General features: G+C 70.8%; 54 protein-coding genes, 3 rRNA genes and 1 other RNA gene (2 of these 58 running past the window's edge). 14 read left to right on the top strand and 44 right to left on the bottom strand.

Annotated features, from left to right (window positions below; translation table 11 throughout):
- The 4 genes from KLP28_10210 to KLP28_10195 all read left to right on the top strand — a co-directional run.
- Nucleotides 1-12 carry the 3' end of a phospho-sugar mutase gene (locus KLP28_10210; protein ID QWC83996.1) on the top strand. Its footprint begins 1695 nt before the window's first position, so 12 of the gene's 1707 nt are visible here — the last part of the coding sequence; its start codon lies beyond the left edge, outside the window; its stop codon occupies nt 10-12.
- Nucleotides 12-1796 carry a DUF4012 domain-containing protein gene (locus KLP28_10205; protein ID QWC83995.1) on the top strand — a complete coding sequence of 595 codons (1785 nt, stop codon included), beginning with the start codon at nt 12-14 and terminating at the stop codon, nt 1794-1796. The genes KLP28_10210 and KLP28_10205 overlap by 1 nt, the downstream gene beginning before the upstream one ends.
- 68 nt (nt 1797-1864) lie before the next feature.
- Nucleotides 1865-2434, top strand: coding sequence for an LPXTG cell wall anchor domain-containing protein (locus KLP28_10200; protein QWC83994.1), 570 nt, complete (start codon nt 1865-1867; stop codon nt 2432-2434).
- A 70-nt stretch (nt 2435-2504) separates the two neighbouring features.
- Nucleotides 2505-3023, top strand: coding sequence for a hypothetical protein (locus KLP28_10195; protein QWC83993.1), 519 nt, complete (start codon nt 2505-2507; stop codon nt 3021-3023).
- Here KLP28_10195 and KLP28_10190 read toward each other — a convergent pair.
- Complete coding sequence (locus KLP28_10190; GenBank protein QWC83992.1) at nt 3004-4116, bottom strand: adenosine deaminase; 1113 nt, start codon at nt 4114-4116, stop codon at nt 3004-3006. The genes KLP28_10195 and KLP28_10190 overlap by 20 nt on opposite strands.
- A gap of 65 nt (nt 4117-4181) precedes the next feature.
- Here KLP28_10190 and KLP28_10185 point away from each other — a divergent pair, with 65 nt between their 5' ends.
- Nucleotides 4182-4634, top strand: a complete 453-nt coding sequence (locus KLP28_10185) for a MaoC family dehydratase (protein ID QWC83991.1) — start codon at nt 4182-4184, stop codon at nt 4632-4634.
- 22 nt (nt 4635-4656) lie between these two features.
- On the opposite strand, the gene KLP28_10180 is transcribed toward KLP28_10185, so the two are convergent.
- The 11 genes from KLP28_10180 to KLP28_10130 all read right to left on the bottom strand — a co-directional run bounded on the left by KLP28_10180 (nt 4657) and on the right by KLP28_10130 (nt 13759).
- Nucleotides 4657-7155 carry a penicillin acylase family protein gene (locus tag KLP28_10180; GenBank protein ID QWC83990.1) on the bottom strand — a complete coding sequence of 833 codons (2499 nt, stop codon included), beginning with the start codon at nt 7153-7155 and terminating at the stop codon, nt 4657-4659.
- Between the two features lie 59 nt (nt 7156-7214).
- A complete protein-coding gene (rdgB, locus tag KLP28_10175) occupies nt 7215-7850 on the bottom strand; it encodes an RdgB/HAM1 family non-canonical purine NTP pyrophosphatase (protein QWC83989.1) in 636 nt (211 codons plus the stop codon).
- Nucleotides 7851-7860: 10 nt separating this feature from the next.
- The gene (rph, locus tag KLP28_10170) at nt 7861-8619 is read right to left on the bottom strand and encodes a ribonuclease PH (GenBank protein ID QWC83988.1); all 759 of its coding nucleotides are present in this window, start codon (nt 8617-8619) and stop codon (nt 7861-7863) included.
- Between the two features lie 45 nt (nt 8620-8664).
- Entirely contained in the window at nt 8665-9423 is a 759-nt protein-coding gene (locus KLP28_10165; GenBank protein ID QWC83987.1) for a maleylpyruvate isomerase family mycothiol-dependent enzyme, read from the bottom strand.
- 84 nt (nt 9424-9507) lie between these two features.
- Complete coding sequence (locus KLP28_10160) at nt 9508-10266, bottom strand: MBL fold metallo-hydrolase (protein ID QWC83986.1); 759 nt, start codon at nt 10264-10266, stop codon at nt 9508-9510.
- Entirely contained in the window at nt 10263-11099 is an 837-nt protein-coding gene (gene murI, locus KLP28_10155) for a glutamate racemase (protein ID QWC83985.1), read from the bottom strand. Before murI ends, KLP28_10160 begins: the two co-directional genes overlap by 4 nt.
- A 55-nt stretch (nt 11100-11154) precedes the next feature.
- On the bottom strand, nt 11155-11571 hold the full coding sequence (locus KLP28_10150; protein QWC83984.1) for a hypothetical protein: 417 nt from the start codon (nt 11569-11571) through the stop codon (nt 11155-11157).
- Nucleotides 11564-11932, bottom strand: a complete 369-nt coding sequence (locus tag KLP28_10145; GenBank protein ID QWC83983.1) for a hypothetical protein — start codon at nt 11930-11932, stop codon at nt 11564-11566. Before KLP28_10145 ends, KLP28_10150 begins: the two co-directional genes overlap by 8 nt.
- Before the next feature lie 19 nt (nt 11933-11951).
- Nucleotides 11952-12899: a cysteine synthase gene (locus KLP28_10140; GenBank protein ID QWC83982.1), complete on the bottom strand. Its 948-nt coding sequence runs from the start codon at nt 12897-12899 to the stop codon at nt 11952-11954.
- Nucleotides 12900-12930: 31 nt separating this feature from the next.
- Nucleotides 12931-13209, bottom strand: a complete 279-nt coding sequence (locus KLP28_10135) for a MoaD/ThiS family protein (GenBank protein QWC83981.1) — start codon at nt 13207-13209, stop codon at nt 12931-12933.
- Between the two features lie 46 nt (nt 13210-13255).
- Nucleotides 13256-13759, bottom strand: a complete 504-nt coding sequence (locus KLP28_10130) for a M67 family metallopeptidase (protein QWC83980.1) — start codon at nt 13757-13759, stop codon at nt 13256-13258.
- Here KLP28_10130 and KLP28_10125 point away from each other — a divergent pair.
- On the top strand, nt 13758-14237 hold the full coding sequence (locus KLP28_10125) for a GNAT family N-acetyltransferase (GenBank protein ID QWC83979.1): 480 nt from the start codon (nt 13758-13760) through the stop codon (nt 14235-14237). The genes KLP28_10130 and KLP28_10125 overlap by 2 nt on opposite strands.
- A gap of 60 nt (nt 14238-14297) precedes the next feature.
- Here KLP28_10125 and KLP28_10120 read toward each other — a convergent pair whose 3' ends face one another.
- Together KLP28_10120 and clpS are read right to left on the bottom strand one after the other, a co-directional pair.
- Entirely contained in the window at nt 14298-14885 is a 588-nt protein-coding gene (locus KLP28_10120; protein QWC83978.1) for a DUF2017 domain-containing protein, read from the bottom strand.
- Nucleotides 14882-15193: an ATP-dependent Clp protease adapter ClpS gene (clpS, locus tag KLP28_10115; protein QWC86914.1), complete on the bottom strand. Its 312-nt coding sequence runs from the start codon at nt 15191-15193 to the stop codon at nt 14882-14884. The genes KLP28_10120 and clpS overlap by 4 nt, the downstream gene beginning before the upstream one ends.
- Before the next feature lie 56 nt (nt 15194-15249).
- On the opposite strand from clpS, the gene KLP28_10110 reads away from it, so the two are divergent.
- The 3 genes from KLP28_10110 (at nt 15250) to KLP28_10100 (ending at nt 18816) form a co-directional block, all read left to right on the top strand.
- On the top strand, nt 15250-16560 hold the full coding sequence (locus tag KLP28_10110; protein ID QWC86913.1) for a nicotinate phosphoribosyltransferase: 1311 nt from the start codon (nt 15250-15252) through the stop codon (nt 16558-16560).
- A 76-nt stretch (nt 16561-16636) separates the two neighbouring features.
- The gene (locus tag KLP28_10105; GenBank protein ID QWC83977.1) at nt 16637-18184 is read left to right on the top strand and encodes a long-chain-fatty-acid--CoA ligase; all 1548 of its coding nucleotides are present in this window, start codon (nt 16637-16639) and stop codon (nt 18182-18184) included.
- 23 nt (nt 18185-18207) lie between these two features.
- Nucleotides 18208-18816, top strand: coding sequence for an isochorismatase family protein (locus KLP28_10100; GenBank protein QWC83976.1), 609 nt, complete (start codon nt 18208-18210; stop codon nt 18814-18816).
- Nucleotides 18817-18835: 19 nt separating this feature from the next.
- Here KLP28_10100 and KLP28_10095 read toward each other — a convergent pair whose 3' ends face one another.
- Nucleotides 18836-19618, bottom strand: coding sequence for an enoyl-CoA hydratase/isomerase family protein (locus KLP28_10095; protein QWC83975.1), 783 nt, complete (start codon nt 19616-19618; stop codon nt 18836-18838).
- A 125-nt stretch (nt 19619-19743) separates the two neighbouring features.
- On the opposite strand from KLP28_10095, the gene KLP28_10090 reads away from it, so the two are divergent.
- Complete coding sequence (locus KLP28_10090; GenBank protein ID QWC83974.1) at nt 19744-20460, top strand: hypothetical protein; 717 nt, start codon at nt 19744-19746, stop codon at nt 20458-20460.
- Between the two features lie 4 nt (nt 20461-20464).
- Here KLP28_10090 and KLP28_10085 read toward each other — a convergent pair whose 3' ends face one another.
- Nucleotides 20465-21451: an alpha/beta hydrolase gene (locus tag KLP28_10085; GenBank protein QWC83973.1), complete on the bottom strand. Its 987-nt coding sequence runs from the start codon at nt 21449-21451 to the stop codon at nt 20465-20467.
- A 118-nt stretch (nt 21452-21569) separates the two neighbouring features.
- Between KLP28_10085 and KLP28_10080 the strand changes: the two genes are divergently transcribed.
- A complete protein-coding gene (locus tag KLP28_10080) occupies nt 21570-23348 on the top strand; it encodes an MFS transporter (GenBank protein ID QWC83972.1) in 1779 nt (592 codons plus the stop codon).
- 25 nt (nt 23349-23373) lie between these two features.
- Here the strand turns inward: KLP28_10080 and KLP28_10075 are convergent, their stop codons facing one another.
- From KLP28_10075 to KLP28_10060, 4 genes are all read right to left on the bottom strand, one after another.
- Nucleotides 23374-25185 carry a DEAD/DEAH box helicase gene (locus tag KLP28_10075; protein QWC83971.1) on the bottom strand — a complete coding sequence of 604 codons (1812 nt, stop codon included), beginning with the start codon at nt 25183-25185 and terminating at the stop codon, nt 23374-23376.
- Between the two features lie 62 nt (nt 25186-25247).
- Nucleotides 25248-25511, bottom strand: a complete 264-nt coding sequence (locus tag KLP28_10070; protein ID QWC83970.1) for a DUF3039 domain-containing protein — start codon at nt 25509-25511, stop codon at nt 25248-25250.
- 59 nt (nt 25512-25570) lie between these two features.
- Complete coding sequence (locus KLP28_10065; GenBank protein ID QWC83969.1) at nt 25571-26197, bottom strand: YqgE/AlgH family protein; 627 nt, start codon at nt 26195-26197, stop codon at nt 25571-25573.
- 109 nt (nt 26198-26306) lie between these two features.
- Nucleotides 26307-26852: a hypothetical protein gene (locus KLP28_10060; GenBank protein QWC83968.1), complete on the bottom strand. Its 546-nt coding sequence runs from the start codon at nt 26850-26852 to the stop codon at nt 26307-26309.
- A gap of 128 nt (nt 26853-26980) precedes the next feature.
- Between KLP28_10060 and KLP28_10055 the strand changes: the two genes are divergently transcribed.
- A complete protein-coding gene (locus KLP28_10055; GenBank protein QWC83967.1) occupies nt 26981-27691 on the top strand; it encodes a TetR/AcrR family transcriptional regulator in 711 nt (236 codons plus the stop codon).
- Here KLP28_10055 and KLP28_10050 read toward each other — a convergent pair.
- The 7 genes from KLP28_10050 to KLP28_10020 all read right to left on the bottom strand — a co-directional run bounded on the left by KLP28_10050 (nt 27672) and on the right by KLP28_10020 (nt 35716).
- Nucleotides 27672-28739 carry a DUF3048 domain-containing protein gene (locus KLP28_10050; GenBank protein QWC83966.1) on the bottom strand — a complete coding sequence of 356 codons (1068 nt, stop codon included), beginning with the start codon at nt 28737-28739 and terminating at the stop codon, nt 27672-27674. The two genes, KLP28_10055 and KLP28_10050, sit on opposite strands and share 20 nt — an antisense overlap.
- Nucleotides 28740-28807: 68 nt before the next feature.
- Entirely contained in the window at nt 28808-29305 is a 498-nt protein-coding gene (locus KLP28_10045) for a C40 family peptidase (GenBank protein ID QWC83965.1), read from the bottom strand.
- A gap of 504 nt (nt 29306-29809) precedes the next feature.
- A complete protein-coding gene (locus KLP28_10040) occupies nt 29810-30565 on the bottom strand; it encodes an SDR family oxidoreductase (protein ID QWC83964.1) in 756 nt (251 codons plus the stop codon).
- A 66-nt stretch (nt 30566-30631) separates the two neighbouring features.
- Nucleotides 30632-32095, bottom strand: coding sequence for a M23 family metallopeptidase (locus KLP28_10035; GenBank protein QWC83963.1), 1464 nt, complete (start codon nt 32093-32095; stop codon nt 30632-30634).
- A 136-nt stretch (nt 32096-32231) separates the two neighbouring features.
- On the bottom strand, nt 32232-32666 hold the full coding sequence (locus KLP28_10030) for an HIT family protein (protein ID QWC83962.1): 435 nt from the start codon (nt 32664-32666) through the stop codon (nt 32232-32234).
- A gap of 15 nt (nt 32667-32681) precedes the next feature.
- Entirely contained in the window at nt 32682-34172 is a 1491-nt protein-coding gene (locus KLP28_10025; protein QWC83961.1) for a M15 family metallopeptidase, read from the bottom strand.
- A 68-nt stretch (nt 34173-34240) separates the two neighbouring features.
- Entirely contained in the window at nt 34241-35716 is a 1476-nt protein-coding gene (locus KLP28_10020; GenBank protein QWC83960.1) for a M23 family metallopeptidase, read from the bottom strand.
- 229 nt (nt 35717-35945) lie between these two features.
- Here KLP28_10020 and KLP28_10015 point away from each other — a divergent pair, with 229 nt between their 5' ends.
- Nucleotides 35946-36326, top strand: coding sequence for a hypothetical protein (locus tag KLP28_10015; protein ID QWC83959.1), 381 nt, complete (start codon nt 35946-35948; stop codon nt 36324-36326).
- Nucleotides 36327-36328: 2 nt separating this feature from the next.
- Here the strand turns inward: KLP28_10015 and KLP28_10010 are convergent, their stop codons facing one another.
- The 9 genes from KLP28_10010 to KLP28_09970 form a co-directional block, all read right to left on the bottom strand.
- Nucleotides 36329-37561: an MFS transporter gene (locus KLP28_10010; protein QWC83958.1), complete on the bottom strand. Its 1233-nt coding sequence runs from the start codon at nt 37559-37561 to the stop codon at nt 36329-36331.
- A 19-nt stretch (nt 37562-37580) separates the two neighbouring features.
- The gene (locus tag KLP28_10005) at nt 37581-38765 is read right to left on the bottom strand and encodes an acyl-CoA dehydrogenase family protein (GenBank protein ID QWC83957.1); all 1185 of its coding nucleotides are present in this window, start codon (nt 38763-38765) and stop codon (nt 37581-37583) included.
- Between the two features lie 13 nt (nt 38766-38778).
- Nucleotides 38779-39681 carry a poly(3-hydroxyalkanoate) depolymerase gene (gene phaZ / locus KLP28_10000; GenBank protein QWC83956.1) on the bottom strand — a complete coding sequence of 301 codons (903 nt, stop codon included), beginning with the start codon at nt 39679-39681 and terminating at the stop codon, nt 38779-38781.
- 2 nt (nt 39682-39683) lie between these two features.
- Nucleotides 39684-41429, bottom strand: a complete 1746-nt coding sequence (locus KLP28_09995; GenBank protein ID QWC83955.1) for a hypothetical protein — start codon at nt 41427-41429, stop codon at nt 39684-39686.
- A gap of 102 nt (nt 41430-41531) precedes the next feature.
- Nucleotides 41532-41915 carry an SdpI family protein gene (locus tag KLP28_09990; GenBank protein ID QWC83954.1) on the bottom strand — a complete coding sequence of 128 codons (384 nt, stop codon included), beginning with the start codon at nt 41913-41915 and terminating at the stop codon, nt 41532-41534.
- Between the two features lie 21 nt (nt 41916-41936).
- Nucleotides 41937-42854: a M15 family metallopeptidase gene (locus KLP28_09985; protein QWC83953.1), complete on the bottom strand. Its 918-nt coding sequence runs from the start codon at nt 42852-42854 to the stop codon at nt 41937-41939.
- A 26-nt stretch (nt 42855-42880) separates the two neighbouring features.
- Nucleotides 42881-44143 carry an FAD-dependent oxidoreductase gene (locus KLP28_09980; protein QWC83952.1) on the bottom strand — a complete coding sequence of 421 codons (1263 nt, stop codon included), beginning with the start codon at nt 44141-44143 and terminating at the stop codon, nt 42881-42883.
- A gap of 4 nt (nt 44144-44147) precedes the next feature.
- On the bottom strand, nt 44148-45530 hold the full coding sequence (locus KLP28_09975; protein ID QWC83951.1) for a cytochrome P450: 1383 nt from the start codon (nt 45528-45530) through the stop codon (nt 44148-44150).
- Between the two features lie 13 nt (nt 45531-45543).
- Nucleotides 45544-45864: a 2Fe-2S iron-sulfur cluster binding domain-containing protein gene (locus tag KLP28_09970; protein QWC83950.1), complete on the bottom strand. Its 321-nt coding sequence runs from the start codon at nt 45862-45864 to the stop codon at nt 45544-45546.
- Between the two features lie 121 nt (nt 45865-45985).
- On the opposite strand from KLP28_09970, the gene KLP28_09965 reads away from it, so the two are divergent.
- Complete coding sequence (locus KLP28_09965; GenBank protein QWC83949.1) at nt 45986-47023, top strand: AraC family transcriptional regulator; 1038 nt, start codon at nt 45986-45988, stop codon at nt 47021-47023.
- A gap of 99 nt (nt 47024-47122) precedes the next feature.
- On the opposite strand, the gene ssrA is transcribed toward KLP28_09965, so the two are convergent.
- The 8 genes from ssrA to ftsX all read right to left on the bottom strand — a co-directional run.
- Nucleotides 47123-47493, bottom strand: a transfer-messenger RNA (tmRNA) gene (gene ssrA / locus KLP28_09960).
- A gap of 73 nt (nt 47494-47566) precedes the next feature.
- Entirely contained in the window at nt 47567-48484 is a 918-nt protein-coding gene (locus tag KLP28_09955; GenBank protein ID QWC86912.1) for an amidohydrolase, read from the bottom strand.
- A gap of 2 nt (nt 48485-48486) precedes the next feature.
- On the bottom strand, nt 48487-48963 hold the full coding sequence (gene smpB / locus KLP28_09950; protein QWC83948.1) for an SsrA-binding protein SmpB: 477 nt from the start codon (nt 48961-48963) through the stop codon (nt 48487-48489).
- 73 nt (nt 48964-49036) lie between these two features.
- A 5S ribosomal RNA gene (gene rrf / locus KLP28_09945) occupies nt 49037-49153 on the bottom strand.
- A 139-nt stretch (nt 49154-49292) separates the two neighbouring features.
- Nucleotides 49293-52411: ribosomal RNA gene (locus KLP28_09940) — 23S ribosomal RNA — on the bottom strand.
- A 391-nt stretch (nt 52412-52802) separates the two neighbouring features.
- Nucleotides 52803-54325, bottom strand: a 16S ribosomal RNA gene (locus KLP28_09935).
- Together the 16S, 23S and 5S rRNA genes form the textbook arrangement of a ribosomal RNA operon.
- A gap of 456 nt (nt 54326-54781) precedes the next feature.
- Entirely contained in the window at nt 54782-56176 is a 1395-nt protein-coding gene (locus KLP28_09930) for a peptidoglycan DD-metalloendopeptidase family protein (protein ID QWC83947.1), read from the bottom strand.
- 105 nt (nt 56177-56281) lie between these two features.
- A protein-coding gene (gene ftsX, locus KLP28_09925) for a permease-like cell division protein FtsX (GenBank protein QWC83946.1) crosses the window boundary here: on the bottom strand, nt 56282-57067 show its 3' portion. Its footprint extends 135 nt past the window's final position; the window shows 786 of its 921 coding nt (coding positions 136-921); the start codon falls outside the window, past its right edge; the stop codon is at nt 56282-56284.

Raw genomic sequence — 57067 nt, 5'->3', positions numbered from 1 at the left:
GAGACGGACTGATGGCCCCACCCCGCACGCGGCGCCTCGGGCTGGTCACCGGCCTGTCGCTGCTCGCACTGGTCATCGTGCTGGTGGGCATCGGCATCTGGATGGCGCTCGGCGCGCTCACGGCGTACGAGCGCCTCAGCAGCGCCCGCGAGGACATCACCGAGCTGCAGCAGGACGTCACCGACGGCAACATCGCCGGCATCGACGCCCGCGTCGCCTCGCTGCGGGCCGACACCGCCGAGGCGCGCGACGCGGTGGACACCTGGGCGTGGCGGCTCGCGGCGTACGCGCCCGTCCTCGGCGACGACGTGACCGCGCTGCGCACCGTCGTGGCCGTGACCGACGACCTCGCCGACGGTCCGGCGGCATCCTTGGCGCGCGCCGCGACCACCCTGACCGCGGACGCGCTGAAGCCCGTCGACGGTCGGGTGCCGCTGGAGCCGCTGCGTGAGGCCGCCCCGGGGGTCACCGCGGGTTTCGACGGGCTCGTCGCGGCGCGTACGGACCTGGGCTCCCTCGACACCTCCGGGGTCGCCGGGCCGCTGGCGGACGCGGTCGCGGAGCTCCGGGGTGAGGTGATCGACCTGGTCGACCGGGTCGCACTCGCCGACCGGCTCGTCACGCTGCTGCCCCCGATGCTCGGTGGCGACGGGCCGCGCCGCTACCTGCTGCTCAACCAGAACACCGCCGAGGCCCGCTCCCTGGGGGGCATCGCCGGTACCGCCATCCTGGTGACCGCCAACGACGGACGGATCCGGCTGCAGCGCCAGGTCGCGGGCAACACCTTCGGTGAGCTGGAGGAACCGGTCCTGCCGCTGTCGCTCGCGGAGCAGTCGCTGTACGGCATCGGCCTGGGCACCTACTTCCTCAACGCCCCGAACACACCGGACTTCCCGCGGGCGGCGGAGCTCGCCGCGGCGCGGTGGCAGCGTGACGTCGGCCAGGAGGTCGCGGGCGTCCTGTCGGTCGACCCTGCCGCGCTCGCCCTCCTGCTGCGGGCGACCGGTCCGGTGCAGGTCGGCGGCGTCGAGCTGACCGCGGACAACGCCGCGTCCCTGCTGCTCAGCGGCGTCTACGCCGCGCTGCCCGACCCGACCGCCCAGGACGAGTTCTTCGCCCTGGCCGCCAAGCGCGTCTTCGACCGCCTCGCGGCAGGGCGCGCCGACGTACGCGTGGCCGCGGAGTCGCTCGCGACCGCCGTCGAGGAGGGCCGGCTGCTGCTGTGGTCGCGTCGCGCCGGGGAGCAGGCCGAGCTGTCCGGGTCACCTGTCGCCGGCGAGCTCGACGGCCGCGACGGCCGGCGGCCCGAGCTCGGGGTGTACCTCTTCGAGACCACCGCCTCCAAGCTCTCCTACTACGAGACGCTGGACGTCACGACCCGACCGGTCTGCTCCGAGGGCGAGCCCGACCCCAGCGGCGACATCGCCGTCCGGGTCGAGGTCGGCTCGCAGGTGCCGCGCTCCCGCGAGGCGCGGGAGTCCCTCCCCGACTACGTCGTCGCCGGCAGCGATCCGCTCGGCACGCTGCGTACGCAGGTGTTCCTCTACGCCCCGCCCGAGGCGGGTTTCGGGTCCGTGCTCGTCGACGGCGAACCCGTCGGGATCCGCTCGGTGCTCCACGACGGTCTCTTCGTCGCCGCGGTCGAGGTCGAGGTGCCTCCCGGCGGCACCGTGGTTGTCGTCACTCGCCTGAAGGACCTGTCGGCGGCCGCAGCCCGCCCCGGCGCCCTGGCCGTGCGCACGACGCCGATGAGTCGTCACACGCAATTAACGAAGCAGGCTTTGGATTGCCCCTGACTTCCTTTAGTGTGCTCTCAGGATCGTGATCGACTGACTACGTAAGGACCCCCATGAAGACTTCCCGCATGCTTGCTGCCCCTGCGGTGGCCGCGGTGCTCGCCCTGGCCCCCTCGGCCGCCTTCGCGGTCGGTGACGGCCCCAACGGTGCCGGCTACAACGGCGGCGCCGCCGAGGCGATCGTCGTCAACGACGGCAACGCCGACGACTGCACCGTCCCGATCACCGTCGAGGCCGGCAACGCCGGCACCGTCACGGTGACTGTGACCGACTCCTCCGGCGCGATCGTCTCCACGGTCTCGCAGCCCAACGACGCCTTCGGCACCATCGACTTCGTGGTCAGCCTCGGCGCGAACTGCTCGGGTCAGTACACGATCTCCGCCAGCGACGAGGGCGGCTTCGTGCTCGCCACCGCGGCCGTGCAGGTCGAGGGTGACGACACCGACGACAACGACGGCAACAACGCCGGCGGCGACGACGACGGTGAGGTCGTCGTGGGTGGCGACACCGGTGACAACGTCGGCGGTCTCCCGGCCACCGGCTCCTCGAACGCGATGCTGATCAGCGGCCTCGCCGGCGCCGGTCTGCTGGCCGGCGGCTCGGTGCTGCTGGTCCGTCGCCGCCGCGCGACCGCCTGAACCTGACACACCGTCACGAGCGGGTCCACCTCCGGGTGGGCCCGCTCGTGTCGTCTCCGGAGCCGCACCCGTGATCATCCGCCAGCCCGACGGCACCTCGTGCGGTCCGACCTGTCTGGCGGTGGCGCGGGGCCTGACGGACCCGGCGTACGCGGAACGCCTGGCCGCGCACACAGGCGACCTCATCGCTGCCGAGCACCCGCTGCTCGCGTCGTACCGCTCCCCCACCGGGGGTCTGCAGGCACCGTGGCCGCGTGCCCTGGGCACCTCGCCATGGGCACTCCGCGCGGCGCTGCAGGGTCTGACTGGTCGCGCGTACGCCACGATCCTGCTGCCGTCCGATCCCGTCGCGGCGTTCGCCAGGGTCGCTGCCGTCGCCGGCACCCCGGAGCCTGCCGCGCTCTACGTCGGGGGCCGCCTCCTGCCGCGGCACGTCGCGCTCGTGCTCGGCGGCGACGGGCACCGTCTGTCCGTGTACGAACCGGCCGTGGGCGCCCGACTCGTGCTCACCGCAGCCGACGTCGCCCGCGACCCGCGGGTCGCCGGGTGGTCGCGCTGGTGGTTGCTCCTCAGCCCTGCGCGGCGATGAGGTCGGCGTACGCGGGCTTGATGGTCTGCTCGATCAGCGCGAGCCGCTCGTCGAAGGGCAGGAACGCGGACTTCATCGCGTTGACCGTCACCCACCGCAGGTCCTCCAGCCCCCAGCCGAACGCCTCGTGCAGCAGCGACATCTCCTTCGTCATCGAGGTGTCGCTCATGAGGCGGTTGTCGGTGTTGACCGTGACCCGGAACCTCAGGTCGGCGAGCATCCCGATGGGGTGGGTCGCGATCGACTCGGCCGCGCCGGTCTGCACGTTCGAGCTCGGGCACAGCTCGAGCGGGATGCGCTTGTCGCGCACGTAGGCCGCGAGGCGCCCGAGCCTCACGTCCCCGCCGTCGGCGCGCTCGATGTCGTCGACGATGCGTACGCCGTGGCCCAACCGGTCGGCACCGCACCACTGCAGGGCCTCCCAGATCGACGGCAGCCCGAAGGCCTCGCCCGCGTGGATGGTGAAGTGGGCGTTCTGCCGGGCGAGGTACTCGAACGCGTCGAGGTGACGGGTCGGCGGGTTGCCCGCCTCGGCTCCGGCGATGTCGAAGCCGACCACGCCGCGGTCGCGCCAGGCGACGGCCAGCTCGGCGATCTCGCGGGAGCGCGCCTGGTGCCGCATCGCCGTGAGCAGCTGGCGGACGACGACGGTGCGCCCCGCGGCCTCGGCCGCGGCGACGCCCTCGGCGAAACCGTCAGCGACCGCCTGCACGGTCTGCTCGAGGTCGAGCCCGCCCTCGAGGTGCTGCTCGGGCGCCCACCGCACCTCGGCGTACACGACGCCGTCGGCCACGTAGTCCTCCACCGCCTCCCGCGCCACCCGACGCAGCGCCTCGGCCGTCTGCATGACGCCGACCGTGTGTGCGAAGGTCTCCAGGTAGCGCTCCAGGGAGCCGGAGTCAGCAGATCGTCTGAACCAGTCGGCCAGATCGTCCGCGCCCCCCGCCACGGGGAGCTCGTGCCCGACCTCGGCCGCCAGCTCGTGCACGGTGGCAGGGCGCAGACCTCCGTCGAGGTGGTCGTGCAGCAGGGCCTTGGGCGCCCGCCGGATCACGTCCTCGGTCAGTCCGGTGGGGGCGGTAGGTTCAGCCATACCGCCATCCAAGCACCCCACACGGCGTCACCGATGCGGACGCCACCGACGACAGGAGCCCGCCCGTGCGCACCTTCACCGACTTCGACCAGCTCTCCGCCGCCGCCGGCGAGGAGCTCGGCAGCTCCGACTGGCTGACCATCGAGCAGGACCGCATCGACCAGTTCGCCGACGCCACCGGCGACCACCAGTGGATCCACGTCGACGCCGAGCGCGCGAAGGACGGACCGTTCGGTGCCACGATCGCCCACGGCTACCTGACCCTGTCGCTGATCCCGATGCTGGGCGCCCAGGTGTTCGGCCTGGAGACCCCGGGCGCGAAGCTCAACTACGGCGTCAACAAGGTGCGCTTCCCCAACCCCGTGACGGTCGGCAGTCGCGTCCGCGTGCACGTCAGCGTCGGCGAGGTCACCGACATCCCGGCCGGCAAGCAGCTCACGCTGAAGCACTCGATCGAGATCGACGGCGAGGACAAGCCGGCCTGCGTCGCCGAGACCGTGGTGCTCCTGCTGCCCTGACCGCCGGGGCCAGGCCGAGCGATCAGGCCGGGCCGCCGACCCGCAGCACGCGCACCAGCTGCCGTCCGATCTGCTTCTCCGACGTCGGGAAGGCGACCCAGCGCTCCCGGCCGAAGAGGCGGGTCTGGTCGGCCGCGTACGCCGAGGTCGGGTCGATCGCCTGTCCGTAGGTCAGGATCGTCCGGGCCTGCACGCGCCCGCGCGGCAGGAACGAGACGGCCTGGATGTGGCTGCTGCCGTAGTCGACGCGGTACCGACCGTCGACCACCGTCGCCGCGAGCGCGTTCGCGTTGCCGCTGAAGCCCTCGCCGCCACCGAGCCGCACCGGCGGGGCTCCCAGGTCACCGGCACGGTGCACGAGACCCCAGGGCGCGTCGTGGGCGATGCCCTCTTCCTCGAGGTGGGCGAGGGCGTCGCGCATCGCCTGCACCACGAGCGGATTCGTCTCGTTGAGGTCGCGGGGCGTACGCACCGGGTCGGCGGCGGAGAACGGCACCTGCCAGAGCCCCGTCACGCCACCGGCGCGCCGCCAGAACTCCTCGAACAGCGCGGTGCCGCGGCTGGAGCGGTCGGACCGACCGTCCCACGCGGCCAGGGTGCGACAGGCGTCGCCGCCGGCGGCGAGGCGGCACACCGTCGCGAGGTCGCCACCCTGGCGGGCCAGCTCCGCGGCGAAGACACGGTTCTCGTGCTGGGTGGTCCGCAGCGTCCGCGGGGTGACCTTGCGGCCCCGCGCGAGCGAGTCGCGGCCGGCGAGCCGGTCCGTCACGTAGCGGTAGACCATGCGCGTACGCACCGTGCGCTCGCACTGCTCGCACCCGATGATCTCCGCGAAGCCCTCGAGCCGGGTGTCGGGGTTGGGCAGCCAGTGGGAGTCGTTCGCGTTGACCACCCAGTCCCGCGTGATCGTCTGCGGCAGGTTCGTCGGGCCGAAGATGCCGGGCCGCTGCGCGTCGGCGTCCGTGCGCCAGGCGCAGTCGGACGCCGCTCGGGTGCCGTCGAGCCCGGGGAGTCCGGCGACCTCCAGCAGCACCGCCCCGATCGGGGTCAGGCACCGTTGCACGAGGGCGTCGGGCACGTTCGGCACGACCGAGTGGTCGGCGTAGAGGGCGTGGCCACGCCGGTCGGCGGCGATGGTGTTGACCCACGGCATCCCGGCGCCACGGTCCTGCGCGCGCAGCAGCGAGCGCACGCTCCGCGATTTACCCATCGCCCAGAAGGTGTCGAGGGTGCGCAGGTGCTCGGCGTTCGCGTCGCGGATCGCGAAGAAGCTCACCGGGGACCACGCCATCAGCTGCTCGGGTGCGTCGATGACGTAGCCCTCCGGGGTGCGGTACACGTCCTCGACGACGGTGCGCAGCGACCCGTCGGGTCGACGTACGGTCACCTCGACCTCGCGGCGCTGCACCTGCCTCGGTCCGTCCGCCGTGAGGTAGGTGAGCCCGCCCGGCACGACGGTGCGGTACTCGTACGGGGTGAAGCGGTAGGCCGTGGAGACCGTGTGGCTCCAGGCGACGTCGCGGTTCCACCCGATGTTCACCACCGGGCTACCGATCAGGCTTCCTCCGGAGACCTCGTACTCCCCGGGGATGCGCAGGTGGCTCTGGTCGAAGCGGTAGCGGCCGTTCCACGGGAAGTGGGGGTTGCCCAGCAGCATGCCCTTGCCCGTCGAGGTGTCGCGGCTGCCGACGGCAGTGGCGTTGGACCCGAAGGGGCGGTCGGGGTCGCGGCCCAGGGCGCGCAGCAGCGCGTCACGGTCGACGTCGGCGGCCAACGGGACCGACGGCAACCCCGGGTCCCCCGGCGACGGCGGCGAGGCTCCGGCGATCTCGGAGACGAAGACCCCGGCGCTGGCGAGCAGGTTGGCGAAGTAGATGCCGTAGTAGAGGTCGATCGGCTGCACCCGCGCGGGCAGTCCCGGCAGTCGGTTGCAGGTCGGGTCGGAGTAGTTGCGCCACCCGCCGATGCTCGCGAGGTAGCGGTTGGCGCCCGCGACGTACCCCGTCACCATCGCGCGCACCTCGGGGCCGGGACCGGTGAGAGGGTCCCGCAGCAGCTTCTCGACCACGCGACGGTTGCGGAGGTCGCCGGCGAGGGTGTCCACCTCGAGGTTCGAGGCGTCCAGCGTGACGCCGTCGGCGTACCGCGTGGCCGGGCCGAGCACCTTCGAGCGGATGCCGCGCCCGGTGAGCACGGTGTCGATGAGGTTGCAGCCGCTCTGCCTCGTGGTCATCCACCCCTTGCCGAACCCGAGCGAGCCGTAGTCCTGCGCGGTGATGTGCGGGATGCCGTGGCGGGTGAGGCGGATGGTCGCGCGGTAGCGGCCCGTCGTGGGCCGGAGCACCTCACGCGTCGCGTCGTCACCCCGCGCGGCCGGGGCTGCCGCGGCCGGAGCCGTCGCAGCTGCGGGGGTCACGTGCTGGGGCACGGCGAGCCCTCCGGCGACGAGCAGCGCGGTCAGCGCCGTCAGCGCGCCGGGGCTCTGCGTACGGGAGGTGCGCGCGGCGCGCAGGGTTCGCATGCGCGGACCGTAGTGCCTGGACCGGTCCGGTCGCCAGGTTTCGTCGTGATCCGTCGCCCTCAGGCGAACGCCGCGGCCACCAGGGGGGCGAGCTCCCGCAGGGCCGCACCGCGGTGCGAGATCGCGTCCTTCTCGGGCTTGGTCAGCTGGGCCGACGTCCGTCCGTCACCGCCCTTCTCCGAGTCGTGGGCCTCGGGCACGAACAGCACGTCGTAGCCGAAGCCGCTCTCGCCCCGGCACTCGCGGATCACCCGCCCGGGCATGGTTCCCTCGACCACCAGCGGTTCCTCGCGCCAGGGCAGGCAGACGGCGACGGCGCACCGGAACGTGGCGGTGCGCCGCGCGTCGGGAACGTCGTGCAGCTGGTCGAGCAGCAGCCGGTTGTTGCGGTCGTCGTCCTTGGGCAGACCCGACCACCGTGCGGACAGGACGCCGGGCATGCCGTTCAGCGCGTCCACGCACAGCCCGGAGTCGTCGGCGATCGTGGGCAGTCCGGTGGCCCGGAGCCCGGTCGCGGCCTTGAGGACCGCGTTGCCCGCGAACGTCTCCCGGTCCTCGACCGGCTCGTCGTACGCCTCCACGTCGCCGAGACCCCTCACCTCCACCCCCGGAAGGTGCTCACCGAGGATCCGCTGCATCTCGGCGACCTTGCCGGGATTGCGGGAGGCCAGGAAGACCGTCGGCGCCTGTGTCACCGCGGACCGTTCAGGCCTGCGGGGCGCGCATGCCGTGCAGGCCCGCCGCCGGCGCGTCCAGCGCGGCCTGCTGCAGCCGGGTCAGCTCCGCGCACCCGCCGGCGGCGAGGTCGAGCAGCGAGTCGAGCAGCGCGCGATCGAACGGCTCGGCCTCCGCCGTGCCCTGCACTTCGACGAAGCGACCGTCGCCGGTCATCACGACGTTCATGTCGGTCTCGGCGCGCACGTCCTCCTCGTAGGGCAGGTCCAGGCGCGGCTCGCCGTCGATGATGCCGACGCTGACCGCGGCGACGGACCCCGTGAGCGGGTCCCCGGCCAGGGCGCCCTTCTCACGCAGGTGGGCGACCGCGTCGACGAGCGCGACGTACGCCCCCGTGATGGCGGCGGTGCGGGTGCCGCCGTCGGCCTGGAGCACGTCGCAGTCCAGCGTGATCGTGTTCTCGCCCAGCGCGCGGTCGTCGATGACGGCCCGCAGCGACCGACCGACCAGGCGTGAGATCTCGTGCGTACGCCCCCCGATGCGACCCTTGACCGACTCGCGCGCCGACCGGGTGTTGGTGGAGCTCGGGAGCATCGCGTACTCCGCGGTCACCCACCCCAGCCCGGAGCCCTTGCGCCACCGCGGCACGCCCTCGCTCGCCGAGGCGGCGCACAGCACGCGGGTGCCGCCGAACTCGACGAGCACGGAGCCCGCGGCGTGGTCGAGCCACCCACGGGTGAGGCGTACGGGGCGGAGCTGGTCGACGGTGCGGCCGTCTGCGCGAGTCATGGCCTCGACCCTAGCCAGGGAGAGCGCCGGCCGGGCCGCGAGGCCTCACGGCGTGATCTCCGAGGCCATGACGTGCTCGACCGCAGCCCGCTCTCCCTGGATGGTCAGCCGGTCGTCGTCGACGTCGAGGCGGTGCCAGACCAGCAGCGCCAGCTGCTCCACGGGTCCGGTGACCGTGACGTCGGCGATGGCGTCGTCGTCGCTGCCGTCACCGGCCAGCACCCATCCCGACCCCTCGGCGTCCTCGGGCATCATCAGCACCGCCGCCTGCAGCGGCTCGCACCGGTCGCGTCGGACCTGGCGGGGGAAGAAGACCCGGACGACCTCCTCGACCGCGTCCGAGGCCATCTCGGTGGTCCCCCACACCGGCTCGTCGACGTCGCGGGAGGAGCCGGCGTGCGCGGCTCTCAGGTCGTGCAGGTGGATGGCCATCTCGTGGGTCATGCGACGCCACCAGAAGGCCGACGTGCGCGGACGCAGGCCGAAGCCCCAGCAGGGCTGCTCGGTGCCGACGTCGGCCAGGGTGTCCACGACCCGGTCGGCCCGCTCGCAGAACCAGCCACGCAGCGCACCGCTTCCCGTCGGCGCCGCCTCCTCCGGCAGGTCCGGGGGGTGGGCCGAGTCCCCCTCCACGAGGGCCTGCCGCGCCCAGTCGAGGATCGTGCCGAGGTGCTCGACGAGGTCGTGCACGCTCCACCCGGGACACGTCGGGACCTGGGCGTCGACGTCCACCGCGGACAGGAGCTGCTCGAAGGCTGCCACGTGACGCCGCAGCTCTTCGTCGTACTTCTCTGGCTCCAGCATCTGCCGAACCTAGCGGTCGGGTGGCGAGAGCACACCCGTTGCGGCCGGATCCGACGTCGCCGGGACGTCGGATCCGGACGCCGTTCAGACGTCGTAGGTGTGCCCGCACCGGACCAGCTCGAGCGGTCCGTCGAAGGCCGGACGTGCCTCGGCGAGGATCTCGGCGTCGTCGTGCCAGGGCGGCACGTGCGTCAGCAGCAGGCTCCCTGCGCCGGCGCGGGTGGCGGCGGCTCCCGCCTCGGCGCCGGTGAGGTGCAGGTCCGGCGGGTTGTCGTCCACCTCGCGGAAGCTCGCCTCGCACAGGAACACGTGCGCCCCTCGAGCCGCCTTCTCCAGGGCGCCGCACGGCCCGGTGTCGCCGGAGTAGGTCAGCACCCGGCCGCCGGCCTCGACCCGGAGGGCGTACGCCGGCACCGGATGCGCCACGGGGGACGCGGTCACGGTGAACGGTCCGAGGACGAACGACCCGGAGGGGAAGACCTCGAAGTCGAACTCCTCGGTCATGCCGGGGTCCTCGGGCAGGTCGTACGCCCGCGCCAGCCGCGCTGCGGTGCCGTCGGGCCCGTAGACGGGGATGCGCGGCTGCGGACCCGTGGGGTGGTACTTGCGCATCACGTAGTAGCCGCACATGTCGAGGCAGTGGTCGGCGTGCAGGTGCGAGAGCAGCACGGCGTCGACGGTCAGCGGGTCCGCGTGGCGCTGCAGGGACCCGAGGGCTCCGTTGCCGAGGTCGAGCAGCAGGCGCCACGTACGCCCCTCGTGGTCGGCCTCGACCAGGTAGCACGACGCCGAGGACGCCGGGCCGGGATAGGAGCCGGAGCACCCGACGACGGTCAGCCTCATACCGACACCTCCACGCCGTCGGGGGTTCCGAGGACGCTCTCGACCCGCCGGGTGGTGCCGGTGAGCTCCGGCCCGAGGAACCGGCGTCCGATCTCCTCGAAGACCGCCGGGTCGCCCGTGGTGAGGAAGACGTGCTCGGGCGCGGGCGCCGCGGGGTCGCGCTCCAGGTCTCCGCCGACCAGGCCACGGTAGACGTCCTTCGCGGTCTCCTCGGCGCTGGAGACGAGCGTGACCCGGTCCCCCATCACCCAGGCCAGCACGCCGGTCAGCAGCGGGTAGTGGGTGCACCCCAGCACCAGCGTGTCGACCTCGTCGGCGATCAGCGGGTCGAGGTAGGCGTGGGCGGTCGCCGTCAGCTCCGGTCCGCTCGTCACCCCTGCCTCGACGAACTCCACGAAGTCAGGGCATGCCCGCGTCGACAGCGTCACCTGCGGCGCGGCGGCGAAGGCGTCGTCGTAGGCCTGGGAGTCGGCGGTCGCCTGGGTGCAGATCACGCCGATGCGACCTGACCGCGACGCGGCGACCGCGCGTCGCGTCGCCGGGAAGATGACCTCGACCACCGGCACGTCGTAGCGCTGCCGCGCATCCCGCAGCACGGCCGCCGAGGCGGAGTTGCAGGCGATCACGAGCATCTTCACCCCCTGGGCGACCAGGTGGTCCAGGCACTCCAGGGCGTACTCGCGCACCTGGGCGATCGGTTTGGGCCCGTACGGCTGACGCGCGGTGTCGCCGTAGTAGAGCACCCGCTCGTGGGGCAGCTGGTCCATCACCGCACGCGCGACCGTCAGACCCCCGAAGCCGGAGTCGAAGATGCCGATCGGTGCGTCCGTCATGGTCGTCCCAGGCTAGTGGCCCGGACCCACGCGGGCCCCCGTTGTGGGCGTGAGGTCAGGCACGCGGGCTCACCGGCCCGCGAGACCGCCCGGTGCGCCGCAGCCACAGCAGCCCCAGCACGGGAAGCACGAGCGGCAGGAACAGGTAGCCCTGCCCGTACAGCGACCACACGGTCGCGTCGGGGAAGTCGCCGGCGTCGACGACGGTCAGGGTGCCGACGGACAGCACACCGACCAGCTCGACCGAGCAGGCGACCAGGGCCAGGCGCCACCAGTCCCTAGCCAGGGCGAGCGTCGCGACGATGTACACCACGGCGGCGAAGGCGCTCAGGCCGTACGCGAGCGGCGCCTCCGAGGCCCCGGTGGCCAGCTGGACCCCGGAGCGACCCGTCGCGCCGATGGCGAGGATCGCGTACGCCGCCACGAGCAGACGGCCGGGGCCGTGGGAGGTGTCCGCCGCCCGCTCAGCCACGGACGGACCACACGTCGAGCGCCCGGACCAGCAGGAACGGCACCGTCAGCGCCGCCACGAGCAGCACCAGCGTCCCCGAGCGCGTCCGCTCCGCGGCCGCCCACAGCAGCGCGACCGGGACAGCCGCGGCCGCCGCGGCGAGGTACGCCAGGTAGGTGACCACCGTGCCCGCCCCACCGGTGCGCTCGGCCGTCACGACCTCGGCGACACCGAAGCCGAGCACCACCACCAGCGCGAGGGTCGTCGCACCCGCCACCAGCAGGAAGAGACGCCCCGGGGCGGTGTCGCGCACCAGCCCCACCACGGCGATCAGCAGCATCAGTCCGCAGCCGATCGCGGCAGCCGTGACCGGGACGATCATGCGGGCCCTCCAGCGGTTCTCATGCCCACAACTGACCTTCGAGACGGTCCTCGGCCTCGTCGATCGTGCCCTCGTACGCGCCGGTCGAGAGGTACTTCCAGCCGCCGTCGCACACGATGAACGCGATGTCGGCGCGCTCGCCCGCCGTGACCGACTTGGCCGCCTGGCCCAGCGCGGCGTGCAGGATCGCACCCGTGGAGATGCCGGCGAAGATGCCCTCGCTCTCCAGCAGCTCACGCACCCGACGCACCGCGTCGCGCGGGCCCACCGAGAAGCGCGCGTCGATGAGCGAGGCGTCGTACAGCTCGGGGACGAAGCCCTCGTCGAGGTTCCGCAGGCCGTACACGAGCTCGCCGTAGCGCGGCTCGGCCGCGACGATGCGCACCTCGGGCTTGTGCTCGCGGAAGAAGCGCCCGGTGCCCATCAGCGTGCCGGTGGTGCCGAGCCCGGCGACGAAGTGCGTGACGCTCGGCAGGTCCTCGAGGATCTCCGGCCCCGTGCCGTCGTAGTGCGCCTGGGCGTTGGCGGGGTTGCCGTACTGGTAGAGCATCACCCAGTCGGGGTGCTCCTCGGCCTGCCGCTTCGCGACGCGCACGGCCTCGTTCGAGCCGCCCGCCGCCGGTGAGGACACGATCTCCGCCCCCCACATGCGCAGCAGCTGGCGGCGCTCCTCGGAGGTGTTCTCCGGCATCACGCACACCAGCCGGTAGCCCTTGAGCTTCGCCGCCATCGCGAGGGAGATGCCGGTGTTGCCGCTGGTGGGCTCCAGGATCGTGCAGCCGGGCCGCAGCAGCCCGTCCTTCTCGGCCGCCTCGATCATGCCGAGCGCGGCGCGGTCCTTGATCGACCCGGTGGGCTGTCGGTCCTCGAGCTTCGCCCACAGTCGTACGTCGGGGGACGGCGACAGGGCCGGCAGGCCCACCAGCGGGGTCCTGCCGACCGAGTCGATCAGGTTGTCGAAGCGCACGGTCGAGGCGGTGTGGTCTGCCCGGCGCGGCTCAGCAGGCGCCGCCGGCGACCGCCGGCAGCATGACGACCTGGTCGCCGTCGGAGACCGAGGTCTCGAGCCCGCCGGTGAAGCGCACGTCCTCGTCGTTGACGTAGACGTTGACGAAGCGGCGGATGTCGCCGTCGTCGACGAGCCGGTTCTTGATGCCGGAGTAGTTCGCCTCGAGGTCGTCGATGACCTCGGCCAGCGTGCCTCCCTGGGCCTGCACCGACTTCTCGCCGTCGGTGTAGGTGCGCAGGATGGTCGGGATCCGTACCTCGACTGCCATGGTGCTTCCTCTGCTCGGTTGCTGGTGCGGTTGCGGGGCCAGCGTCTCAGCCGGCCGGGGCGTCGACGACGCTGACCTCTTCCTCGGTGACCTCGCCGTCGACGATCCTGTACGACCTGAACTCGACGTCACCCTCGTTGTTCCCGTGCTCGCGTGTGCTGACCAGCACGTAGTGGGCGTGCGGCTCCTGGGCGAGCCCGATGTCGGTGCGGCTGGGGTACGCCTCGGTCGCCGTGTGGGAGTGGTACACCACGACCGGCTCCTCGTCGTTCGCGTCCATCTGCTTGTAGAGGGCCAGCAGCTCGGTGGAGTCGAACTCGTAGAAGGTCGGCGAGCCGGCGGCGTTGACCATCGGGACGAACCGCTCGGGACGGTCGGAGCCCTCGGGTCCGACGACGACGCCGCACGCCTCGTCGGGGTGGTCACGCTTGGCGTGGGCGATGATCGCCTCGACGATCTCGCGGCTGATGCTGAGCACGGCCCGAGCGTAGTCGGGCCGCAGGGGCCTGCCGGACGCGTCCCGGGGAGTGGGCAGCCACACTGCTGCCATGACCGGTCCGTCCGTCCACGTCGCCGCCCTCATCGACCTCGACGCCCCCACCTGGCACGACCTCGCGCGGCTGCGGGTCGACGTGTTCGTCGTCGAGCAGCAGTGTGCGTACGCCGAGCTCGACGGCCGCGACGCCGAGCCGACCGCGCGGCACCTGTGGACCGCGGACGAGCGGGGACCGAGCGCCTACCTGCGGCTGCTCACCGAACCGGACGGGACGCGACGCATCGGGAGGGTCTGCACCGCCGGGCGGGCAAGGGGCCGGGGCCTGTCGGCTGCCCTCGTACGCCGGGCGCTCGACGTCTGCGGGGACGGCACGACGGTCGTGCTGGACGCCCAGTCGCACCTGCGTGCCTGGTACGAGCGGCTCGGGTTCGCCGTCGACGGCGCGGAGTTCGTCGAGGACGGGATCCCCCACGTGCCGATGCGGGGTCGTGGCACCGCGGGGTCGGCCGAGCACGAGGGCCCTCGGTCATGACTCAGCCCCACCGGTGCATCCGGCACCCTGTGCCGACAGCGGAGCTGCCGTCCGCACCGGTCAGGCGGTGACGGCGCGGACCAGCGTCTCCTGCAGCTCCCCGACCCACTCGTAGATGTCGTGCACGTGGGACCGCGGGTCGTCCTCCGGCAGCGTCCACCAGAACTCCTCGTCGCCCTCCTCGACCCCGAGGCGGGTCGCGAGCGCCAGGCGCACGTCCGTGAAGACCTTCATCCACGTACGAGCCGCCGCGAGGTCGAGCTCGACCTCCACCTCGACCTGGCCCTCCTCGGGGAGCTGGTCGGGCAGTCCTGCCTCGACGAGCGCGTCGATCACCGTCCCGGCTGCGGTCGCCTTGGCCGAGCGCAGGGACCCCTCGGTGAAGCGACGGAACTCCCCGGCCGCCTCCTCGTCGTCGCGGTAGGCGCTGGGGAAGAGTCGGGCCAGCACCGGGTCGTCGGGCTCGGTGGTCGGCCCGGTGAAGTCGAACATCGCCTCGAGCGGGTCGTCGCTGGAGGGTTGGGCCTCCTCGCTGCGCAGCAGCTCGACCAGCTGCGAGGCCAGGGAGCGCAGCAGGTCGGCCTCGAACCCCGTCAGGGTCACCACCACGGTGCCGCTGCGGCGCCTGCGACGGAACCCGGTCGTCATGCGTCCGCCTTCTGCAGGGTCGCCCACAAGCCGTAGCCGTGCATCGCCTGCACGTCGCGCTCCATCTCCTCGCGCGTGCCCGAGGAGACCGCCGACCGGCCCTCCTCGTGCACCTCCATCATCAGCTTCTCGGCCTTCTTGCGCGGGTGCTTGAAGTAGTCCTGGAAGACGAACACGACGTAGGACATCAGGTTGACCGGGTCGTTCCACACGACGGTGATCCACGGGTTCTGCGCGGCCGGCGTCTCCTCGGCGACGCTCTCGAGCTCCTGGTCGGGTTCGACCTCAGCAGGAGCCGCGGTGTCCAGGACGGTCAGGGCAGGCACGTGCGCATTGTGCCTGGTCGCCGGTGGGATCGCCCAGGCTGGGAAGGCTCGCGCCCGTGACCTCCTCCGCCCTGCTCACCGACCACTACGAGCTCACGATGCTGCAGGCCGCCCTCGAGAGCGGCACCGCGCAGCGTCGGTGCGTCTTCGAGCTCTTCGCGCGACGTCTGCCGAGCGGTCGGCGCTACGGGGTGGTCGCGGGCACCGGGCGCGCGCTCGAGACGCTGCGGAGGTTCCGCTTCGACGACGACGTGCTCGGCGCACTGGACCGGCACGGGGTCGTCGACGACAGGACCCTGCAGCACCTGGCGGCGTGGCGCTTCACCGGCGACATCGACGGCTACGCCGAGGGCGACATCTACTTCCCCGACTCCCCCGTGCTCACCGTGGAGGCCACCTTCGCCGAGGGCGTCCTGCTGGAGACGCTGTTGCTCAGCATCCTCAACCACGACGCCGCCATCGCCTCCGCGGCCTCGCGGATGACGAGCGCGGCCGGCGGCCCGGACGGGCGGCCCTGCATCGAGATGGGCTCCCGGCGTACGCACGAGGAGGCAGCCGTCGCGGCGGCGCGGGCGGCGTACGTCGCGGGCTTCGCGACCACCTCGAACCTCGCCGCGGGCGCGCGGCACGGGGTGCCGACCGCGGGCACCAGCGCGCACTCCTTCACCCTGCTGCACGACTCCGAGCGCGACGCGTTCACCGCGCAGGTGGACGCCCTCGGCGTCGGCACGACGCTGCTCGTCGACACCTACGACGTCGCCGAGGCGGTCGCCCTGGGCGTGGAGGTGGCCGGCCCCGGACTCGGCGCCGTCCGCCTCGACTCCGGCGACCTCGGCGAGCTCGCGCACGAGGTCCGTGCCCAGCTGGACCGGCTGGGCGCCCACGACACCCGCATCGTGGTCACCTCCGACCTCGACGAGCACGCGATCGCCGCCCTCGCGGGCGCGCCGGTCGACGCGTACGGGGTCGGCACCCAGCTGGTCGTCGGTTCGGGCCACCCCACCAGCGGCTTCGTCTACAAGCTGGTGGCCCGCGAGGGTGCCGGCGGCGACCTCGAGCCGGTCGCGAAGGACAGCGCCGCCAAGGCGACCGTCGGCGGGCGCAAGACGGCCGTGCGCCGGCACGACCGTGCCGGCACCGCGACCGAGGAGGTGGTGAGCGTCGAGGAGGTGGAGCCCCGCGACGGCGACCGCGTCCTGCAGGTGCCGCTGGTGCGCGGTGGCGAGGTCGTGGGCGACGAACCGCTGCAGGCCGCCCGCGACCGTCACGCCCGGTGCAGGTCGGACCTGCCGCGCGCCGCACGTCGACTCAGCCGGGGCGAGCCGTGCCTCCCGACCGTGTCCTCGTGACCCTCCTCGTTGGCATGTGAGCCGCGTCACGGCTAGGTTGCCGGGACCCGCCGCTCCCCACCCCGGAGGTCGACCCGTGACCCTCATGCCACCCATGGTCGAGAAGCTCGCCGAGCTCGCCCGCACCCGCGCCGACCACGTCGCCCTGCAGGGCGCGGCGCGGACGTTGACGTACGCGGACCTCGAGCGCAACGGCAACCGGGTGGCCAACCAGCTGCTCGCAGCCGGTGTCGGGGAGGAGGGACGGGTGGCCTACCTCGACCTCAACAACCCCGAGTTCTTCGAGATCTCGCACGCTTGCGCCAAGATCGGGGCCGCGATCGTCCCGCTGAACTTCCGGCTGACCCCCGGTGAGATGGGCCAGATCGTCGCCGACTCCACGGCCCGCGTGCTCGTCGTCGGCCAGGCGTTCGCGCAGGCGGTGCCGATGATCCGGGAGGCCGCGCCGGAGCTGACGACCGTGCTCACGGTGGGCGAGGAGTACGACGCCTGGCTCGAGGCCGGCGACGACACCGACCCGGGCCGGGTCTCCGGCGAGGACGACGTGGTGCTGCAGCTCTACACCTCGGGCACGACCGGACTGCCCAAGGGCGTGATGATCACCAACGCGAACTGCGCGCGGCTCTACGACATCGCCGCCTCCTGGGACGTCGACGCCGACTCCCGTTGCCTCGTCGCCATGCCGCTGTTCCACATCGGCGGGTCGGGGTGGGCGATGTGCGGGCTGGCGAACGGCGCGACCGACGTGCTCGTGCCGATGCCGGACCCCGCGGCACTCATCGACACCATCGAGCGGGAGAAGCTCACCAACGCGTTCCTGGTTCCTGCGTTCCTGCAGATGATGTGCGCCGTCGACGGGGCGGCGGACCGGGACTACTCCTCGATGCGCTCCATCGCCTACGGCGCCTCCCCCATCACCTCCTCGGTGCTGCAGGCCTCGCTCGACACGTTCAAGGCCCCGCTGTTCCAGGTCTACGGCCTCACCGAGACCACCGGGGCCATCACCGAGCTGTCCGCCGAGGACCACGACCCGGGCGGCCCCCGGGCCCACCTCATGCGCAGCGCCGGCAAGCCGTACCCCTGGGTCGAGATCCGCTGCGTCGACCCCGCCACCGGCGAGGCCCAGCCGACGGGCGAGGTGGGTGAGGTGCTGATCCGCTCGGTGCAGAACGCGAAGGGCTACTGGGGCATGCCGGACAAGACGGCGGAGGCCTTCGACGCCGACGGCTGGCTGCACACCGGCGACGCCGGCTATCTCGACGACGACGGCTTCCTGTTCCTCACCGACCGCATCAAGGACATGATCGTCACCGGCGCCGAGAACGTGTACCCGATCGAGGTCGAGGACGTCCTGTCCCAGCACGACGCCGTCGCCGACGTCGCGGTGATCGGCGTGCCCCACGACAAGTGGGGCGAGGCCGTGCACGCGGTCGTGGTCCGGGCCCCGGGCAGCGAAACGACCGAGGAGGAGCTGGTCGAGTGGACCCGCGACCGCATCGCCGGGTTCAAGCGTCCCAAGTCGGTCAGCTTCGCCACCGAGCTGCCCCGCAACCCCACGGGCAAGCTGCTCAAGCGGGTGCTGCGCGAACCGTTCTGGGACGCCTCGGACCGCAGCATCAACTGAGCCGGGTCGGGTAGGCCCTGGCCATGAGCAGTGCAGTCACCGGACGGGGCCTCGTGGTCGTCGACGTGCAGAACGACTTCTGCGAGGGCGGGTCGATGGGCGTCACGGGGGGCGCCGCGGTCGCCGAGGGCGTCGCCGCGCTCCTCGCGGCGCGCGAGCAGGGCGCGGACGCGGACGCGGACGGACGCAGCACGGCGTACGACGTCGTCGTCGCGACCCGCGACCACCACGTCGACCCCGGCTCCCACTGGTCGGAGAACCCGGACTTCGAGCACTCCTGGCCCAAGCACTGCGAGGTGGGCACCGAGGGTGAGCGGTTCCATCCCGCGCTGGGCGCCGAGGACTTCGACGCGGTCTTCGTCAAGGGCGAGTACGAGGCGGCCTACTCCGGCTTCGAGGGCACGCAGGTCGACTCGGGACGGCCGCTGGCGAGCTGGCTGCGCGAGCACGGCATCAGCCACGTCGACGTGTGCGGCATCGCCACGGACTACTGCGTACGCGCCACCGCTCTCGACGCCGCGAAGGAGGGGTTCGACGTGACGGTCCTCGAGAGCCTGGTCGCCGGCGTCGCCCCCACCACCACCGAGGCGGCCTGGGGCGAGTTCGCCGACGCCGGCGTGCGCCGAGGCTGACCCGCGGGCCGGTGCGCGCTCAGCTGCCGCCGAAGGCCGGCCGGCGCTTGCCGGTGAAGGCGGCGACCCCCTCGGCGAAGTCGTCGGTGCGCATCAGCACGACCTGGCCGGAGCGCTCCCGCTCGAGGGCGGCGTTCAGCTCCGGCACGGCGGCGGCGTTGACCGCCTTCTTGGTGGCGGCGAGCGACAGCGGCGGACCGGCGGCGAGCTTCGCGAGCACCGTGTCCAGCGTCGACGCGTAGTCCGTGTCGGGCACGCAGTGGCTCACCAGGCCCGCGTCGTACGCCTCGCGGGCACTCAGCATCTCGCTGAGCAGAGCCATGCGCATCGCGCGCGCCCGCCCCATGGCCGCGGGGACCGTCGCCGAGGTGCCGCCGTCGGGCATCAGACCGATCGCCGCGAACCCCATCACCAGCCCTGCGGACTCGGTGCAGACCTGCAGGTCGCACGCCAGGGCCAGGGCGGTCCCGACACCTGCGGCGACACCGTTGACACCCGCCACGACCGGCTTGTCGCAACCGACCACGGCGCGGATGAGGCGGTTCGCGTGCTCCATGGTCGAGTCGTCGAACGCGGCGGTCCCACCCGGGGCCGCCAGGTCGGCGCCGGCACTGAAGGCGGGCCCGGACCCGGTCAGCAGCACCACGCGTACGTCGTCCCGCGCGGTGGCCGCCTCGAGCTCGCCGGCGACGGTGTCGTTGAGGTCCGGGGAGAAGGCGTTCATCACCTCCGGGCGGTTCATCGTCAGTCGCAGGATCCCGTCGGCGTGGTCGATGAGCACCGGTGCGTCGTGGTTCGTCATGCACCGATCCAAGGCACCACGGGTCCGACGGTCAACACCGCGCCGCGACCAGCGTGTCGACGACGGCGACATCGAGGCGTCGGACGCACCACACGCCCTCGTCCGCATCGGTAGCGTGGCGGGGCATGAGCGACGCACCACGCACCAGTCCCTGGGACGGCTTCGAGCACCGACGTCGGACCGCGCCCGGTCCGCGGCCCGCCGAGGTCGGCGCCTGGCTCGTCACCGACGCGGACCTCCCGGACCTCGACGCGGGCTGGGCGGACGAGCCCCTCCACGTCCGCGTGGACCGGGGAGCCGGCGACGTCTCACCCGCCCTCGCGTGGGCCGCCCGGGGCCCCGCGACACCCCGCTGGCTCGGGCTCGCGCTGCGCGACGAGATCGACACCGACGTCAACGTGCGACGGGTGGTCGCGGCGCTCGACGACGCCCGCGCGCAGGGCGTCGCACCCGACGACCCCGACGAGCTCTCGCTGGTGCTGACCCTGCCCTCGTACCCGGGCCCGGCCGGCGCGGGTCTGCCGGCCGCACTGCTCCGGGGTCTCGACGAGATCGCGGCGGCGGAAGCGGTGCTGGCCGTCCCCTGCGACACGGACCCGCGGTTCGTCGCCGACCTGGTGGAGGCCGCCCTGGACCGGGAGGTCGCGATGGTCGCGGCCCGCGTCGACGGCCCGACGTCGCGCCAGCACGCCGTCGGGTGGCGCAACCTCCTCGCCGGGGTGCGGGCGAGCCTCGACGGCGAGCCCGCGGAGCCGGTGCTGGTCGACCCGGCGGCGGCCGAGGTCGACGACGACACCGTGAGGCGTACGCGTCGTTGGCTCCGCGCGGCCGTGGTCGGCTGACTCCTTACACACCCAGGGCGAGCCGGGACCCCAGGAAGGCGAGCTGACGCTCGAGCACGTCGCCGAAGACGGAGCCGGGCGCGTCGGCGTAGAGCGCGAAGTGCGAGCAGTCGTACGCCGCGACCTCGGAGCGCGCCATGGCCCTCGCGGCCTCACGCACCGAGGACGGCGGCGCGATCTCGTCCCGCTCGGCGATCACCAGCAGGGCCGGGCAGCGCACCTGCGCCGCGACCGTCACCGGGCGGTTGCGCGGGATGCGCAGCAGCCCGCGCGCACACAGCTCGTTGCGGAACGTCGGCCCCAGGATCGGCGCGAGCGCGCGTGCGCCGCCCGGCGCCGTCATCAGGGCGGCCTCACCGGGGTTCCCGAAGACGGCCAGGTGCACCGGTCGGCGCCCCGTCACGGAGGCAAGGAGGTCACGCGCGACCGCCGAGGCGATCCGGGCGGCACGGCGCGCGCTCGAGGCGCTCCCCGGGGCACCGCCCTCGTCGTCGCGCGAGGAGGACCCGCGGCCGGTGCCCAGCAGGATCGCACGGCCGTCGACCGCGGCCCCCTGGCTGACCACCGCGGCCACGCGGGGGTCGTCCGCGGCGACGGCCAGCACGTGGCCGCCCGAGTACGACGTGCCCCACAGCACGATGCGCTCGGGGTCGACCCCGTCGAGGCGCCGGGCCTCGGCGACCGCGGCGGTGTAGTCCTCGCGGTGCCGGCGGTGGTCGACGTCCTGCCTCGGGGTGCCCCCGGAGGTACCGAAACCTCGGTAGTCGAAGACCAGCACGTCGCACCCGGCCGCGGCGAAGGCGGCGGCGTACGCGGCCAGGCCGCCGTCACGGGTGCACCCGAAGCCGTGCGCCATGACCACGCACGGCCGCCCACCGGGCCCCAGCAGGTCGTCGTTGCCCGCGCGCCAACGGTCCGCCCCCAGGAGCACGCCGTGGCTGGGGACCGGGTGGGGCGAGGGTGACCGGTCGGCGGGCGGGTCCTGGCGCATCGCCCGATCCTCGCACCACCGGCCGCCCACGCGTGAGACTCGTCGCACCGTCCCGAAAGATGCGACTAAAACCGTTGCCCTCGGCAACAATGAGAGGCGTCGACCCGAGGAGTGCCCCATGAGCCTGACCCGTCCCCGTCACGTCACCCGCGAGGAGCGTCTCGCGAAGGCCGCCCCCGACGCCGAGGGCCACTTCAGCCACCGTCAGGTGCTGACGATCGTCTCGGGACTCATGGTGGGCATGTTCCTCGCCGCGCTCGACCAGACCGTGGTCTCCACCGCGATCCGCACCATCGCCGACGACCTCCAGGGCTACGACCTCCAGGCGTGGGCGACCACGGCCTTCCTCATCACCTCGACCATCTCGACGCCGCTCTACGGCAAGCTCTCCGACCTCTACGGTCGACGGCCCTTCTACCTCGCCGCCATCACGATCTTCGTGATCGGCTCGGCGCTGTGCGGCATCGCCGGCTCGATGTACGAGCTGGCGGTCTTCCGCGCCGTGCAGGGCATCGGCGCGGGCGGCCTGATGTCGCTGGCCCTGGCCATCATCGCCGACGTCGTCGCGCCCCGCGAGCGGGCGCGGTACCAGGGCTACTTCATGGCTGTCTTCGGCACCTCCAGCGTGCTCGGTCCCGTCATCGGCGGCTTCCTCGCCGGCCAGGCGTCGATCGTCGGACTCGCGGGCTGGCGCTGGATCTTCTGGATCAACGTGCCCCTCGGCCTGCTGGCCTTCGTCGTGGTGTCGCGGGTGCTGTACCTCCCCGCCGTGCGCCGCGCGGAGCACCGCATCGACTGGCCCGGCGCGCTGGCCATGATCACCTTCCTGGTCCCGGTGCTCGTCGTGGCAGAGCAGGGGCGTACGTGGGGTTGGCTCTCCGCGGCGGCCGTGACGTCGTACGTGATCGCCGCGGTGGGTCTGGCCGCCTTCGTCCGCATCGAGCTCGGCTACGGCGCCGACGCCCTGCTGCCGCTGGCGCTCTTCCGCAACCGCACCTTCGCGGTCGGTGCCCTGTCCAGCATCATCATCGGGATGGGCATGTTCGGCGCCTTGCTGCTGCTGCCGCAGTACCTGCAGGTCGTCAAGGGGTCCACCCCCACCGTGGCGGGTCTCCAGACGATCCCGCTGGTGCTCGGCATCATGACCGCGTCGCTGATCTCCGGTCAGTTCATCGCGCGCACGGGCACCTACCGCCCGCTGCCCATCGGCGGCGTCGTGCTCGTCGGCGGAGGCCTGACCGCCATGGCGCTGGTCGTCGAGCCGTCGACGTCGTGGTGGCTGCTGGCACCGATGATGCTCGCCGTCGGCCTCGGGCTCGGCTTCAACTTCCAGCCGATGGTGCTCGCCGTGCAGAACGCCGTGGACCCCCGGCAGATCGGCGTGGCCACCTCCTCGGTGACCTCGTTCCGTCAGCTGGGCGGCACGCTGGGTGCGGCAGCGTTCTTCTCCGTCCTCTTCACCCGTCTGCCCGGCGACATCTCCTCGGAGGTCGGCGCCGCCTCGCAGGCCGACCCCGCGCTCGCTCCCCGGTTGCAGGAGGTGGCGGGCCGGGCGACCGACCTCTCCGACACCTCGTTCCTCCAGCAGCTGCCCGACGGCGTGGCCGCGCCGTTCCTGGCCGGGTTCACCGATTCGCTCACCTTCGTGTTCGGCATCGCGGCGGCACTGATGATCCTCGCCCTCGTGGTGCTGGTCCGGCTGCCGGCGCTCGAGCTGCGGAGCGGCTCCGCGTCCCAGGCGCGTCAGGCGGCCGAGAGCGAGCAGTCCACCTCGGAGGGGGACCCCGTCGCCGAGCTCGGCGACCCCGCCGGCACCGTCGAGGACGCTCCCGACGAGCCCCTCGAGGACGCCGAGGCCCGGCGAGGCCAGGTCGCCGCCGGCGGGCCCAACGCCTGACCCACGGCGAGCCGGGCGGCCGGCCTCAGCCCGTGGACCCCTTCGCGGCCCACGCGCGGATGGTGTCGATGCGCTCCTTGAGCTGGTCCCCGGTGGCGACCGCGGCCGGCGGACCTCCGCAGGACTTGCGCAGGTTGTTGTGCGTCACGCCGTGCGGGGTCCCGGTGCGGTGGAACCACGCGGCCACGAGCCCGTTGAGCTCGCGGCGCATCACCGCCAGCTGCTCGTGCGTGGTGGACGCTCGCGTCGGCGCGTCCGGCGCGTCCGTCGTCGACCCGGCCGCGCCCGGGCGCCGGGCGCGCTGCGCCCGCTCCGCCTGACGTGAGTGCAGCAGCTCGCGCACCTGGTCGTGGTCGAGCAGGCCGGGGATGCCCAAGAAGTCCATCTCCTCCTCCGAGCCGACGCTGACCTCTCCCTCGTGACCCCACTCGCCGCCGTCGTAGAGCACCCGGTCGAAGGAGGCGTCCGAGCCCAGAGCCTCCCACTCGCCGAGCTGCTCCTCGGCCATCGCGGACTCCCCGGCCGCCGCGGCGGCCAACAGCTGCTCCTCGGCGGCGAAGATGTCGTCCTCGTCGCTCACCGGCCGCCCCAGCACGTGGTCGCGCTCGGCCTCGAGATCGCTGGCGAGGCCGAGGAGCCGAGGCACCGACGGCAGGAAGATCGAGGCGGTCTCGCCCCGCCGGCGGGCGCGGACGAAACGCCCCACGGCCTGGGCGAAGAACAACGGGGTCGCGGTCGTCGTCGCGTACACCCCGACAGCCAGACGCGGCACGTCGACGCCCTCGGAGACCATGCGCACCGCCACCATCCAGCGGGCGTCGGAGTCGGTGAAGGCCGAGATCTTCTTGGACGCGGCCTTCTCGTCGCTCAGGACGACCGCCGGCTTCTCGCCGCTCACCGCCGTGAGCAGCTTCGCGTACGCCCGGGCGGAGTCCTGGTCGGTGGCGATGACGAGCCCGCCGGCGTCCGGCACGTGGCGGCGCACCTCGGTCAGCCGCTTGTCGGCCGCCGCGAGCACCGAGGGCATCCACGACCCCTCGGGGTCCAGCGCCGTGCGCAGCGCCTGCTGGGTGACGTCCTTGGTCAGCGGCTCCCCGAGCCGTGCGGCCACCTCGTCGCCGGCCCGCGTACGCCACGTCATCTGCCCGGAGTAGGCCATGAAGAGCACCGGCCGCACGACGTGGTCGCGCAGGGCGTGCGCGTAGCCGTAGGTGTAGTCCGCCACCGACCGGTCAACGCCGTCCGCGCCAGGGGCGTAGGTGACGAACGGGATGGGGTTCACGTCGGACCGGAACGGCGTACCGGTGAGCGCCAGCCGCCGTACGGCCGGCTCGAACGCCTCGCGCACCGCCTCACCCCACGAGAGCGCGTCGCCGGCGTGGTGCACCTCGTCGAGGATGACCAGGGTCTTGGAGCGCTCGGTGCGGATGCGGTGGGCCAACGGGTTCACCGCCACGCCGGCGTAGGTCAGCGCGACGCCGACGAAGTCACGCGACTGCTTGCCGCTCCGCGTGCCGTACGCCGGGTCCAGCGGGATGCCGACGCGCTCGGCCGCCTCGGCCCACTGCGTCTTGAGGTGGTCCGTCGGCGCGACGACGGTGACGCGATCGACCACACGGCGGGCCAGCAGCTCCGAGGCGATGGTCAGGGCGAAGGTGGTCTTGCCCGCACCCGGCGTCGCGACCGCGAGGAAGTCGCGAGGCTGCGTCTCGGCGTACGCGGACACGGCTGCGGCCTGCCAGGCGCGCAGCGGCTGCGCGGTGCCCCAGGCGGCTCTCGCCGGGTAGGCCGGGGAGAGGTCGACGGGCGGGACCTGGCCGTCGTGGGAGGAATCCATGGAGGTGCGGTGGGGACCCTTCGGTCTCGCGGGTGCGTGGAGCGGAGAGGGCGGAGCCGACCTCAGGCGTCCTCGCCGGAGGGCATCGACTCCCAGATCTCCTTGCAGGTCGGGCAGACCGGGAACTTCTCCGGGTCGCGGCTCGGCACCCACTTCTTGCCGCAGAGCGCGGTCACGGGCGTGCCGGTGACCATCGCCTCCATCAGCTTGTCCTTCGGGGCGTAGTGCGCGAAGCGCTCGTGGTCTCCCTCGTCGTACGGCGCGAGGCGCTCGTCGCGGACGGTGTCCTCACGCGTGTCGGTCGCGACTCCGAATCCAGTGGCCATGCACCCAGGTTACCGGTGGCGCGGCGGTGCCGGGCGGGCGCCGAGGCGGGGCGGGCCGGTCAGTTGCGGCCCACGTCCGCAGGTCGTGACGCCAGCCACGAGAGTCGCCCGGGTTGGCGGGCGACGACCTGACGCCAGAGCGTCTGCGGCGCCGAGGAGAACGGGTCCTCCTGCTCGCCGGGCAGCACGTACCAGGCGCCCTCGGCGACCTCGTGCTGCAGCTGGCCGGGGCCCCATCCGGCGTACCCGACGTACGCACGGATGCGCACCGACTCCCAGGCCGGGTCGAGCGCGCCCTCCCCGGACTCGGCGAGGCCGATCAGGTCGGCCATGCCGGTCCCCGGCAGCACCTGCTGGAGCCGGTCACCGCGAGGGCCCCAGCCGGGCCGCCACTCCACGAGCGCGAGCAGGCGGGTGCGGTCGACGGGGCCTCCCTCCATGACAGGAGTGCTTCGCACGGCGCCCGCTGCGGGGCCGAAGCCGTCGAAGTCGGCCATCGGCGTCGCCTCGCCGAGGTGCGCTCCGGTGGGACGGTTCAGCACGACCCCGAGCGCGCCCTCGTCGTCGATGTCGAGCAGGAGTACGACGGAGCCGCGGAAGGTCGCCTCGGTCAGGCTCGGCCCGGCCAGGAGCAGCATGCCCGCCGCGAGCGCGAACCCGGTCACGGGGTCGGTGCCGGTCGCCACCGCTCCACTGTGGCACGCGGACGGCGAACGGCCCCGGGTCGAGTCGGTGCGACTCGTCCCGGGGCCGTCGGGCCGACAGGCCCTCGCCGCGGATCGACCGGTCAGCCGGTCAGGCGACCAGCTGACGCACGCGGTCGACGATCTCGGTCATGCCGTGGCGTACGCCCCGCTGCCGCACCAGGTTGTCCTGGGCACGGGCGTCCGAGGCGACGGCCAGCGTGCGTGCACGCTGCTCCAGTCGTGCTCCGACGGTGGCGGCCTGCGGGTCGTGGAGACCCGCGAGACCGGCCATCACGGCCAGCATCGCGTGCTCCTTGGCCGCCGCGCGGCGCGTGGCCTCGGCCATCGACCCGTCGACGGGGTGCGTCAGGCCGTTGTCGAGGGCCGCACGGACGCCGGGGTGGGCGGCGCGGGCGCGCGCCCACGCGGTGACGACCGCGTCGGCCTGGTCCAGCGGCCGGGCGCTCAGCTCCCGCTCGATGAGTCCGGACAGGGTGGCGTACCAGCGCAGCTGCAGCGCGCCGAGCATGGTCGTCGGGTCGGGGAAGTGCTCGGAAACGCCGGCGAGGTGCATCGGCAGGGTGCCGTCGCGGCGGTCGTCGAGCTCACGGGTGACGCGGCGAAGGACGTCTTCGCGGGTGTGGGTCTGTCCCATGGTGGTCTCCTTCAGTTGACGTACTGTGAGTACGTACTTTCAGTATGCCAGAGACCTGAGGTATGAAACCGACTCCAGGTAGAGACGCGGGTCACGGCACATGAGACGCTCGGCACTAGGCTGAACCGATGAGCAAGAGCGCGAAGGCCCAACGCCTCCTCAAGCAGGTGGCCTCCGCCCCCACCTCACGTCGCGCGCAGTACAGCCGCTCCACCCGCGAGGCCCTGCTCGAGGCCGCCGAGGACCTGTTCACCGCCGAGGGATACAGCGGCACCAGCCTGGACGCCGTCGTCGCGCAGGCCCGCGTGACCAAGGGAGCGCTCTACCACCACTACAGCGGCAAGCAGGGGCTGTTCGAGGCTGCCTTCGCGCGACAGGAGGAACGCGCCAGCGAGCTGGTGCAGCACGCGGTCGACGAGGTCGAGGACCCCTGGGACAAGGCCGGCGTCGGCCTGCGGGCGTTCCTGGAGGCCTGCCGTGATCCTGCCTACCGGCGGATCGTCGTGCAGGAGGGGCCGGCGGTGCTCGGCTACGAGCGCTTCCGCGACCGCGAACGGCTCTCGGCGTACGCGATCGTGCACGACATCGTCGACGCCGTCATGACCTCCGCGGAACTCGACATCGGGCCCGAGATGGTCGACACCTTCACGCGCGTCTTCCACGGCGCCGTGACCGCGGCCGCCGAGACCGTCGTCGACGACCCGGACCCCGTGGCCGCAGGCGCGCGCGTCGACGCGGCCATCGGCTTCATGCTGATGGGCATGAAGGAGGTCGCCGCCTCCGAGGAGGCCGCGCGGATGGCGACGCTCGCTCGTCAGCTCAGCGAGCCGACCAGCTGACCGCTCCGCCTCCCGAGGTCGGCACGAGCTCCACCCAGGTGCGCCCGGCCGGCACCGAGACCGCGCGACCCCGCCGGTCCTGCAGGCGCAACGGAGCACGCGGCGACGACTTCACCCAGGTCGCCCGCTGCAGTCGCCCGCCGTGGAAGACCACCGCGTCCCCCCGACCCACGAGCGGGGTCTCGGGCACCGGGTTGCCGGCGGGGTCGCGGTATCCCGCGTCGCCGAGTCGTACGCGGAGCGCCAGGATGGTGTCGGGCACGAACCGGTCTCCTGCCGCCTGGTAGCCGGACTGAGGCTGGTACTTGCCGCCGCGGTACTGCCACACGGTCGAGCGCGCGGCGGAGAAGGTCGCCACCACGCTGCGGGCCCGTGGGCCGGTGATCTCGGTGTTGCCCCACGGCAGGTAGGCCCGCGGCACGGCACGCTGTCGCTGCACCGAGCGCTGCAGGTCGGGCATGCGCACCATCAGGTTGTACGGCGAGACCCTGTCCCCGGCGCGGAAGAACCCCTGCGCGCTCTCGGTGCGGATCTTCACCCCTGCACGGTCGAAGCGGCGGATGGTCGGCGGGGCGCCCCCGGAGGCGACCACGACGGCGTCGCCGGCGGGGCGTACGAGAGGGAGGTCGGTCGCTCGCAGCGACCGCACGGGACCCACGACCTGCGGCAGCCTCTGGTAGTACAACGCGACCAGGCGGGTCTGCCCGCCCTCGACGATCTGCTCGATGACCATGTCCGCGGCACCGAGCCCGACCTGCGGCGCCGAGCTGGAGGTGTTGTCGACCTTCACCGCGAGCACGGGGCGCCGTGGCGCCATGCCCTTGGCCGGCCTGCCCGTCAGCGGCCAGCGCCCGAGCAGGTAGCGGCCGCCGACGGTCCGCAACGAGGCCTGGGCCTCCTGCGGCGTGGTCGACTCCGACGCGGGAGCCGTCTGCTCGGCGTCAGGCACCGACTCCTCGCCCCCGGTGGAGCAGGCGCTGAGCGCCAGCAGGAGGCCCGTTGCGGCAGCGAGGAGGCGGCGGGGCGGTCGGGCCGCGGACGAGGTCATGGCCACATGATGCGACAGGGCCGCTCCCCCGGTGGGGAGCGGCCCTGTCGTGTCCTGCCGGTGGGGTCTCAGCGCAGCGAGCCCGCGAACCAGGAATTGGTCCAGATCCGCTCGCGGCTGACACGCTTGGAGCCGTACGGAGCGTGCAGCACGTACTTGTTGCCCGCGCGACGGCCGGCGAAGATGCCGACGTGGTAGACGTCGCCGCCGCGGTGGAAGTACACGAAGTCGCCGCGGCGCACCTTGCGCTTGGGGATGCCGCGGAACTTGGCGGCCTGGGAGTCAGACGTACGCGGGACGTTGCGGAAGCCCGCCTTGCGGTAGCTGTAGTAGATGAGCCCGGAGCAGTCGAAGGCGTTCGGGCCCGCCGCGCCGTAGCGGTACGGGTCACCCTTCTGGGCCACCGCGATGCGCATGGCCTTGCGGATCTTCTCGATGCGCGGGCTGGCGGCCTCGGCAGCGGGGGCGGTGACGGTCAGGCCGGTGAACACCAGGGCCATGGCGACCAGGGGCAGCGCGACGACGCGGAGCGCACGACGGGCCGTGGAGTGAGCATGAGCGGACACGGGTCGGTTCCTCTCCCACGCCTGTGAGGTCAGCTGTCGGGTTGGAGCCGGAAAGGTGCTCCGCCGCGCCTGGGCGCGGCTTCACCCCGAGCACCGCACGCGGGATGACTCCCGCGAGCGGAGCGGTGACGATGTGGGTCCCCCACTCCTGCCCCAGCGATGGTTCGACGACAGGTACCAGCTCAGGGTCGGGGCAGGACTCGGCGTGACCAGGCTGGGATGGAGTTGTGGGTCAGGCCGCGCAAGCGCCGCCGACGCGACCTCGGGCCCACGATGTGGAACCGCTTGAGGTCACGGAGAGACAACGTAGAGGTGTCTGTCCCGACTCGCAAACCGAGTCGAACCTGAGATGTGGATAAAAGCGCGGCGCGCCTCGCGCGACACGCCGTGCCGAGTCGTGATCAGCGCGTGATCCAGGCGTGACAAAGCCGCGGCCGCCGCGTCTGCGACATGTCGCAGTTCACGCGGTCGACCGCGGCTCTGTGTGAGCGCGGAGCAGCTGCGTCAGAGCTTGCCGCCGCCGTCGACGTACAACGTCTGACCCGTGATGTAAGAGGCCTCGTCGGAGGCGAAGAACGTCACCGCAGCCGCGATGTCGGCCGGCTCCCCGACCCGCCGCACAGGATTGTGCTCGGCGTTCATCGAGCGGAACTCCTCCACATCGATCCCCAGCCGCCGCGCGGTGTCATCGGTCATGTCGGTCGCGATGAACCCCGGCGCGACCGCGTTGACGTTGATGCCCCGCGGACCCAGCTCGATCGCCAGGGTGCGCGTGAAGGCCTGGATCCCCATCTTCGCCGCGGAGTAGTTCGCCTGACCCCGGTTGCCCATCGCCGAGGTCGAGGACAGGTTCACGATCTTGCCGTACTTCTGCTCACCCATCACCGCCTGCGCCGCCTTGGACATCAAGAACGCACCCTTCAGGTGCACCCCCATCACCGAGTCCCAGTCCTCCTCGGTCATCTTGAACAACAGGTTGTCGCGGGTGATCCCGGCGTTGTTGACCAGCACGTCCCACCCCCCGAGCTCAGCCACGACGCGGTCCGCCGCGGCCGAGACCGAGGCGGAGTCCGCGACATCGCACCCGATGCCCACGGCCTGGCTCGCACCCAGCCCCTGGGCGGTCTCGGAGGCCTGGGCCTCGTCGAGATCGAGGATGGCGACCTTCGCGCCCTCCTCGGCGAAACGCTTGGCGGTGCCGGCACCGATACCGCGTGCGGCACCGGTGACGACGACGACGCGACCGTCGAAACGACCCATGACAACTCCCTGTCCGTGGCTGAACGTGACTGTGCGTGACTCACGCTAGCCGTCCGACAGGCGGACCTAGGCGGTCGGGTAGGCCCCGGACAGCCGCAGGAAGGACACCGGGTCGACGTTGTCCTCGTAGATCGAGCCGCCGAGCGGGTGCACCTCGAAGTGCAGGTGGCACCCGGTGGAGTTGCCCTCCGTGCCGACGGCGCCGATGCGCTGGCCGGCCTTGACCCGGTCGCCGTCCGCGACGAGCAGCTCCTGCATGTGGGCGTACCAGGTGGCCGCGACGCCGTCGTCACCCTGCACGACCACGAGCCAGCGGCCTGACCACGCCTGGTCCGTGCGGACCGTGACCGTGCCCCGGGTCGCCGCGAGCACAGGCGTGCCGCAGGGCGCGGAGAAGTCGTCACCGGTGTGACCGGCGGCCCACAGGCCCCCGTCGCCACCCCAGTTGTCGTTGTCGTACCAGGACGCGTTCTCCGGGAGCGGGAAGACCACACCCCCTGGGGACGCGGCCGCGAGGCGCGCCGCAGCACGCATGAGCTCGTCGCTGGCCGCGGGCGAGAGACCGGAGAACGCCTCGAGGAACGATCGGTCCTCGGCCAGCAACGCGTCCCGCTCGGCCAGGGCGGCGGCCTGGCGGCGCTTCACCTCGTCGCGCAGCACCGACTGGCGCACGAGGTCCTGGATGCCCTCGACCTCCTCGACGACGCTCGCACGGACACGCTCGGCGGCGCGCAGGGCGTCGGCGGCCGAGGCGTCCCGCTGCTCGGCCCGGTCCCGGGCCTGCTCCTCCGCGGCCTGCACGCGCGCGAGCTCTCGCGCCGAGCGGCGCACGGTGCGCAGCGCGTCGTCCTGGCTGCTGCTCATCTGCGACAGCAGGGTCAGACCGGAGAAGAGGCCCTCCCCGGCGTACCGCTCGTCGCGGTCGGCGCTCGACCCGCCGAGCATCAGCGACAGCGATCCCGCGGACCCGTTGCGGTAGGTCTCGGCCATGAGCGCCATCAGCGCGTCGCGGTCCTTCTGGACCTGCAGCCGGGCGGCGCTGGTGGCCAGCACCGCCACGGCCACGTCGCTGCGGGCGGCCTCGAGCCGGCGGGCAGCGCGGTCGGACCGACGCAGCGCCTTCTCGTGCTCGGTGAAGGCCTGACGCAGGCTGGTGACGGAGTCGGCCAGCTCGGCACGCAGCGCGGCGGTCGCCTCGGAATCGCCCTCGTGGGGCGCCAGCAGGCTCATGTCGGGCTTCCAGGTGGCGGCCATCGCGAGGGCGCGGTCCTCGGCCGCCCGTCGGGCAGCGGCGTCGTCGCCCTCGTGCTCGTGCAGCGAGACGTCCTCGCCGCGCTGCCCGGGCTCTGTGGCCGCACCCTGCTGCGCCTCCCGCACGGACCCGCCCGGGGTCAGCTCGATCGCGGCGGCCGGGGTGCCACCGAGGTCGCCCACGCCGCCGAAGCCGATCAGACCCAGCGCCACCACCGCGGCAGCGGCGGTGCCGCGGCGTCGACGCGGACGCCGGGCGGCACGGTCGGGACGGGTCATGGTTCCTCTGGTCGCGGGCGGCCGCGGGCATCATTCACGGCCCGGCGACGGGTGGTGTCACGGGCTGGCCCGTGCGGACACCACGATACGTGCCCGTCGCCGACCTGTCCGCACAACCGGTTGCGGCGTCCTTCTCCTACGGCGTGGCGGCCAGCGCGTCGCGCCACCGGCCCGCGTACGCCTCGGCCTCATCCGCCTCGTAGCGGTGCCGCGGCCAGAAGAATCCGCGCAACCCGTCGCCCGTACGGCGGGGCACCACGTGCAGGTGCAGGTGCGGCACCGACTGGCTGACGGTGTTGTTCATCGCCACGAAGCTGCCCTCGAACCCGAGCTCGTGCACGGCCGCCGCCGCGAGCCGCTGGCCGGCCGCGAGGAACGGGTCGCGCAGTCGAGCGGGTAGGTCCGGCAGCGTCGGCACGTGCTCACGGGGCACCAGCAGCACGTGCCCCTTCTGCACCGGTCGCACGTCGAGGAACCCGACGAGGTCCGGCGTACGCAGCACCTCGTACGCCGGCTCCTCCGATGCCACGATGCGGCAGAAGAGACAGCTGCCCACCGACGTCCGCGCCATCCGTCCGCCCGTCCCTCAGTCCAGCGCGATGCCGCCGGGGCCGTAGCCCGTGGCGTCCCGGTGGGCCCGGACGTGCTCGTGCCCCCCTGCCTGCGCGACGCGCGCCGACCGCGCGTACCCGCCGGCGGGCGCGGAGAAGTGGTGGGTGTCCCCCAGCCCGTACGGCCAGCTCCAGCCGTGGCTGGACAGCAGTCGGATCATGCGGTGCGAGGTCGAGCGCCACGCGACCAGCGGGTGTGAGCGGGACTGCCAGTAGGTGTTCGGCACCACGCCCGTGCGGGACCGGTAGGTGTTCTCCCAGGTGTTGATGTCGATCGCGAACCCGTACGCGTGGGGTGACAGTGCGGTGTAGTTGACCACCCGACGACAGTTGAACCCGGAGGTGTTGCCGGCGGCCATCGAGGCGAAGTCGTCGCCGCCGTCGAGACGGCTGCTGTAGCCGAAGCGGTCCACCCGGTACATCGAGCGGATCGGCAGCTTCGCGCGGTAGATGTGGGCGAAGGTGGCGGCGACGTTCTGCGCGGCTGCGGCGTTCACGACGATCTCCCCCCGACGCGCGTAGCCGGTGTAGTCCCAGTAGTTGACACGGACGAGCCGCAGGTCGCGGCGGCCCACCGGGCAGCCGGGCTGCCAGGACACGCCCGTCATCTCCTGCCACACGGCACCCGGGATGCGGGTGACCCTGGGGCGCGGCCCCGCCTTGAGGGCCCGCGGCTGCACAGGCACCCGCACCCGGGGCGACGGCGCGTCCGCAGGCAGCTGCACGACCGGCCCCGCGGGCAGGTTGTCGACGGCCGTGACGTCGGTCGCGACTCCGTCGAACCAGGTGCCGGGGCGTACGCGGGCCACCCAGCGCGAGTCGTAGCGGGGACGGTCGCGCACCACGACCTGCCCGCGCTCGTCGGTGGTGCGGGTGACTCGTTCGACCTGGCCGGCCATGCGCGAGCGCACGACGACCTGGGCACCGGGCACGATGTCGCCGCGCCGCGTGGTCACCGTCCACGTCTGTCGCAGGCGTCGTCCGTCGACGACGCTCGTCCGTCCCTCACGGCGAACCCGGGTCGCCCACGGCACCAGGGCCAACGACTGCGTCGGGCTCACGACGGTCTCGCCGGGAGGCTCCTCGCCGGGGGCGTCCACAGCCGGCGCCAGCACGCTCCGCCACCGCTGCTCGGCCGGGGCACGGGGAACGACGATCTCGCCGGTGGCGGTGCCGTCCGAGCCCGTGACCAGCGTGGCCGCGGTGGTCCATGTCTCGCCGGTCCGCACCTGCACCAGCACCCCCCGCCCCGGGAGGGGTGTGCCCTCGGCAGCGGTGGCGGTCGCGGTGACGGCTCGAGCCAGGTCGGACCGGCTCCGGTCCGGAAGAGTGAGCGTGACGGCCGGGGAGGCCGCCTCCTCCGGCCCGGCACCGGCACCGCCGTCGGCGTCGGTCTGGGCGGCGGCGACGGTGGGCGCGAGGGCCAGCGCCGCGCACAGCAGCCCGGCGGACAGGTGTCGGATCACCGCCCCAGTGTGCGCCGCGGCGGCCCCCGCTGCCATGCGTCGGCGTGACGGGAGGAGTCACGAAAGGGTCACGAGACCCCGGGGTACGCGCGCGCGATCGTGAGCCAGGCCACCGGGTCGACGTTGTCCTCGTAGATCGATCCGCCGAGCGGATGCACCTCGAAGTGCAGGTGGCAGCCGGTGGAGTTGCCCAGCGACCCGACGTAGCCGATGACATCACCGGCCTCGACCTCGGCGCCGTTCTGCGTGGCCAGACCCATCATGTGGGCGTACCACGTCGCCAGTCCGCCCTCGCCCGTCTGCACCGTGACGAGCCACTTGCCGGACCAGCCCTGGTCCGTGCGGATCGACACCGTGCCCTGGTGGGCGGCGTACACGGGGGTGCCGCAGGCCACCGAGAAGTCGTCGCCGGTGTGACCGCGACGCCAGTGGCCGCCGGCGTTGCCCCAGTTGTCGTTGTCGCGCCAGCCGGAGTCCAGGGGCAGGGGGAAGACCACGCCGCCCTCGAGCTCGGCCGCGGCACGGGCGCTCGCCTCGGTGAGCTCGTCGGTGTCGACCGCGGCGGCGATCTCGTCCACGAGGATCGACTGCTGGATCAGGGCCTGGGCACGCCGGACGTCCTCGACGACCTGGGTGCGGGTGCGGGCGCTGCGGCTCAGCGCCGCGGCGTTGCGTACGGCCGTCCGCTCGGCCCGGGCCTCGGCCCGTTCCTGCTCGGCGACGGCGTCGGCGAGCGCGCGTGCCGAGGCTGCCGCGCGAGCGGTGGCGTCGCCCTGGGAGCTGTTGACCTGTGTCAGCAGCGTGAGACCGGAGAAGAAGGCCTCGTCGTCCTCCGCCGAACCGGCGCCCAGCACCAGGCCGAGATCGCCGACGGACCCGTTGCGGTAGGTGTCCGTGGCGATCGCCACCAGCGCGGCACGGTCCTCGACCCACCGCTGCCTCGCGATCCCGGACCGCTCCGCGGCGGCCGCCGACGCAGCCCGTGCGCGTCGCGCCTCGACCCGGCTGCGGTCCGCGGCGTACAACGCCTCCTCGTAGTCGCTGCTCGCGCGGCTCAACCTCTCGACCAGGGCCGCGAGCCGCGAGCGCACCTCGGCGGTCTGCGGGGAGTCGGATTCGCGCGGCGCCAGGAGGGTCGGGTCGGGCTCCCACATCGCTGTGAGCGCCACCTGCCGGTCGGCCTCGAGCCGCTCGGCGGCGCGGCGTACGTCGGCCGCGCGGCGACGTCGCTCCGCGCGAGCCTGCGCGCGTCGTTCGTCGATCGCGACCGTGGACTCCGCGGCGGCGCCGAGCGTGGTCGAGGAGCCGGGGGCGTCCGCGGTGTCGCTGGTGTCGGTGGTGTCGGTGAGCCCACCCACCGCAGTGGGGATGTCCGGCAGCGCGGGTCCGGCCGTGCTCACCGGAGCCCCGGCGGCGGCACCGAGCGGGAGCGTGAGGACGCCACCGGCGAGCACGAGAGCGGGCATCGCACGGGCCAGTGTCCCTGCCTGTCCCCGCACGAGTCCGCGCCGTCGACGACGCGGCGTCGCGCGCGCATCGTCCATGGGGTCTCCGAAGGGGACAGGGCTCGGGTGAGCGTTCGGGGCGACGGTCCAGCGAGTCGACCTGTCGCCTCCGATCGTAGGTTCCGCCGTCCCGACTGCGCCCGTCGTTGAGGCAGATCGGACCCCGGCACGACGAGTCTTTGCCAAGATGAGCCGCCACGGCACCGGCCGACCGTCCCGTGCCGCCCGTCCGGCATCACCACGATCCTCGACTCCCAGGAGACCCCCCGTGCTCAGCCACCTTCGCGACGCCGCCCTCGACGACCCCGCCAGGACCCTGGGAGCGCTGCGACTGGTGGTCGGCATCAGCGCCGCGGCCAGCCCACGCACGACGTGGGCGCTCGCAGGCATGGGGACACCGGAGGACGCGTCCGCGGGAGTGATGACGCGCATGTTCGCCGCCCGCGAGCTCGCCCTCGCCGCCGGTGCGTTCTCTCCGGACCCGGCGGTGCGTCGTGCGACCACGACGGTCGGCATCGGGGTCGACACCGTCGACGCGTTGGCGTACGCGATCGGGTTGAAGCAGGGCGCTCCGAAGACGTCGGTCTCCAGCGCCCTGCTCGCCCTGACGGCGGTCGGTCTCGGTCTCGCCGCGCTGGACCGCGACTGACCTCACCCGGTGGGCGCCGGCGTCGTGGTCTCGGCCGCGCGGTTCCGTTGCCTCAGCAGGAGCACGACGGCGACGACGGCCATCACCCCGACGAGGACGCTGAAGGCGATGCCCGCGGGACGCAGTCCCACGGCCGAGGCCAGGGCGCCCTCGCCGATCACCGGGAAGGAGATGCCGACGTAGAGCGCGACGAAGAAGGTCGAGGTCACCGCGCCGCGCTGCTCCTCGGGCGTCGCGGCGGTGACGCCCGCCAGGCCTGCCCGGAAGCTGAGGCCCTGGCCGACCCCGGCGACGACCGCGCCCCCGCACAGCCAACCGAGCGAGGCCGTGGCCAGCGCCCACGCGACCGCGGCCATGCCCAGCACGAGCAGCACGCAGCCGAGGGGCAGGGAACGGTCAGTCCCCATCCCCGTCGAGACCGCCTGCCCCACCACGGAGGACCCGAACAGCAGCAGCACCACCAGGCCGACCAGCACAGGGCTGTCGCGTCCCAGCACGTCGGCCAGGAACGCCGGGGAGACCGCGGTGAAGAGCCCCAGCACCGCGAAGCCCGCGAAGCCGGCGATCGCCGACCGCAGGAACACCGCTCGTGCGCCGACCGGGACGTGCAGCCGTCGGGGCCGCAGTGACGGCTCGCGGGATCGTGTCACGGTCTCCGCGACACCGAGCAGGAGTGCGGCGGCGACCACTGTCAGCACGAGGTGCACCGCGTAGGTGAGACGGGTGTCGGAGGGCCCGCTCACCATGAGCACCCCGGTGAGGAGCGGCCCGACGCCGAGGCCGCCCATGTTGACGCCGGCCGCGAGCAGACTCGCGCGCCCGCTGCTGCTCGCCGGTGCCAGGTCCACGACGTACGCCGTCGCCGTACCGGTGAGGATGCCCGCCGAGACACCGGAGAGCACCCGCCCGGCGTACAACCAGGGCAGCGCCAGCGGCAGCAGGAAGCAGACCGCCGAGAGCAGCGAGAACCCCAGACCGGCGAGCACGACGGGGCGCCGGCCCAGCTGGTCCGACCAGTGGCCGAGCAGGAGCAGGCCCCCCGTGACCCCGACGGCGTAGGCGCTGAAGACAAGCGTCACGGTCAGCTCACCGAACCCCAGCCGGTCGGCGTAGACGGGGTAGAGAGGCGTGGGCAGTGTCGCCCCGGCCATCCCGACCGCGAAGGCGAGCCCGACGAGGAGTGCGCCGGTCCACCCGGACGCACGACCGACGGGGAGACGGGGCGACGTGATCACCCCGCCCCTCTACCCCGCCTCACACGAAGGCGCTCTCCCCTGTGATCGCGCGACCGACGATGAGGCTGTTGATCTCACGCGTGCCCTCGTAGGAGTAGATCGCCTCGGCGTCCGCGACGAAGCGGCCCACGTGGTGCTCGAGCAGGATGCCGTTGCCGCCGAGGACCTCGCGGGCCCACCCGACCGTCTCGCGCATGCGCACCGTCGCGTGCGCCTTGCACAGCGAGGCGTGCTCGTCGGCGAGCAGGCCCGCGTCCTGCAGCTGCGACGCGCGGACGTTCATCGCGGTGGCCGCGGTCACGTTCGAGAGCATCTTCACGAGCAGGTCCTGCACCAGCTGGAAGCTCGCGATGGGCTTGCCGAACTGCTCGCGCTGCTTGGTGTAGGCGAGGGCGTGCTCGTAGGCGCCGCGGGCACACCCCACCGCCATCCAGGCGACGCTCATGCGTGTCAGCCGCAGCACCTCGGAGGTGGTGGCGAAGGAGTCGGCGCGCTGCAGCCGGTTGGCCTCGGGCACGCGCGCGCCGCGCAGGTGGACCTCGGCGTTCTCCACCGCGCGCAACGCGATCTTGTCCTCGATGATCTCGAACTCGACACCCTCGGTGCCCTTCTCGACCACGAAGCCCTTGACCTGGTCGTCGTCGACGTCGCGCGCCCAGATGACCAGCACGTCGGCGAACGCGGCGTTGCCGATCCACTTCTTGTCGCCGTCGAGGATCCACTCGTCCCCGTCGCGCTTCGCAGTGGTCAGCATTCCCTGGGAGATCGCGGAGCCGATCTCGGGCTCGGTCAGCCCGAAGGCGCCGATCTTCTCCATGCGCGCCATCGCCGGCAGCCAGCGGTCGTGCTGCTCCTCGTCGCCGCCTACCCGGATGGAGAGCATCGCGAGACCACCGTGGACGCCCATGAAGGTCGCGATGCTCGGGTCGGTGCGAGCGAGCTCCATCGAGATCATCCCGTCCACCAGCGCCCCGCGATTCGGGCACGACTCGTGGTCGACGACGAGGCCGGCGATGCCGAGCTCCGCCATGCCCGGCACGATCTCGTGGGGGAAGCTCGCCCGGGTCCAGTGGTCGTTGATGAGGGGCTCGACCTCCTGGGTCATGAAGGCGCGCGTCCGCCGCAGCAGGTCGCGGTCGTCGTCGTCGAGCAGCAGCTCGAAGGAGAGGAAGTCGGAGAACGGGCTCTCGTCACGGTCTGGCACGGGGTCCTCGGTTTCAGTCGGCGTGGGTGTCGGAGTCGTTCGTGTCCTGCTCGTCCAAGAACGTCTCCACGACGGGGGCCAGCTGCTCGGCCTCGGTCATCAGCGAGATGTGGCCGCCGTCGTAGAGGTGCAACCGGGCCCGTGGGATCAGTCGGGCCTGCATCCGCGGGTTGACCGCGGGGATGATCGGGTCGTCGTCCCCGCCCATGACCAGGGTCGGCTGCCGGATGAGCTTGAGGAACGGCAGGCTGCTCCACCCGGTCATCGCGAGCAGCTGGTAGTAGTAGCCGCGTTTGGGGCCGGCCCTGGTCATCGAGTGCAGCAGGGCTGCGCCCTGCTCGGGGTGGGTGCGCATCGTGCCCCCGTAGATGGTGCCGGCGACCTCGGCCGCGTACCCGGGATCGCGGTGCCGCCGCGGTGTGGCCATGATCCCGAGCACCTTCGGGTTGGCGGGCACCATCAGCGCGCCGGTGCCGGTGGCGACGAGCACGACCCGGCGTACGCGACGTCGGGACTGCACCGCGAGCTGCTGGGCGAGCCCGCCGCCCCAGCTGATGCCGAGCACGTCGAACTCGCGGTACCCGAGCTTGGCCATCAGGGCGGTGACCCAGGAGGAGAGGGCGGCGATCGTGTACGGGAACGGCGGTGGTGCGCTGCCGCCGACACCCGGCACGTCGAAGCGCACGACGCCGCGGCGTGGGTCCAGGGCCTCGACGAAGGGGCCGAAGGCCTCGAAGCTGATCCCGATGCCGTTGCACAGCAGCAGGGGCGGCGCGTCGGTGTACGGGCCGGTGCCGGGGCGGACCGAGACCCGCGCGCTGATGCCACGCACAGTGACCTGACGCACCCGCTCCGGCGCACCGGGCGGCTCCTCGATGGTGGGGTCCTCGTGCTCCATGACGTCTGTGCGGCTCATGCTCACCGATCGTGCACGAACGTGCCCGGCGCGTCACACACCGGCGGGTACTCGCTCGAGCCGGCCTTGACCGGCTTGCCGCGCCACTCGCCGCTGCGGTCGCCGACCCAGCCCGCGTAGTCGTCCCACCACGTGCCCTTCTTCTTCGAGGCCTGCTCGAGCCACTCCTGGGTCGTGGGCGGGTTCTCCTCGCTGGTGCGGAAGCTGGCCTTGGGATTGCCGGGCGGGTTGACCATCGCCGCGATGTGCCCGGACGTGGACAGCACGAAGGTCGAGGGGCCGCCCAGCATCTGGGTGGACTGGTAGCAGGACTCCCAGCTGCACAGGTGGTCGGCGATGCCCGCGACGACGTAGTTCTCGGTCGTGACCTGCGACAGGTCGACCAGGCTGCCGAGCATGTGCCCCTTGCCCGGCTCGACGAGGGCGTTGCGCAGCGCGAGGTCGAGGAAGTCGTGGTGCATCCCGGCGGTCATCCGCACCGGGTCGGCGTTCCAGTAGAGGATGTCGAAGGCCTTCGGCGGTCGGCCCATGAGGTAGTTGTTGATCCAGTAGCGCCAGATCAGGTCCGTGGGCCGCAGCCAGGCGAAGATCTCCGCGAGCGTCCGACCGTCGAGGTAGCCCTTCTCCTCGGACCGGGCGACGGCTGCCGCCGCGACCTTGTGCGAGAGCAGCGCCGAGGTGGTCCCGGCACGGCCCTGGTCGAGCACGGTGACCATCAGGCTGTACGCGCTGACCTTGTCGAGCTGGTCGGTGGCAGCCAGGTGACCCATCAGCATCGAGGTGATGATGCCGCCGGAGCAGATGCCGAGCAGCGACACCGACGTGGTGCGGGTGATCTGGTTCGCTGCGTCCATCGCCTCCAGGATCGCCGCACCGTAGGCGTCGAGGTTCCAGTCCGCGTGGCGCGAGTCGGGGTTGCGCCAGCTCATGACGTAGACCTGCAGGCCGCTGCGCACGAGGTGCTCGACCATCGACCGTTCGGGAGCGAGGTCGATGATGTAGTACTTGTTGATCGTCGGCGGCACGATCAGCAGCGGGATCGTCCGCACCTTGTCGGTCTGCGGGGCGTACTCGATCAGCTCGAACAACTCGGTGCGCAGCACGACCTTGCCGGGCGTCATCGCGAGGTCCTCGCCCACGGAGAAGGCGTCGGACTCGACCATCGACGGGACCCTGGGTGCGGTCGCGTAGTCGCGGAGGAAGCGCCGCCCCCCGTTGAGGAAGTTGCCGCCGCCGGTGTCGATGGTGCGCTTGAGGACCGTCGGGTTGAGCACGGGGGCGTTCGTCGGCGCGAGAGCCTCGACGATGTTGTCGACGATGAAGCCCATGCGCTGTCCGTCGGCCCAGTCGAGGTCCGCGTCGTCGACGAGCTCTCGCATCGCCTCTCCCCAGGCGAGGTAGCCCTGCATCGTGCGCTTGAAGAACGGGTTCTTCTCCCAGGCCTCGTCACCCCAGCGCTTGTCGCTCCTCGCCGGGGCCACCTCGGACCGTCCGACGCCCACCCTGACGAGCTCCGCGGCGAGACCGGCCGTACGCCGCGCGACGGTGCGCGGCTTGGTGGCGAGCGAGGCCACGGCCCGCACGCCGGACATGCCGGGCACCATGCGTCGCAGCGGACTCTGGCCTGCGTCGGCGAGGATCATGTCCATCGGCGTCTCGAGCGCGTGGTCGTCGGGATCGACGTCGGTCGCGTCCAGACGACCGTGGTCGCGGCTGCGCTCCTGCTCGATGCGCTGGATGGTGCTCACTGTCGATCACCGGGCTCTCGGGGTCGCGGACGGGACCCCTCAGTCCTGCCCGCTGCGGCGCGAAGTATGTGAAGCCGACCACACCGCCGCAGAGAACAGCCCTCAGCGCGGAGCGGCGTCCTCAGCGATGTCGGCGGCGACACGGTGACCGCGGACGGCAGCCCACCCGACGGTCGCGGCGAGCGTGCCGGCCGACGCGAGGGTCAGCACGACCGAGGCGGTCGACTCCTCGGCCAGGGCGGTGAAGAGTCCCCCGGCCCCGAGGGCGATGCCGAGCAGGGTGCCCGCGCCCACGATCACGATCCCGGCGCGGTGGGCCGCTCGCCAGGCGGCGGGGTCGCTGCGGGTCGCGTCGGTGCGGATGCCGACGTACGCGTTGGGTCCGAGCACGCCGAAGGCCGCGGCGATCGTCGCCTGCTGCACGACGATGTTGGCGAGCACCATCAACGACCCGGCGATGAGCCCGCCGGTCGCGACGTCGGTCACGGTGCCTCCTGTGGGGGTGGGTCAGCCTCCGGTGCTGGAGAAGTGCTGCCAGTCTCTCAGCGAGGTGTAGTCCCCACCCCACACCCACCCGATCCGCGCGAACGCCTCGACCACGGGGCCACCCTCGCGGATGATCCCGGGGGCCCGCCGGTCGCGGTCGAGGTAGGCCGAGGCGAGCTCGGGCACGACGAGGTCGTCGCGCACGTACGGGTTCTGGAACGGGTTCACGTCGATCGCGCGACCGTAGGCGTGCTCGGAGAAGGACGTGCCGCCGGTGACGGGCCGGCAGACGAAGGCACCGGTGTTGTTGCCGTCGCCGGTCGGTGGCACGTCGAGCTCCTCGGCGCGGGTGATGCGCATCTGCTCGATCGGGAACCGGGCTGCGTACAGCTCGGCGAAGACGTCCACGACGTCCTCGGCCCAGGTGCTCGCGACGAGCAGCTCACCGGTGTGCCGGGCGTCGTCGAAGCCGTGGAAGGCGACCCGGACCCAGGCGAGCTCCCCGGCCCCCACCGGGCACCTCGGCTCCCAGGTGGAGCGCGCGATCACCCGTGCCGGGGCGGGTGCCACGACGCGGCCGGCGAAACCGTCGCCCGGCAGCTCGGCCGCCGGGGCGACGCTGCCCGGCAGCGTGAAGGCACGCCGCCGCAGCGGCCGCGGTGTCGGTCGCACCTCGCCGAAGCCGTCGGCCCGCTCCGGCAGCACGCGGGTGCCGAGCCACGGCGGAGGCACGGTACCTGGCCTCGGCCGCAGCGTCCCCCCTCCGCGAGGGGTCACCTCTCGCGAGGGGTCACTTCGCGCGGACGCCGACGGGGCCACCGTCGGCGCCTCCGGCTGCGCAGGATCGGATCCCGGGGCACTGCAGGCGGCGGCAGCGAGCAGACCGGCCGCCAGCGCGAGGCGTACGGCGCGTGGTCCGCCGTCGCGAGCGCGCCTCATGCGCACGACCCTACGTGCGCGTCCCCTCAGCGCCGGGCGGTCAGCAGCCTCGCCATGATCTCCGGGACCTCGACGGACTCGTCCGCGAGCAGCGCCGGGTCCGGGCTCGTCCCGGCCGCCAGCAGCTTCCTGGTCATCATGAACTCGCGCGGGCGGGCCACGCAGTCCGCACCGACGAGCCGCCCGTCGTCCAGGTGGAACGCCGCGAAGCTGCGACCGCTGCCCGGGTCTCCGCGCAGGACGATCTCGCCGTGCCCGGTGACGTCACCGGCGGTCTGCAGGGTGAGGTCGTACTGATCGGACCAGAACCAGGGCACGGCCACGGGTGGCCGCGGCAGTCCGAGCAGCGTCGCGGCCGCCGCCCGGGCCTGCTCCCGGGCGTTGGGCACCGACTCCAGGCAGACGGCCGGCCCGCCGTCGTCGGGGCGTACGCGGGCGCAGTCGCCCAGCGCGACCACGGCCGGGTCGGAGGTGCGGCAGCCCGCGTCGACGACGACGCCGCGGTCGACCTCGAGGCCGGCGTCCTCGGCCAGGCCCGCGCAGGCGCGTACGCCGATCCCGACGATGACGAGGTCGGCCTGGTGGGACCCTCCGTCGGCGGTGCGCACCCGTGCCGCTCGTCCACCCCCGTCGGACTCGAGACCCACGACCTCGACCCCGGTCTCGACGCGTACGCCCTCCTCGTGGTGCAGCCGCGTGAAGAACGCCGAGACCGGCGGCGAGGTCACCCGGGCCAGCACCCGGTCGGCCGCCTCCAGCACGGTCACGTCGTGTCCGAGTCCGCGCAGCGATGCCGCCGCCTCGAGGCCGACGTACCCGCCGCCCACCATCACCACCGGGGCTCCATCGCCCGTGAGCGCGAGGTCGGCGCGGATGGCCTCGACGTCGGCCAGGCTGCGCAGCAGGTGCACTCCGGCGAGATCGGCGCCAGGCACGGCGAGCGGCACCGGCCGGGCCCCGGTGGCCAGGGCGAGCCTGTCGTACGCCACCTCCTCGCCGTCCTCGAGCTCGACGACGCAGGCGTCGCGATCGAGTCGTGCCGCGCGCGCCGCGATCAGCTCGATGTCGTGCGTGGCGAAGAAGGACGCCGGCCGCAACGGGAAGGCATCGGGGGCCTTCTCGCCCGCGAGGAACGACTTCGACAGCGGCGGCCGTTCGTACGGCAGTCCGCCCTCCTCGCCGATGAGACGGATCGGGCCGGTCCACCCGCCCTGTCGCAGCGCGGCCGCCAGGGCGACGGCAGCGTGACCGGCGCCGACGACGACGCAGGTGCGATCGTGCGCGCTCATCGCGTCAGCCGACCGGCGTGAGGCGGACCATCATGCGGGAGTAGCCGCGCACGAAGTTCGACTGCACCCGCTCGGGCTCCTCGACGACCTCGACAGAGTCGAAGCGCGTCAGCAGCTCCTCCCACAGGATCTTCAGCTGCAGCTCGGCGAGCCGGTTGCCCATGCACCGGTGGATGCCGTAGCCGAACGCCACGTGGTTGCGGGCGTTCTTGCGGTCGACGACCACCCGATCGCCGTCAGGAAACTTCTCCTCGTCGCGGTTGCCCGAGGCGTACCACATGACGACCTTGTCGCCCTTGCGGATGGTGACGCCGCCGACCTCGACGTCCTGCGTCGCCACGCGTCGCATGTACGCCAGCGGCGTCTGCCAGCGGATGATCTCGCTGACCGCGTTGGGGATGAGGGACCGGTCCGCCTTCAGCATCTCGAGCTGGTCGGGCCACCGGCTCATCGCCAGGATGCCGCCGCTCATCGAGTTGCGGGTGGTGTCGTTGCCGCCGACGATGAGCAGTGCGAGGTTGCCGAGGAACTCCATCGGCCGGTGGATGAGGTCCTTGGTGTCCTCGTCGGTGATCATCAGGCTCATCAGGTCGAAACCCGGCTCCTCGCCCGCCCTGATACGGGCCTCCTTGTCCCGCCACAAAGCGGAGAAGGCCTTGGCGACCTCGGCGACGGCGGGGAAGAAGTCGTCGCGCACGGCGAGCCCGCCGGTCGTCTCGGGGCTCGCGGCAGCGAGGTCCGACCACACGACGAGCTCGTGACGACGCTCGTACGGGAAGTCGAGCAGGGTCACCAGCATCCGGGCCGTGAGCTCGATCGAGACGCGCTCGACCCAGTCGAAGGGCTCACCCACCGGCAGCCCGTCGAGCACCTCGGTGGTGCGTTCACGGATGAGCGCCTCCATCTCCTGGAGGTTCCTCGGCGCCACGACGCCCTGCACGGCCCGACGGTGGGCGTCGTGCTCGGGTGGGTCCATCGCGATGAAGGTGCGGACGGGCAGACCCTTGGGCTGGTCGCCGAGGGTGATGATCGGTTCGGCGGAGAACAGGTCGTGGTGCTTGTCGACGTACATGATGTCGGCGTGCCTGGTCACCGACCAGAAGGCGCCGAAGGGGCTGTCCGCGACGTGGTGGACGGGCTGTTCCGCACGCAGCCGAGCGGCGTACCCCTCGAACTTCTGCTGCCGCCACAGGAACGGGTTCGACAGGTCGATGTCCGCGAGCGACACGTGGGCGGCGTCGGGGAGCGGGGTCTCGGTGAAGGTCGGGACCCGGGCTCCCAGCCCCGCGAGGTCGAGGCTCTTCTGCACCAGGTGGGCCGCCCTGACCTGCCAGTGCATCGGCACCACCGAGGCGGTGGCGCTCATGAACTGTCCGCTGATCGTCATCGGCGCAGGCCCCTCACATCTGGAACTCGGGCAGGGTCACCTGGAGGCCGTCGAGCTCCTCGGTCACCTCGATCTGGCACGCCAGTCGTGAGGTGTCGGCGCGTTCGGGTGTCATGTCGAGCATGAGCTGCTCGTCGTCGCCGATCGAGCCGGTCCGGTCGTACCACCCCTGGTCGACGATGACGTGACAGGTGCCGCAGGACGCATCGCCCCCGCAGTCCGCGTCGATGCCGGGCACGAGGTTGTCCACGGCGTGGCGCATCAGGGATGCGCCCTCCTCGATACCGACCTCATGGTCGGTGCCGTCGTGCTCGACGAAGGTGACCTGTCCCATCGGCTCTCCTCACCAGTGGCGTACGCCGCGGAGGTCGCGACGCCCTCATCGTGGCGCCGGTCACCGGGCGCAGGAAGGTCATCTCTTGACGCCAGGGGGTCTTTTTCCGACACTGGCGCGCATGGTCGATCCGCCCGCGAGTCGGTCGGCGCCGGGGTCGACCCCGGGGTCGTACACCCTGCTCGTCGCCCAGGAGCTGGGTCTGCCGGCCGGCGGGCTCGCCCCGCTGCTCGACGGCACCGACCTGGACGAGGGTCGGCTGCGCCGCGACGACGCTGCCCTGTCGCCCCGGCAGCAGATCTGCGTGCTCGACAACGCACTGCGGCTGGCAGAGGATCCGTGCTTCGGGTTCCGGATGGGACGTCGGCTCACGATCGCTGCGCACGGGCCCCTCGGCTTCCTCGTGTCCAGCTGCAGCGACCTGCGCAGCGCGCTGGAGGCGGCACAGGACTTCGCGTCCACGCGGGTCGGGTTCCTGCGCCTCGCGTTGGTGGAGCAGGACGATGCGCTGGCGATCGACTGCGTCTTCGACGTCGCGGCGCCGCCCGAGGTGGAGCGTTGCATGGCCGAGGCGCTGAGCGTGGTCGTCTGCGACCTGGCCGGCTTCATCCTCGGCCGACCGGCGGCGGAGATCGAGACCTGGTTCCCGCACCATGATCCCGGGACCTCGGCGCACGACTGGCTCCCGGGACCGGTGCACTTCGACGGGGGCGGGCTGTGCGTACGCGTCCCTCATCGGATCGCCTCCACACCCAACGCCTCGGCGAGCCACGCGATGCACGACCTGGCGCGGACCCAGTGCGAGGCCCTGTCGAGCGAGCTGGGCCGACCCGCGTACGAGGAGGACTCCACGCGCCGCCGCCTCGAGCGGCTGCTCCTCTCCAGCCCGACCCGGGTGCCCTCCGAGGACGAGGCGGCCGCCGAGCTCTTCGTCAGCGCGCGCACGCTGGCGCGCAGGCTCGCGAACGAGGGCACCGGATTCCGAGAGGTGCGCGACGACCTCCTGGCGCGTCGTGCCACCGGCCACCTGGCCGACGGGCTCCCGGTCGCGACGGTGGCGCACCTGCTGGGCTACCACGACGCCTCCGGGTTCCGGCGCGCGTTCAAGCGGTGGTGCGGCGTCACGCCCGAGGCGTGGCGACGGTCCTCGACACCGTGAGCACCCACCGATGGCGGTGGTCGGCGCTCCTCACCGTCCGACGCACGAGAGCCGCCCCGACGCGGTGTCGGAGCGGCTCTCGTCAGAGGGCTGTGTCGCTGGTGGAGCTGGCGGGAATCGAACCCGCGTCCTCGAGCGCCGTACCAGGTCTTCTACGGGTGTAGTCCGTGGGTGGTCGTGTTCTCTGTCCCAGCGCTCACACGAACATGTCGCTGACGGACGCAGTCACGGAAAAAGTCCCCACCGGTCACCGTGACAGAACCGGTGGGCAAGTCCCCTTGATGAGATCAGGACCCGGGACGGAGACGGATGCCCGGACTGACCCTTCGATCACTGCTCAGGCAGCGAGAGCGAAGTTAGTGCGCTTAGAGTCGGCACTTGTTGGTTCCAGCGATCGTTTACGAGATGACGCTGGCTTCTCGACCCGCTTCCCCTGGGACCAACGTCCCAAGTCGAAACCGATCAGCCCCTCTGGAGTTGTCAATCAGACTCTGCAGTCTACGGGGCACAGCGCAACGAGGCCACCGGGTATTCCCGCCCGGCTCACGCGTCCTCGGGGGCTTCGGAAACCTCGGGCACCTCGGGCACCTCGAAGAGACGACGGGGGTTGTCCCAGCACACCGCGCGCAGCCAGTCGCTGCCGAAGCCCAGCCGCTCGAGCGACTCGAGCTGGTGGGCGTACGGGTACGGGATCGTCGGGAAGTCCGAGCCGAGCAACACCTTGCCCGCACGGCCCAGTGCCTCGTACCGCGGCAGCAGCTCGTCGGGGAAGGCGCCACCCAGCGTGTCGAAGAAGTCGGTGAACACCATCGTGGTGTCCACCAGGACGTGCTCGAAGCCCTCGGCCATCGCGAGGAACGCCTCGAACTCCGGCGCACCTGAGTGCGCCATGACGAGAGCAAGGCCGGGATGCCGCTCGAGCACGGAGCGTACGGGGGTCGGTCCGGTGAACTCGTTGCCGACCGGGCCCGACCCGGCGTGCAGCACCACCGGCGTCCCGGCCTCGGCGAGCTGCGCCCACACCGGATCGAGATCCGGGTGGCGTACGTCGAACTCCCCCACCTGCACGTGCACCTTGAACACGTCAGCGCCGTCCGCGAGGCGCTCGGCCACGTACGTCGTCGCCTCAGGCTCGGGATAGAACGTCGCCGAGCGCATCGCGGCAGGCGTCGCGTCCGCGAATTGCCACGCCCAGTCGTTCAGGAACTCCGCGATCCCGGGCTTGTGCGCGTACGGCAGCGTCCCGAACCTGCGTACGCCCAGCGCCTGAAGCTGCTGGACGCGCTCTTCGACCGATCCCCGGTAGGTGATCGGCCAGGGACGGCCGATCTTCGGGCCGGCCTGGTCGAACTGCGCCCAGACGGCCGCCTGGATCCTCGGTGGCAGGAAGTGCACGTGCACGTCGACGATCCCCGGGATCTCGTGACGTTTCAACCAGGACGGGACGTCTCGGTCGGTCAGACTCACTCGTAGCCCTTCAGCTGACGACCGAGGGCCTGCTGCTTCTCCCGGTTGGCCTGACGCTCCGCGATCGCATGGCGCTTGTCGTAGGACTTCTTGCCCCGCGCGAGACCGATCTCGACCTTCGCCTTGCCGTCCTTGAAGTACAGCGACAGCGGGATGAGCGTGAACCCGCGCTCGCGTACGCGGGAGTCGATGCGGTCGATCTCGTGCTGGTGCAGCAGCATCTTGCGTACGCGCCTGGGCTCGTGGTTGGTCCACGTGCCCTCGGTGTACTCGGGGATGTGCACCCCGTGCAGGTACGCCTCACCCCGGTCGATCTCGCCGAAGCCGTCGACGAGGGACGCGCGTCCGGCGCGCAGCGACTTCACCTCGGTGCCCACGAGCACCAGCCCGGCTTCCCAGGTGTCCTCGATCGCGTAGTCGTACCGCGCCTTACGGTTCTGCGCCACGACCTTGACGCCAGCTTCACGTGCCATGGTCCTCATCCTCCTCCAACACCAAAAGGGGAGTCACGTTGATTTCTCAACGTGACTCCCCTTTCGAAAAGAAGTCCGGCGACGTCCTACTCTCCCACAACCTCGCGATTGCAGTACCATCGGCGCTGTGAGGCTTAACTTCCGGGTTCGGAATGGGACCGGGTGTTTCCCTCACGCTATGGCCGCCGTAACACTATGGAATTCGAACACGCCCCCGACCACACCCGAAAAACCGGGGTGACCATGGGGTCGTTCGTGGTTCCAGAACCACACAGTGGACGCGCAACACTTCCTTGAGCACACGATTTGATGACCCTAGAGGTGTGATGTGTGACAAGCCCTCGGCCTATTAGTACCGGTCGGCTAGGCATCACTGCTGTACACCTCCGGCCTATCAACCCAGTCGTCTACTGGGGGCCTTACCCCACAAGGGGTGGGAAACCTCATCTTGAAACGTGCTTCCCGCTTAGATGCTTTCAGCGGTTATCACTTCCGAACGTAGCCAACCAGCCGTGCTCTTGGCAGAACAACTGGCACACCAGAGGTTCGTCCATCCCGGTCCTCTCGTACTAGGGACAGCCTTTCTCAAGTTTCCTACGCGCGCGGCGGATAGGGACCGAACTGTCTCACGACGTTCTAAACCCAGCTCGCGTGCCGCTTTAATGGGCGAACAGCCCAACCCTTGGGACCTACTCCAGCCCCAGGATGCGACGAGCCGACATCGAGGTGCCAAACCATCCCGTCGATATGGACTCTTGGGGAAGATCAGCCTGTTATCCCCGGGGTACCTTTTATCCGTTGAGCGACGCCGCTTCCACATGCCAGCGCCGGATCACTAGTTCCGACTTTCGTCCCTGCTCGAGGTGTCACTCTCACAGTCAAGCTCCCTTGTGCACTTACACTCGAAACCTGATTGCCAACCAGGCTGAGGGAACCTTTGAGCGCCTCCGTTACCATTTAGGAGGCAACCGCCCCAGTTAAACTACCCATCAGGCACTGTCCCTGATCCAGATAATGGACCTAGGTTAGACATCTAGTACGACCAGAGTGGTATTTCAACGATGACTCCACACACACTGGCGTGTGCGCTTCACAGTCTCCCACCTATCCTACACAAGCCGAACCAAACACCAATACCAAACTATAGTAAAGGTCCCGGGGTCTTTCCGTCCTGCCGCGCGTAACGAGCATCTTTACTCGTAGTGCAATTTCGCCGAGTCCATGGTTGAGACAGCGCCCAAGTCGTTACTCCATTCGTGCAGGTCGGAACTTACCCGACAAGGAATTTCGCTACCTTAGGATGGTTATAGTTACCACCGCCGTTTACTGGGGCTTAAGTTCTGCGCTTCGCAACCAAAAGCTGCTAACACGTCCCCTTAACCTTCCAGCACCGGGCAGGAGTCAGTCCGTATACATCGTCTTTCAACTTCGCACGGACCTGTGTTTTTAGTAAACAGTCGCTTGGGCCTGGTCTCTGCGGCCATCAACGCTTACCACCGCGAGGGTGTTCACGCATCCGGCCCCCCTTCTCCCGAAGTTACGGGGGCATTTTGCCGAGTTCCTTAACCATGGTTCACTCGATCGCCTTGGTATTCTCTACCTGATCACCTGAGTCGGTTTGGGGTACGGGCGGCGCACAGCTCGCTAGAGGTTTTTCTCGACAGCATAGGATCACCAGCTTCACCCATACGGGCTCCCCATCAGGTCTCAGGCACAAGAGCAGCGGATTTACCTACTGCTCGCCCTACACCCTTAGCCGTGGACAACCATCGCCACGGACTGGCTACCTTCCTGCGTCACCCCATCGCTTGACTACTACCGGATCGGGTCGTGCGCATCCCTCCAACTGTCCCGAAGGATCTGTGGAGTTCAGGGCACTTAGCATCACCGGCCTCGTCATGGGCGCTGCTTTGCCGGTACGGGAATATCAACCCGTTGTCCATCGACTACGCCTGTCGGCCTCGCCTTAGGTCCCGACTTACCCAGGGCAGATTAGCTTGACCCTGGAACCCTTGATCATTCGGCGCCAATGTTTCTCACATTGGATTCGCTACTCATGCCTGCATTCTCACTCGTGTGGCGTCCACGGCTCGATCACTCGACCGCTTCACCCCCCACACGACGCTCCCCTACCCATCCACACCACTGGACCCAGGAAAACCCGGGCCGATGATCCCAACAAAGGGAGTGTGAATGCCATAGCTTCGGCGGATGACTTGAGCCCCGCTACATTGTCGGCGCAGAATCACTTGACCAGTGAGCTATTACGCACTCTTTCAAGGATGGCTGCTTCTAAGCCAACCTCCTGGTTGTCTCTGCGACTCCACATCCTTTTCCACTTAGTCACCGCTTAGGGGCCTTAGCTGATGGTCTGGGCTGTTTCCCTCTCGACTACGGAGCTTATCCCCCGCAGTCTCACTGCCGCGCTCTCACTTGTCGGCATTCGGAGTTTGGTTGATTTCGGTAAGCTTGTGGGCCCCCTAGACCATCCAGTGCTCTACCTCCGGCAAGAAACACACGACGCTGCACCTAAATGCATTTCGGGGAGAACCAGCTATCACGGAGTTTGATTGGCCTTTCACCCCTATCCACAGGTCATCCCCCAGGTTTTCAACCCTGGTGGGTTCGGTCCTCCACGCGGTCTTACCCGCGCTTCAACCTGCCCATGGATAGATCACTCCGCTTCGGGTCTAGATCGTGCTACTCAAACGCCCTGTTCGGACTCGCTTTCGCTACGGCTTCCCACCACTGGTTAACCTCGCAACACAACGCTAACTCGCAGGCTCATTCTTCAAAAGGCACGCCGTCACACACACGAATGCGCGCTCCGACGGATTGTAGGCACATGGTTTCAGGTACTATTTCACTCCCCGCCAGGGGTACTTTTCACCTTTCCCTCACGGTACTTGTCCGCTATCGGTCACCAAGGAGTATTTAGGCTTAACGGGTGGTCCCGCCAGATTCACACGGAATTTCAGGGGTTCCGTGTTACTTGGGGTCACGATCCGGAGTCCAGAACTTACGTCTACGGGGCTCTCACCCTCTACGGCCGGGCTTCCCAACCCGGTTCGACCTCATCCTGGATTTCTTACTCCGCGCCTGTACGGCAGCACAGACAAATCGGCCCCACAACCCTCACACCGCAACGCCTGCCGGCTATCACACGATGCAAGTTTGGCCTCATCCGATTTCGCTCGCCACTACTTTCGGAATCACTCTTGTTTTCTCTTCCTGTGGGTACTGAGATGTTTCACTTCCCCACGTTCCCTCCAACTGCTCTATGTGTTCAAGCAGAGGTAACTGGACATGACTCCAGCTGGGTTTCCCCATTCGGACATCCCCGGATCACAGCTCGGTTGCCAACTCCCCAGGGCTTATCGCAGGCTCCTACGTCCTTCATCGGCTCTTGGTGCCAAGGCATCCACCATGTGCCCTTAGTAGCTTGTCAAACAACACACCACTAAAGACATCAAACAAATATTGCTACAAGATGCTCGCGTCCACTGTGAAGTTCTCAAACAACAAACGACACCCCCACACACCACATCAGCGACATGCGTAAGGCCCGCACTGAAACACCAGACAAACGCCTGATCCTTCAGGACCCAACAGTGTGCCCACACCCACCCCACCGGACGAACGACCCCGAGGTTCCACACCCACACGGACGAACCGCACGAGTAGTACTGACAAGACCGCGCCACACGAGGCACGACGTGAATAGTCGACGATTCCACTACTGAGCCCCCCGCACCGACAGACACTCGCTGCCGCAATGCGGGAAACCTGGACACCACACGCCCCCACACGGGAACGCCGATGCCAGATGTGCTCCTTAGAAAGGAGGTGATCCAGCCGCACCTTCCGGTACGGCTACCTTGTTACGACTTCGTCCCAATCGCTCGCCCCACCTTCGACGGCTCCCCCCTCAAAGAGGTTGGGCCACCGGCTTCGGGTGTTGCCAACTTTCGTGACGTGACGGGCGGTGTGTACAAGGCCCGGGAACGTATTCACCGCAGCGTTGCTGATCTGCGATTACTAGCGACTCCGACTTCATGGGGTCGAGTTGCAGACCCCAATCCGAACTGAGACCGGCTTTTTGGGATTCGCTCCACCTTACGGTATCGCAGCCCTTTGTACCGGCCATTGTAGCATGCGTGAAGCCCTGGGCATAAGGGGCATGATGATTTGACGTCATCCCCACCTTCCTCCGAGTTGACCCCGGCAGTCTCTTATGAGTCCCCACCATGACGTGCTGGCAACATAAGACGAGGGTTGCGCTCGTTGCGGGACTTAACCCAACATCTCACGACACGAGCTGACGACAACCATGCACCACCTGTATACGAGTGTCCAAAGAGCCTGCTGTCTCCAACAGGTTCTCGCATATGTCAAACCCAGGTAAGGTTCTTCGCGTTGCATCGAATTAATCCGCATGCTCCGCCGCTTGTGCGGGCCCCCGTCAATTCCTTTGAGTTTTAGCCTTGCGGCCGTACTCCCCAGGCGGGGCGCTTAATGCGTTAGCTGCGGCACGGAACTCGTGGAATGAGTCCCACACCTAGCGCCCAACGTTTACGGTGTGGACTACCAGGGTATCTAATCCTGTTCGCTCCCCACACTTTCGCTCCTCAGCGTCAGGTAATGCCCAGAGAACCGCCTTCGCCACCGGTGTTCCTCCTGATATCTGCGCATTTCACCGCTACACCAGGAATTCCATTCTCCCCTGCATACCTCTAGTCAGCCCGTATCGGAAGCAGGCACGGAGTTAAGCCTCGTGTTTTCACTCCCGACGCGACTGACCGCCTACGAGCCCTTTACGCCCAATAATTCCGGACAACGCTCGCACCCTACGTATTACCGCGGCTGCTGGCACGTAGTTGGCCGGTGCTTCTTCTTCCACTACCGTCACTTGCGCTTCGTCATGGATGAAAGAGGTTTACAACCCGAAGGCCGTCATCCCTCACGCGGCGTTGCTGGATCAGGCTTTCGCCCATTGTCCAATATTCCCCACTGCTGCCTCCCGTAGGAGTCTGGGCCGTGTCTCAGTCCCAGTGTGGCCGGTCACCCTCTCAGGCCGGCTACCCGTCGTCGCCTTGGTAGGCCATTACCCCACCAACAAGCTGATAGGCCGCGAGCTCATCCTCCACCGCCAGAACTTTCCACCACCACCCGATGCCGGGAGTGGTCATATCCGGTATTAGCCACCGTTTCCGATGGTTATCCCAGAGTGAAGGGCAGATTGCTCACGTGTTACTCACCCGTTCGCCGCTCGTGTACCCCCGAAGGGGCCTTACCGCTCGACTTGCATGTGTTAAGCACGCCGCCAGCGTTCGTCCTGAGCCAGGATCAAACTCTCCGTTGAAAAAACCATAACCACAAACGCGGCATATGATCGCATACAACAGTCGCCGATCAACACTCCAAAGAGCGAGAACCGACGAGGCAAATACAAACTAATTCGTCGACTTTTAGCACACTGTTGAGTTCTCAAGAATCAGACACCCCGCCAGACCCCACCACAAGTGGACCCCATCCGAAGCAACCCGACCAAACTTACCTGCCGTGCGGGTCCCGGTCAAACCGAGGATCCTGGCCGTTCGTGGTGCCGGGAGTCGAGCCACTCAGCGAGTCGTGCTTGCTGGGTGATGCTCGAGCTGGTGCTGCCCGGGCCGATCACCCGACCTTCAGGTCGTGCTCTCCGCCGCTCCGTGGCAACGAGATGAAACTTTAGCGGCACCTGCCCGACACATGCAAACCGGGGGGTCCGGATGCGGGTCGCTGGTCCGTACGAGTGAGGGCAGAGCCCCGGCGTACGGCCTCAGAGGTAGCCCAACGGGTCCACGGCCGTGCCGTTGCGGAGCACCGTGAAGTGCAGGTGGCAGCCGGTGGACCATCCGGTGTCGCCGACGTACCCGATCACCTGGCCCCGCGAGACGTTCTGCCCCGCGCTCACGGTGTAGCGCGACGCGTGGTTGTAGATCGTCGCGATGCCGGCGCCGCCGATCAGTCCGTGGTCCACGATCAGCCGGTTGCCGTACGCGGTCTGGAAGTAGCGGGAGACCACCTGCCCGGACGCGGCCGCCCGGATCGGGACCCCGCAGCGCCCCGCGCCGTAGTCCACGCCGTCGTGGAAGGAGCGGTAGCCGTAGATCGGGTGGGTGCGGTAGCCGAAGCTCGAGGTGAGGTATCCGTCGACCGGTGGCGCGAGCAGCCCGCCGCTGGAACCACCGGACCCGCCGGAGCCACCCGAGCCACCCGAGCCACCTGAGCCACCGCCGTTGCTCCGCGACCGGTTCGCGCTGCGTGCCTCGGCGGCTGCCCTGCGTTTCGCGGCTGCCTCGGCCGCGGCCTCCTCGGCCGCGGCCTCCTCGGCTGCCCGCCGGCGTGCCTCGGCCGCCCGACGGCGCAGCAGGTCCCCGATGCGGTCGCGCTCCTGCTCGAGCTCGCTCAGCATGGCCAGGTCACGCTGCTTGGCCTGCTCCGCCTTCGCCTGCGCCGCCTCCCGGGCCTCCACGAAGGTGGCGACCTCCTCGGCGTACGCGACCGCCTGGGCCTCGAGGGTCTCGATGCGCCGGAGGTTCGCCGCCGCGGCTGCCCGCCGGGCCGCGACCTGCTGCTTGAACTCCGCCACCTGCTCCTCGGTGACGGTCAGCAGCACCTCGGTGGCGCGCAGCCGGTCGAGACCGGTGAGCTCCTTGTCGAGGAGGTTGCGGGCGGTGTTCAGCTGCACCGTCACGGTGGAGACGTCGCGAGCGTTGAACAGCGCGGTCAGTCGCATCAGCTGGGTGTCGGCCGCCTGGTAGGACGAGGCGGCCAACGATCCGAGCCTGCCGCGGCGCCGATCGAGCTTGCGGCGTTCCTCGCGCAGCTCGGCACGTGCCTGCTGCAACGCCGCTACCGCCTCGTCCAGCTCGCGCTGCATCTGCTGGTCGATCACCTCCGCGGCGGTGAGCTCGGCCCGGGCGCTGCTGAGGCGACGTTCGGCGTCGTCGAGACGCCCCTCGGCCTCCATCAGCGCGGCGGTTGCCCGCTGCAGGCCGGAGCTGGTCTCCTCCAGCTCGTCCTGCGCGGCGGCGATGTCCTCGTCGTTGGACCGCTTGCGGTCGTCGAGGTCACCGGCCGTGGCCGCGCCCGGGCCGTCCGCGACAGGGACGAGCGCCGGGCCGGCGACGACGAGCAGGGGCGCCAGGGTCACCACGACGTACGCGCTCACGCCACGCCGTCTGCGCGCAGGCGTGCCTGGGGAAGGGGAAGTGCTCACGGGTGTCCTGACTCGGGGGGAAGAGGAACCGCTCCTCGCCACGGTAGGGCGCCCGCGTCACACCTTGAGGTATTTGCGCGTCATCACGAGTGTCGGGACCAGCGCGAGGACGGCGCCGACGGCGCCGACGTACGCGATCGCGGAGAAGGCGTCCTCCCACCCGATCCAGGCGATCAGGTCCGAGCCGGGGACAAGGACGCCGTAGACGACGTAGTGCATGAAGGCCACGAGGGCGCCCGCTGCGAGGGCCACCCCGAGGAGTGCGGCGAGGAAGGACTCCAGCACGAACGGCAGCTGGATGTAGGCCCGCGACGCCCCCACCAGACGCATGATGCCGATCTCGCGACGGCGTGAGTAGACGGCCATGCGGATCGTGTTGCCCACCTGCAGCATGGCCGCGACGAGCAGGCAGCCGGCGATGCCGATGGCCCCCCACTTGAAGGCGTCCATCCAGAAGTAGAGCGGTTTCAGCACGTCGCGCAGGTCCCGCACCGTGTCGACGCCGGGCAGCGAGAGCAAGGCCGACTCGATGCCGGCGAAACGCTGCGGGTCCTTCAGCTGCACCCAGTAGGAGACCTGGAGGTCACGGGGCTTCACGGTCTGGAAGATGCGCTGGCGCGACTCCGCCTTGCCGGAGTAGATCTCCTGGAACTTGCGGTACGCCTCGGCCTTGGACTCGACGTACCAGTCGGCGACCTGGGGGTTGGACTCCAGCTCCGCCTCCACGGCCTCGCGTTGCGCGGCCGTGGCCTCACCGTCCAGGCAGGTCGCGCCGACGGAGTTGTCGTTGCACAGGAAGGCGGTGATCTGCAGCCGGGACCCGAGGTACTCCTCGGCCTTGTC

Source organism: Nocardioidaceae bacterium, assembly GCA_018672315.1.
GTDB lineage: Bacteria > Actinomycetota > Actinomycetes > Propionibacteriales > Nocardioidaceae > TYQ2.
This window is presented reverse-complemented; position numbering and strand designations above follow the sequence as displayed.

Excerpts from the sequence above, each read along its gene's own strand:
- KLP28_10205 (QWC83995.1), top strand. The coding sequence starts at position 12 with ATGGCCCCACCCCGCACGCGGCGCCTCGGGCTGGTCACCGGCCTGTCG.
- KLP28_10200 (QWC83994.1), top strand. The coding sequence starts at position 1,865 with ATGCTTGCTGCCCCTGCGGTGGCCGCGGTGCTCGCCCTGGCCCCCTCG.
- KLP28_10190 (QWC83992.1), bottom strand. The coding sequence starts at position 4,116 with ATGGCTGAACCTACCGCCCCCACCGGACTGACCGAGGACGTGATCCGG.
- KLP28_10180 (QWC83990.1), bottom strand. The coding sequence starts at position 7,155 with ATGCGAACCCTGCGCGCCGCGCGCACCTCCCGTACGCAGAGCCCCGGC.
- rph (QWC83988.1), bottom strand. The coding sequence starts at position 8,619 with ATGACTCGCGCAGACGGCCGCACCGTCGACCAGCTCCGCCCCGTACGC.
- KLP28_10165 (QWC83987.1), bottom strand. The coding sequence starts at position 9,423 with ATGCTGGAGCCAGAGAAGTACGACGAAGAGCTGCGGCGTCACGTGGCA.
- KLP28_10160 (QWC83986.1), bottom strand. The coding sequence starts at position 10,266 with ATGAGGCTGACCGTCGTCGGGTGCTCCGGCTCCTATCCCGGCCCGGCG.
- murI (QWC83985.1), bottom strand. The coding sequence starts at position 11,099 with ATGACGGACGCACCGATCGGCATCTTCGACTCCGGCTTCGGGGGTCTG.
- KLP28_10145 (QWC83983.1), bottom strand. The coding sequence starts at position 11,932 with ATGATCGTCCCGGTCACGGCTGCCGCGATCGGCTGCGGACTGATGCTG.
- KLP28_10135 (QWC83981.1), bottom strand. The coding sequence starts at position 13,209 with ATGGCAGTCGAGGTACGGATCCCGACCATCCTGCGCACCTACACCGAC.
- KLP28_10125 (QWC83979.1), top strand. The coding sequence starts at position 13,758 with ATGACCGGTCCGTCCGTCCACGTCGCCGCCCTCATCGACCTCGACGCC.
- KLP28_10130 (QWC83980.1), bottom strand. The coding sequence starts at position 13,759 with ATGGCAGCAGTGTGGCTGCCCACTCCCCGGGACGCGTCCGGCAGGCCC.
- KLP28_10120 (QWC83978.1), bottom strand. The coding sequence starts at position 14,885 with ATGACGACCGGGTTCCGTCGCAGGCGCCGCAGCGGCACCGTGGTGGTG.
- KLP28_10100 (QWC83976.1), top strand. The coding sequence starts at position 18,208 with ATGAGCAGTGCAGTCACCGGACGGGGCCTCGTGGTCGTCGACGTGCAG.
- KLP28_10095 (QWC83975.1), bottom strand. The coding sequence starts at position 19,618 with ATGACGAACCACGACGCACCGGTGCTCATCGACCACGCCGACGGGATC.
- KLP28_10090 (QWC83974.1), top strand. The coding sequence starts at position 19,744 with ATGAGCGACGCACCACGCACCAGTCCCTGGGACGGCTTCGAGCACCGA.
- KLP28_10085 (QWC83973.1), bottom strand. The coding sequence starts at position 21,451 with ATGCGCCAGGACCCGCCCGCCGACCGGTCACCCTCGCCCCACCCGGTC.
- KLP28_10080 (QWC83972.1), top strand. The coding sequence starts at position 21,570 with ATGAGCCTGACCCGTCCCCGTCACGTCACCCGCGAGGAGCGTCTCGCG.
- KLP28_10075 (QWC83971.1), bottom strand. The coding sequence starts at position 25,185 with ATGGATTCCTCCCACGACGGCCAGGTCCCGCCCGTCGACCTCTCCCCG.
- KLP28_10070 (QWC83970.1), bottom strand. The coding sequence starts at position 25,511 with ATGGCCACTGGATTCGGAGTCGCGACCGACACGCGTGAGGACACCGTC.
- KLP28_10060 (QWC83968.1), bottom strand. The coding sequence starts at position 26,852 with ATGGGACAGACCCACACCCGCGAAGACGTCCTTCGCCGCGTCACCCGT.
- KLP28_10055 (QWC83967.1), top strand. The coding sequence starts at position 26,981 with ATGAGCAAGAGCGCGAAGGCCCAACGCCTCCTCAAGCAGGTGGCCTCC.
- KLP28_10050 (QWC83966.1), bottom strand. The coding sequence starts at position 28,739 with ATGACCTCGTCCGCGGCCCGACCGCCCCGCCGCCTCCTCGCTGCCGCA.
- KLP28_10040 (QWC83964.1), bottom strand. The coding sequence starts at position 30,565 with ATGGGTCGTTTCGACGGTCGCGTCGTCGTCGTCACCGGTGCCGCACGC.
- KLP28_10035 (QWC83963.1), bottom strand. The coding sequence starts at position 32,095 with ATGACCCGTCCCGACCGTGCCGCCCGGCGTCCGCGTCGACGCCGCGGC.
- KLP28_10030 (QWC83962.1), bottom strand. The coding sequence starts at position 32,666 with ATGGCGCGGACGTCGGTGGGCAGCTGTCTCTTCTGCCGCATCGTGGCA.
- KLP28_10020 (QWC83960.1), bottom strand. The coding sequence starts at position 35,716 with ATGGACGATGCGCGCGCGACGCCGCGTCGTCGACGGCGCGGACTCGTG.
- phaZ (QWC83956.1), bottom strand. The coding sequence starts at position 39,681 with ATGAGCCGCACAGACGTCATGGAGCACGAGGACCCCACCATCGAGGAG.
- KLP28_09985 (QWC83953.1), bottom strand. The coding sequence starts at position 42,854 with ATGAGGCGCGCTCGCGACGGCGGACCACGCGCCGTACGCCTCGCGCTG.
- KLP28_09980 (QWC83952.1), bottom strand. The coding sequence starts at position 44,143 with ATGAGCGCGCACGATCGCACCTGCGTCGTCGTCGGCGCCGGTCACGCT.
- KLP28_09975 (QWC83951.1), bottom strand. The coding sequence starts at position 45,530 with ATGACGATCAGCGGACAGTTCATGAGCGCCACCGCCTCGGTGGTGCCG.
- KLP28_09970 (QWC83950.1), bottom strand. The coding sequence starts at position 45,864 with ATGGGACAGGTCACCTTCGTCGAGCACGACGGCACCGACCATGAGGTC.
- KLP28_09965 (QWC83949.1), top strand. The coding sequence starts at position 45,986 with ATGGTCGATCCGCCCGCGAGTCGGTCGGCGCCGGGGTCGACCCCGGGG.
- smpB (QWC83948.1), bottom strand. The coding sequence starts at position 48,963 with ATGGCACGTGAAGCTGGCGTCAAGGTCGTGGCGCAGAACCGTAAGGCG.